At 57.8% G+C, this 53,030-nt stretch carries 54 protein-coding genes; 25 read left to right on the top strand and 29 right to left on the bottom strand.

Annotated elements, in window-relative coordinates; translation table 11 throughout:
• Positions 1 to 51 precede the first annotated feature (51 nt).
• From ACP7AJ_RS20895 to ACP7AJ_RS20885, 3 genes are all read right to left on the bottom strand, one after another.
• Positions 52 to 270, bottom strand: coding sequence for a hypothetical protein (locus tag ACP7AJ_RS20895; protein WP_426062162.1), 219 nt, complete (start codon positions 268 to 270; stop codon positions 52 to 54).
• Between the two features lie 38 nt (positions 271 to 308).
• Positions 309 to 608, bottom strand: coding sequence for a hypothetical protein (locus tag ACP7AJ_RS20890; protein ID WP_426062161.1), 300 nt, complete (start codon positions 606 to 608; stop codon positions 309 to 311).
• Between the two features lie 109 nt (positions 609 to 717).
• Complete coding sequence (locus ACP7AJ_RS20885) at positions 718 to 1,731, bottom strand: acyl-CoA reductase (protein ID WP_426062160.1); 1,014 nt, start codon at positions 1,729 to 1,731, stop codon at positions 718 to 720.
• Positions 1,732 to 1,928: 197 nt separating this feature from the next.
• On the opposite strand from ACP7AJ_RS20885, the gene ACP7AJ_RS20880 reads away from it, so the two are divergent.
• The 3 genes from ACP7AJ_RS20880 (at position 1,929) to ACP7AJ_RS20870 (ending at position 7,631) form a co-directional block, all read left to right on the top strand.
• The gene (locus tag ACP7AJ_RS20880; RefSeq protein ID WP_426062159.1) at positions 1,929 to 2,279 is read left to right on the top strand and encodes a 4Fe-4S dicluster domain-containing protein; all 351 of its coding nucleotides are present in this window, start codon (positions 1,929 to 1,931) and stop codon (positions 2,277 to 2,279) included.
• A gap of 376 nt (positions 2,280 to 2,655) precedes the next feature.
• A complete protein-coding gene (locus ACP7AJ_RS20875; RefSeq protein ID WP_426062158.1) occupies positions 2,656 to 5,286 on the top strand; it encodes a valine--tRNA ligase in 2,631 nt (876 codons plus the stop codon).
• 299 nt (positions 5,287 to 5,585) lie between these two features.
• Positions 5,586 to 7,631 carry a S9 family peptidase gene (locus tag ACP7AJ_RS20870; protein ID WP_426062164.1) on the top strand — a complete coding sequence of 682 codons (2,046 nt, stop codon included), beginning with the start codon at positions 5,586 to 5,588 and terminating at the stop codon, positions 7,629 to 7,631.
• A 112-nt stretch (positions 7,632 to 7,743) separates the two neighbouring features.
• Here the strand turns inward: ACP7AJ_RS20870 and ACP7AJ_RS20865 are convergent, their stop codons facing one another.
• The 13 genes from ACP7AJ_RS20865 to ACP7AJ_RS20805 form a co-directional block, all read right to left on the bottom strand.
• Positions 7,744 to 7,965 carry a hypothetical protein gene (locus ACP7AJ_RS20865; RefSeq protein WP_426062157.1) on the bottom strand — a complete coding sequence of 74 codons (222 nt, stop codon included), beginning with the start codon at positions 7,963 to 7,965 and terminating at the stop codon, positions 7,744 to 7,746.
• Between the two features lie 149 nt (positions 7,966 to 8,114).
• Entirely contained in the window at positions 8,115 to 9,521 is a 1,407-nt protein-coding gene (locus ACP7AJ_RS20860; RefSeq protein WP_426062156.1) for a dihydrolipoamide acetyltransferase family protein, read from the bottom strand.
• A gap of 611 nt (positions 9,522 to 10,132) precedes the next feature.
• A complete protein-coding gene (locus tag ACP7AJ_RS20855; protein ID WP_426062155.1) occupies positions 10,133 to 10,513 on the bottom strand; it encodes a hypothetical protein in 381 nt (126 codons plus the stop codon).
• 20 nt (positions 10,514 to 10,533) lie between these two features.
• On the bottom strand, positions 10,534 to 11,133 hold the full coding sequence (locus tag ACP7AJ_RS20850; RefSeq protein ID WP_426062154.1) for a hypothetical protein: 600 nt from the start codon (positions 11,131 to 11,133) through the stop codon (positions 10,534 to 10,536).
• An 81-nt stretch (positions 11,134 to 11,214) separates the two neighbouring features.
• Entirely contained in the window at positions 11,215 to 12,561 is a 1,347-nt protein-coding gene (gene accC / locus ACP7AJ_RS20845; RefSeq protein ID WP_426062153.1) for an acetyl-CoA carboxylase biotin carboxylase subunit, read from the bottom strand.
• Positions 12,562 to 12,708: 147 nt separating this feature from the next.
• Positions 12,709 to 13,182 (bottom strand): acetyl-CoA carboxylase biotin carboxyl carrier protein, encoded by a 474-nt coding sequence (gene accB / locus ACP7AJ_RS20840; RefSeq protein WP_426062152.1) that lies wholly within the window; start codon positions 13,180 to 13,182, stop codon positions 12,709 to 12,711.
• A 25-nt stretch (positions 13,183 to 13,207) separates the two neighbouring features.
• Entirely contained in the window at positions 13,208 to 13,771 is a 564-nt protein-coding gene (efp, locus tag ACP7AJ_RS20835; protein WP_426062151.1) for an elongation factor P, read from the bottom strand.
• Between the two features lie 126 nt (positions 13,772 to 13,897).
• Positions 13,898 to 14,920 carry a beta-ketoacyl-ACP synthase III gene (locus ACP7AJ_RS20830; protein ID WP_426062150.1) on the bottom strand — a complete coding sequence of 341 codons (1,023 nt, stop codon included), beginning with the start codon at positions 14,918 to 14,920 and terminating at the stop codon, positions 13,898 to 13,900.
• 151 nt (positions 14,921 to 15,071) lie between these two features.
• Positions 15,072 to 16,013 carry a phosphate acyltransferase PlsX gene (plsX, locus tag ACP7AJ_RS20825; RefSeq protein ID WP_426062149.1) on the bottom strand — a complete coding sequence of 314 codons (942 nt, stop codon included), beginning with the start codon at positions 16,011 to 16,013 and terminating at the stop codon, positions 15,072 to 15,074.
• 115 nt (positions 16,014 to 16,128) lie between these two features.
• The gene (rpmF, locus tag ACP7AJ_RS20820; protein WP_201983809.1) at positions 16,129 to 16,359 is read right to left on the bottom strand and encodes a 50S ribosomal protein L32; all 231 of its coding nucleotides are present in this window, start codon (positions 16,357 to 16,359) and stop codon (positions 16,129 to 16,131) included.
• Positions 16,360 to 16,419: 60 nt separating this feature from the next.
• Positions 16,420 to 16,953, bottom strand: a complete 534-nt coding sequence (locus tag ACP7AJ_RS20815; protein ID WP_426062148.1) for a YceD family protein — start codon at positions 16,951 to 16,953, stop codon at positions 16,420 to 16,422.
• 190 nt (positions 16,954 to 17,143) lie between these two features.
• On the bottom strand, positions 17,144 to 18,172 hold the full coding sequence (gene pdxA / locus ACP7AJ_RS20810; protein WP_426062147.1) for a 4-hydroxythreonine-4-phosphate dehydrogenase PdxA: 1,029 nt from the start codon (positions 18,170 to 18,172) through the stop codon (positions 17,144 to 17,146).
• 132 nt (positions 18,173 to 18,304) lie between these two features.
• The gene (locus ACP7AJ_RS20805; RefSeq protein ID WP_426062146.1) at positions 18,305 to 19,762 is read right to left on the bottom strand and encodes a leucyl aminopeptidase family protein; all 1,458 of its coding nucleotides are present in this window, start codon (positions 19,760 to 19,762) and stop codon (positions 18,305 to 18,307) included.
• Positions 19,763 to 19,961: 199 nt separating this feature from the next.
• Between ACP7AJ_RS20805 and rsmA the strand changes: the two genes are divergently transcribed.
• The 8 genes from rsmA (at position 19,962) to ACP7AJ_RS20765 (ending at position 28,545) form a co-directional block, all read left to right on the top strand.
• Positions 19,962 to 20,795, top strand: a complete 834-nt coding sequence (rsmA, locus tag ACP7AJ_RS20800) for a 16S rRNA (adenine(1518)-N(6)/adenine(1519)-N(6))-dimethyltransferase RsmA (RefSeq protein ID WP_426062163.1) — start codon at positions 19,962 to 19,964, stop codon at positions 20,793 to 20,795.
• Between the two features lie 126 nt (positions 20,796 to 20,921).
• The gene (locus tag ACP7AJ_RS20795) at positions 20,922 to 21,305 is read left to right on the top strand and encodes a hypothetical protein (RefSeq protein ID WP_426062145.1); all 384 of its coding nucleotides are present in this window, start codon (positions 20,922 to 20,924) and stop codon (positions 21,303 to 21,305) included.
• Positions 21,306 to 21,309: 4 nt separating this feature from the next.
• Positions 21,310 to 22,275, top strand: a complete 966-nt coding sequence (locus ACP7AJ_RS20790) for an NAD(P)-dependent oxidoreductase (RefSeq protein WP_426062144.1) — start codon at positions 21,310 to 21,312, stop codon at positions 22,273 to 22,275.
• Positions 22,276 to 22,378: 103 nt separating this feature from the next.
• Positions 22,379 to 22,852 (top strand): transcription elongation factor GreA, encoded by a 474-nt coding sequence (gene greA / locus ACP7AJ_RS20785; protein WP_092668529.1) that lies wholly within the window; start codon positions 22,379 to 22,381, stop codon positions 22,850 to 22,852.
• Positions 22,853 to 23,001: 149 nt separating this feature from the next.
• Positions 23,002 to 23,835 carry a nuclease A inhibitor family protein gene (locus ACP7AJ_RS20780; protein ID WP_426062143.1) on the top strand — a complete coding sequence of 278 codons (834 nt, stop codon included), beginning with the start codon at positions 23,002 to 23,004 and terminating at the stop codon, positions 23,833 to 23,835.
• Positions 23,836 to 24,062: 227 nt separating this feature from the next.
• A complete protein-coding gene (locus ACP7AJ_RS20775; RefSeq protein ID WP_426062142.1) occupies positions 24,063 to 24,770 on the top strand; it encodes an alpha/beta hydrolase family protein in 708 nt (235 codons plus the stop codon).
• A 125-nt stretch (positions 24,771 to 24,895) separates the two neighbouring features.
• Positions 24,896 to 25,864 (top strand): hypothetical protein, encoded by a 969-nt coding sequence (locus ACP7AJ_RS20770; RefSeq protein ID WP_426062141.1) that lies wholly within the window; start codon positions 24,896 to 24,898, stop codon positions 25,862 to 25,864.
• Between the two features lie 269 nt (positions 25,865 to 26,133).
• Positions 26,134 to 28,545 carry a glycoside hydrolase family 2 TIM barrel-domain containing protein gene (locus ACP7AJ_RS20765; RefSeq protein ID WP_426062140.1) on the top strand — a complete coding sequence of 804 codons (2,412 nt, stop codon included), beginning with the start codon at positions 26,134 to 26,136 and terminating at the stop codon, positions 28,543 to 28,545.
• Positions 28,546 to 28,570: 25 nt separating this feature from the next.
• Here the strand turns inward: ACP7AJ_RS20765 and ACP7AJ_RS20760 are convergent, their stop codons facing one another.
• The 9 genes from ACP7AJ_RS20760 to aspA form a co-directional block, all read right to left on the bottom strand.
• Positions 28,571 to 28,966 (bottom strand): hypothetical protein, encoded by a 396-nt coding sequence (locus ACP7AJ_RS20760; RefSeq protein ID WP_426062138.1) that lies wholly within the window; start codon positions 28,964 to 28,966, stop codon positions 28,571 to 28,573.
• Positions 28,950 to 29,684, bottom strand: coding sequence for a class I SAM-dependent methyltransferase (locus ACP7AJ_RS20755; protein ID WP_426062137.1), 735 nt, complete (start codon positions 29,682 to 29,684; stop codon positions 28,950 to 28,952). Before ACP7AJ_RS20755 ends, ACP7AJ_RS20760 begins: the two co-directional genes overlap by 17 nt.
• Positions 29,685 to 29,701: 17 nt before the next feature.
• On the bottom strand, positions 29,702 to 30,445 hold the full coding sequence (locus ACP7AJ_RS20750; RefSeq protein ID WP_426062135.1) for a DUF2071 domain-containing protein: 744 nt from the start codon (positions 30,443 to 30,445) through the stop codon (positions 29,702 to 29,704).
• A 7-nt stretch (positions 30,446 to 30,452) separates the two neighbouring features.
• Positions 30,453 to 30,839: a DoxX-like family protein gene (locus tag ACP7AJ_RS20745; RefSeq protein ID WP_426062134.1), complete on the bottom strand. Its 387-nt coding sequence runs from the start codon at positions 30,837 to 30,839 to the stop codon at positions 30,453 to 30,455.
• A gap of 24 nt (positions 30,840 to 30,863) precedes the next feature.
• Complete coding sequence (locus tag ACP7AJ_RS20740; RefSeq protein ID WP_426062133.1) at positions 30,864 to 32,336, bottom strand: DNA/RNA non-specific endonuclease; 1,473 nt, start codon at positions 32,334 to 32,336, stop codon at positions 30,864 to 30,866.
• 163 nt (positions 32,337 to 32,499) lie between these two features.
• Complete coding sequence (locus ACP7AJ_RS20735) at positions 32,500 to 34,098, bottom strand: protein adenylyltransferase SelO (protein ID WP_426062132.1); 1,599 nt, start codon at positions 34,096 to 34,098, stop codon at positions 32,500 to 32,502.
• 125 nt (positions 34,099 to 34,223) lie between these two features.
• Entirely contained in the window at positions 34,224 to 34,481 is a 258-nt protein-coding gene (locus ACP7AJ_RS20730; protein WP_426062130.1) for an aldo/keto reductase, read from the bottom strand.
• A gap of 122 nt (positions 34,482 to 34,603) precedes the next feature.
• Complete coding sequence (locus ACP7AJ_RS20725) at positions 34,604 to 35,479, bottom strand: alpha/beta hydrolase (protein ID WP_426062129.1); 876 nt, start codon at positions 35,477 to 35,479, stop codon at positions 34,604 to 34,606.
• 276 nt (positions 35,480 to 35,755) lie between these two features.
• Entirely contained in the window at positions 35,756 to 37,162 is a 1,407-nt protein-coding gene (gene aspA / locus ACP7AJ_RS20720) for an aspartate ammonia-lyase (RefSeq protein WP_426062128.1), read from the bottom strand.
• A gap of 331 nt (positions 37,163 to 37,493) precedes the next feature.
• Between aspA and ACP7AJ_RS20715 the strand changes: the two genes are divergently transcribed.
• The 3 genes from ACP7AJ_RS20715 (at position 37,494) to ACP7AJ_RS20705 (ending at position 40,529) form a co-directional block, all read left to right on the top strand.
• Positions 37,494 to 39,251, top strand: a complete 1,758-nt coding sequence (locus tag ACP7AJ_RS20715; RefSeq protein ID WP_426062127.1) for a DUF885 domain-containing protein — start codon at positions 37,494 to 37,496, stop codon at positions 39,249 to 39,251.
• Positions 39,252 to 39,367: 116 nt separating this feature from the next.
• Entirely contained in the window at positions 39,368 to 39,727 is a 360-nt protein-coding gene (locus tag ACP7AJ_RS20710) for a thioredoxin family protein (protein WP_426062126.1), read from the top strand.
• Positions 39,728 to 39,761: 34 nt separating this feature from the next.
• Positions 39,762 to 40,529 carry a YdcF family protein gene (locus ACP7AJ_RS20705; protein WP_426062125.1) on the top strand — a complete coding sequence of 256 codons (768 nt, stop codon included), beginning with the start codon at positions 39,762 to 39,764 and terminating at the stop codon, positions 40,527 to 40,529.
• Between the two features lie 17 nt (positions 40,530 to 40,546).
• On the opposite strand, the gene ACP7AJ_RS20700 is transcribed toward ACP7AJ_RS20705, so the two are convergent.
• Entirely contained in the window at positions 40,547 to 41,941 is a 1,395-nt protein-coding gene (locus ACP7AJ_RS20700; protein ID WP_426062124.1) for an NAD-dependent succinate-semialdehyde dehydrogenase, read from the bottom strand.
• Positions 41,942 to 42,168: 227 nt separating this feature from the next.
• On the opposite strand from ACP7AJ_RS20700, the gene ACP7AJ_RS20695 reads away from it, so the two are divergent.
• From ACP7AJ_RS20695 to ACP7AJ_RS20675, 5 genes are all read left to right on the top strand, one after another.
• On the top strand, positions 42,169 to 42,729 hold the full coding sequence (locus ACP7AJ_RS20695) for an RNA polymerase sigma factor (RefSeq protein WP_426062123.1): 561 nt from the start codon (positions 42,169 to 42,171) through the stop codon (positions 42,727 to 42,729).
• Between the two features lie 6 nt (positions 42,730 to 42,735).
• Positions 42,736 to 43,650 carry an anti-sigma factor gene (locus ACP7AJ_RS20690; RefSeq protein WP_426062122.1) on the top strand — a complete coding sequence of 305 codons (915 nt, stop codon included), beginning with the start codon at positions 42,736 to 42,738 and terminating at the stop codon, positions 43,648 to 43,650.
• A gap of 117 nt (positions 43,651 to 43,767) precedes the next feature.
• Positions 43,768 to 44,310 carry a heme NO-binding domain-containing protein gene (locus ACP7AJ_RS20685; RefSeq protein ID WP_426062121.1) on the top strand — a complete coding sequence of 181 codons (543 nt, stop codon included), beginning with the start codon at positions 43,768 to 43,770 and terminating at the stop codon, positions 44,308 to 44,310.
• 60 nt (positions 44,311 to 44,370) lie between these two features.
• On the top strand, positions 44,371 to 44,901 hold the full coding sequence (locus ACP7AJ_RS20680) for a rhodanese-like domain-containing protein (RefSeq protein ID WP_426062119.1): 531 nt from the start codon (positions 44,371 to 44,373) through the stop codon (positions 44,899 to 44,901).
• Complete coding sequence (locus ACP7AJ_RS20675) at positions 44,894 to 45,538, top strand: TIGR04282 family arsenosugar biosynthesis glycosyltransferase (RefSeq protein WP_426062118.1); 645 nt, start codon at positions 44,894 to 44,896, stop codon at positions 45,536 to 45,538. Before ACP7AJ_RS20680 ends, ACP7AJ_RS20675 begins: the two co-directional genes overlap by 8 nt.
• A gap of 183 nt (positions 45,539 to 45,721) precedes the next feature.
• Here ACP7AJ_RS20675 and ACP7AJ_RS20670 read toward each other — a convergent pair whose 3' ends face one another.
• From ACP7AJ_RS20670 to ACP7AJ_RS20660, 3 genes are all read right to left on the bottom strand, one after another.
• Positions 45,722 to 47,113, bottom strand: a complete 1,392-nt coding sequence (locus ACP7AJ_RS20670; protein ID WP_426062117.1) for a glycosyltransferase 87 family protein — start codon at positions 47,111 to 47,113, stop codon at positions 45,722 to 45,724.
• A 279-nt stretch (positions 47,114 to 47,392) separates the two neighbouring features.
• The gene (locus ACP7AJ_RS20665; RefSeq protein ID WP_426062116.1) at positions 47,393 to 48,850 is read right to left on the bottom strand and encodes a glycosyltransferase; all 1,458 of its coding nucleotides are present in this window, start codon (positions 48,848 to 48,850) and stop codon (positions 47,393 to 47,395) included.
• 74 nt (positions 48,851 to 48,924) lie between these two features.
• A complete protein-coding gene (locus ACP7AJ_RS20660; protein ID WP_426062115.1) occupies positions 48,925 to 49,623 on the bottom strand; it encodes a glycosyltransferase family 2 protein in 699 nt (232 codons plus the stop codon).
• Between the two features lie 138 nt (positions 49,624 to 49,761).
• Between ACP7AJ_RS20660 and ACP7AJ_RS20655 the strand changes: the two genes are divergently transcribed.
• From ACP7AJ_RS20655 to ACP7AJ_RS20630, 6 genes are all read left to right on the top strand, one after another.
• On the top strand, positions 49,762 to 50,217 hold the full coding sequence (locus ACP7AJ_RS20655) for a peroxiredoxin (protein WP_426062114.1): 456 nt from the start codon (positions 49,762 to 49,764) through the stop codon (positions 50,215 to 50,217).
• Between the two features lie 13 nt (positions 50,218 to 50,230).
• Positions 50,231 to 50,680, top strand: coding sequence for an SRPBCC family protein (locus tag ACP7AJ_RS20650; protein WP_426062113.1), 450 nt, complete (start codon positions 50,231 to 50,233; stop codon positions 50,678 to 50,680).
• A gap of 44 nt (positions 50,681 to 50,724) precedes the next feature.
• Positions 50,725 to 51,717 (top strand): alpha/beta fold hydrolase, encoded by a 993-nt coding sequence (locus ACP7AJ_RS20645; RefSeq protein WP_426062112.1) that lies wholly within the window; start codon positions 50,725 to 50,727, stop codon positions 51,715 to 51,717.
• Positions 51,718 to 51,914: 197 nt separating this feature from the next.
• Positions 51,915 to 52,265: a hypothetical protein gene (locus ACP7AJ_RS20640; RefSeq protein WP_426062111.1), complete on the top strand. Its 351-nt coding sequence runs from the start codon at positions 51,915 to 51,917 to the stop codon at positions 52,263 to 52,265.
• Between the two features lie 107 nt (positions 52,266 to 52,372).
• Entirely contained in the window at positions 52,373 to 52,675 is a 303-nt protein-coding gene (locus tag ACP7AJ_RS20635; protein WP_426062110.1) for a transposase, read from the top strand.
• Positions 52,672 to 53,030 (top strand): IS3 family transposase (locus tag ACP7AJ_RS20630; RefSeq protein WP_426062109.1); only part of this gene is annotated, 359 nt, incomplete at its 3' end. The genes ACP7AJ_RS20635 and ACP7AJ_RS20630, both read left to right, overlap by 4 nt.

Below are 53,030 nucleotides of genomic sequence, written 5' to 3'. Positions count from 1 at the left end.
GCCGGGCTTCAGCAGCGTAGCTGCTGAAGCCCGGCTTTTGCGTTTTCTTATTTAAAGGATGCCGCCGCCAATAAAGAGGCGAAAACACGCAATGAGAATGGCGATACCGTTGAGCGTCATGCCAGTCTTGCGCCGCCCAAAAGCTCCAATAACGAGGCCAATGACCGCGAAGACGAGGATAAACCAATTAGCCCAGCCCAAAAACGGAAACAGAGCGAGCACCGCCAGCAAGAGCGCCACAATGCCCCAAAGAGTTGAAATGATATTCATTAAAATAAGCAGATTAAAACGATGAGGCGAGGGTGTTCCTAATAAAAGTCGAAGCCGATTACGGCGCGCATTGGCAGCACGACTCCGGATTTGAGGGTGAGGTGGTCGGCATCGGCGGCCCAGAGGGTAGTGGCTACGCGCTTGGTGCTACCATTTTCGGTTTTGAAGTAGATATCGAGCTTTCCATGATAGGCATTGCCAAGCGTGACGGCACGGTTGGCATCGGCGCGGCGGCGCTGACGGTCAGCTTCCTCGGTCAGCACATCCTCGTGCGGAAAAAGCATGGTCGCCAATTCTTCCTTTTCAACAATTTCGACGGTGGCGGTGGGAATTGACATGGCAAGGGCGGATGGATTTGCAGAACATAGCGTTGCCGGTCAAAAGGGCTCGCTTATTCATATATAAACGGCAGATTAACCGCGTAAGTCTAATTCTTACTGAAAAAATCTAAGGTAATTGCGCCAGAAATTCCATGGTGTCTACCCGGTCCGCATACTCATCTACGCCCGGTGACTGTGCCTGACCAAAGGGCAGGCTGCCTGCAAAACGCGCCCCGGCCGAAACTACGCATTGGGTCTGAGCCGCGATGTCGGTGAGCTGGTCAACGAGGTCGATTTCGCTGGTGTACTCGGCGTAGTGCACCACCGAAATAGCCGACACCAGCACGGGGCTGGGCCGCAGGAGCAGGAAGCCGTTGTCGAAATGCGGCACGCGGTTGACCAGCAAAATGCTCTTGTTGTAGTCGTAGTTGTTGTTGTACTTGTGGTGATTGAGCACGCCTTCATGCGGTTGCAAGGCATCGAGCAGGGGCACAAAGTCATACTCCGTGGGCACAAAGAGCTTGCTGATGTTGCGGCAGCCCAAACCATAGTACTGGAAAATGTCGGGGCCCAGCCGGGCCAGCTCTTCGCTGGTTTCCTGGCCGGTGAGCACCCCCACACTGGTGCGGTTGCGCCTGATGAGGTGCGGCTTCTTACCGAAATAAAACTCGAAGTAGCGGGCCGTGTTGTCTGAGCCGGTCGCAATGAAGGCGTCGGCCGCGTTAAGGCGCGGCAGTACTTGGATAAAAGCATCGAAGCGGGGTTCCAGGCGCTTGAGCTCTTCCATCAACCAGGTCATCAGTACCGTGTCATCGGCGCTGAGCTTGGCCAGTAGCACGTGGCCGCTCAGCAGCACGCACAGCATGTCGTGGAAGCCAACCATGGGGATGTTGCCGGCCATTACTACGCCAATTTGGTTCACGGTAGTGGGCTCTTCGGGGTAGCGGGCAGCCCAATGCCGCAACGGTTCCTCGGCCAGCATGTGCGCTAGGCCGGCCATGGCGGCGGTCACGCTGGGCTCGTCGAACCAAGCGTTTTGATTGCGCGCTCGGGCGGCAAGCCGGTAAATTTCATCAGGAGTAAGCGTAGCGAGGCGTTGCCCCAGTGCCACAAAAGCAGCTAAACGTTCGGAGTGGTTCATGAGTAAGAAGGGAGCGGCGGCAGGCCTATATTGGCCCTGCGCGGACAAAAGCCTGGCAAGATTGGGCTAAACCATGCAAAGCCAGCCGTTGTTGGTTAATTTTGCTAGCCCAAAGAACGGCGCGAGCCAGGCGTTTTACGTAAAGCCCGCAAGTTTCTATTTGGTTTCCCCTCTCACTACCTGACCCCCGACGCCCCATGGCCATCATGATAACCGACGAGTGCATCAACTGCGGTGCCTGCGAGCCGGAATGCCCTAACAATGCGATTTACGAAGGCGGCGCCCAATGGCGCTGGGCCGACGGCACCAGCCTCAAAGAAGTAGCTACCAGCGACGGGCAGGTAGTGTCGGGTACCGCGCCCCAGACCCCTGTTTCGGACGAGTATTATTACATCGTGTCGGATAAATGCACCGAATGCGTAGGCTTTCACGAGGAACCTCAATGCGCTGCTGTGTGCCCCGTGGACTGCTGTGTGGACGACCCCGACCTGCGCGAAACCCGCGAGCGCCTACTCGAAAAGAAAGAATGGCTACACGTTGCTGCATAGCCTGTTTATTTCAGCATAGAAAAGGCCGCTCCTCCGGGGGCGGCTTTTTTTGTGCTTAGCCCGGCCGTATGAAGGAAAACACGACGGGAGCTATCCGAGAAAAGACCAACTCGTTATGCTGAGCTTGTCGAAGCATCTCGCATGGTGAAATAATCAATGGCACTGCAACGAAGCGAGCGAGATGCTCGGCAAGCTCAGCATGACCGTCTAGTGTATTTTTCGATAGGCTACTCCTAGTATTTGCCCTCAAAGCAGGCTTCTTAACACCATCACAACTTGGGCCTTGCAGCCCTGATTGGCCCAGCAAGCGGAGTGCACTGATGAGCCCCCGTTTCTAATGCCTATTTTTGCCCTTTCTGCTTCTTGCTACTTTTCTATGTCCCTCGCCACTATTTATTCGCCCACCGACGTTGAAGCCAAATGGTACCAGCGCTGGCAGGAGCAAGGTTTTTTTAAAGCCTCCCCCAACCCCAAGAAAGTCCCTTACACGGTAGTTATTCCGCCACCGAACGTGACGGGCGTGCTGCACATGGGCCACATGCTGAACAATACCATTCAGGATGTGCTGGTGCGCCGTGCGCGCATGCAGGGCAAGGAGGCCTGCTGGGTACCCGGCACCGACCACGCCAGCATTGCCACCGAGGCCAAAGTAGTGGCCTTGCTCAAGGAGCAGGGTATTGAAAAGCGCGACCTTACCCGCGAGCAGTTCCTCACGCACGCCTTCGAATGGAAGGAGAAGTACGGCGGCATCATTCTCGAGCAGCTCAAGCAACTGGGCGCCTCCTGCGACTGGGACCGGACCCGCTTCACCATGGAGTCCGACCTGACCGAGGCCGTGCTGCGGGTGTTTGTCGATTTGCATAAAAAAGGACTGATTTATCGTGGGGTACGCATGGTGAACTGGGACCCGCAGGGCCGCACCGCCATCAGCGACGAGGAAGTGATTGCCAAGGACACCCAAGCCAAGATGTACTACCTTAAGTATGCGGTAGCAGGGCAGGAGGGGCAGTTTTTGACCGTTGCCACCTCGCGTCCGGAAACCATCATGGCCGACGTGGCCGTGGCGGTGAATCCGAACGACCCTCGCTTTGCTCATTTAGCGGGCCAGCGCGTTATCATTCCGCTGCTGAACCGTGACGTACCGGTCATCTTCGACGAGTACGTGACGATGGATTTCGGTACGGGTGCCCTCAAAGTGACGCCGGCCCATGACCTCAACGACTACGAGCTGGGGCTGAAGCACAACCTGCCGGTTATCGACATTCTGAACGATGACGGCACGCTGAACGAGAAAGCTACTTTGTACGTGGGCCAGGACCGGTTTGCGGCCCGCCGCAACATCGTAAAAGACCTCCAGGAAGCCGGCCTGCTCGATAAGATTGAGGAGTATGCTAGCATCGTGCAGACCTCGGAGCGCACTGGCGCTGTGATTGAGCCCAAGCTCAGCCTGCAGTGGTTTCTGAAAATGGAGCACCTGGCTAAGCCAGCATTGGAGGTGGTGGAAAACGACACTATTAAGCTCCACCCGCCCAAGTTCAAGAACATGTACCGGGCGTGGATGGAAAACGTGCGCGACTGGTGCATTTCGCGCCAGCTGTGGTGGGGGCAGCGCATACCCGCCTATTACCTGCCCGATGGCACCTTCGTCGTAGCCCTCACGGCTGAGGCCGCCCTAGAAGAGGCCCGCAAGCAAAGCGGCAACGCCAGCCTCCAGCTCAGCGACCTGCGCCAAGACGAGGACGTGCTCGACACGTGGTTTTCGTCGTGGCTGTGGCCGATTTCGGTATTTGATGGCTTCAAAGACCCCGACAACGCCGACATCAACTATTTCTACCCGACCAATGACTTGGTGACGGCGCCCGAAATCCTATTCTTCTGGGTGGCCCGCATGATTATGGCCGGCCTGGAATACCGCCGCGAAGTGCCGTTCAAAAACGTGTACCTCACCGGCATTGTGCGCGACACCCAAGGCCGCAAGATGAGCAAGCAGCTCGGCAACTCACCCGACCCGCTCGACCTTATCCGCGACTACGGCGCCGATGGCGTGCGGACCGGTATGCTATTCTCGTCGCCGGCCGGCAATGACTTGCTCTTCGACATGAAGCTGGTGGAGCAGGGCCGCAACTTCTCCAACAAGCTCTGGAATGCCTTCCGCCTCGTGAAAGGTTGGGAGGTGGATGCCTCGCTGCCGTTTGTGAATGAGAAACCCGTGGCATGGTTCAATGCTAAGCTGCAAGCCGCCATTGTGGAGCTCGACGACCACTTCGATAAGTTCCGGATGAGCGATGCCCTCATGACGGTGTACAAGCTGGTGTGGGACGATTTCTGTGCGCTGTACCTGGAAATGGTGAAGCCCGCCTACCAGCACCCCATCGACGCCGAAACCCTGCGCCACACCACGGCCTACCTCGAAACGCTGCTCAAGCTGCTGCATCCCTTCATGCCCTTCATCACCGAAGAGCTGTGGCACGAGCTGGCCGAGCGGGAGTCGCGCGACTACGTGTGCGTGGCCCCCTGGCCCCGCCCCACCGAGCTGGCAGATTCCACCCGCCTCCTGGCCGACATGGACAAGGCCCTGGCCGTGGTAGCGGGCATCCGCACCGTGCGCAACCAGAAAAACATCGGCCCCAACAAGCCGCTGGCGCTGGTTGCCAAAACCGATGAGCCGGCTTTGTTCACCGATTACGATGGCATCATTCGCAAGCTGGGCAGCATTTCGGAAGTGACGTTTGCCGATGCTGGCCCCGCCGCCTCGGTAAGCTTCGTGCAGGGCGGCAGCGAATTCTTCATTCCCCTCGAAGGCCACATCGACCTGGCTGCCGAGCGCGCTCGGCTGGAAAAAGAGCTTGAGTACGCCCAGGGTTTCCGTGAGTCGGTACTCAAGAAACTTGGCAACGAGAAGTTTGCCCAAAATGCCAAGCCCGACGTGCTGGAGCGCGAACGCCAGAAGCTGGCCGATGCCGAAAGCAAGCTGGCGGCGCTAGAGCAAAGCCTTGCTGCTTTGTAACCTTGTTGCTTATTGTAAAAAGGGCTGTCTCGACCATGAGGCAGCCTTTTTTATTACTATGATTTCAGTTGGACCAGATAGCGAATCAAAAAGCTTGGATATTTTAGTTGCCCAGCCTCAACAAGAGCTTTCAATGACTAAATTGGATACAAATTAGCAGCGCTTGTATTCCTTCTTTTTCATTTCTGTAAGTCCTCATGAATAACTCTTTGCTCTGCGGGGCTGCATTCTTGCTTTTCGCCCCGAGCTTTGCGCCACCGGCCGCCTTTGCTCAAACCTCGTCCAACCCCGGTACTTCTATGACCAAGCCTCCCGTTGCAACCATTAAGCCCAAACAACTGGTGTCGCCCCACGGCACGCGTACCGACAACTACTACTGGCTGAACGAGCGGGAAAACCCAGAGGTCATCAAGTACCTGAACGAGGAAAATACTTACTTCGAGCAGCAGACCGCTTCCGTGAAAGGGCTAGAAGAAAAGCTTTTTCAGGAAATGAAGGGGCGCATTAAGGAGCAGGACGAATCGGTGCCGTACCGCGACAACGGCTACTATTATTACAACCGCTTCGAGGCCGGGGCTGAGTACCCGGTGTACGGCCGCCGCAAAGGCGACCTGAAGGCGCCAGAAGAAGTATTGCTCGACGCCAACCAAATGGGCAAAGGCCGCGCATACTTCGCCGTGGGCGGTATGAGCGTAAGCGACAACAACGAGGTGCTGGCTTTCAGTGTCGACACCGTGAGCCGCCGGCTGTACACGCTGCGGTTCAAAAACCTGAAAACGGGCAAGCTGTACCCGGAGAAAATTACCAATATGCAGGGCGCGCCCGTGTGGGCTACCGATAACAAAACCCTGTTCTACGCCAAAAAAGACCCCGGCACGCTGCTCGCATTTCAGCTTTACCGCCACGTCCTGGGCACCAACCCAAAGCAGGACGTGCTCGTTTACGAGGAGAAAGACAACACCTTCAACCTTGGGGTAAGCCGCAGTAAATCTCGGCGCTTTATTCTGCTCACGCTGGGTTCTTCGCTTTCGACCGAAACTCGCTATGTAGAGGCGGCCCGGCCCACGGAAGCCCTCAAAACGTTCCTGCCACGGGAATCCGACCATCAGTACGAAATAGAAGATTTCGGCGACAAGTTCTACGTGCGCACCAACTGGCAGGCTCCCAACTTCCGGGTGATGAGCACGCCCATTGCTAACCCGGCCAAAACAGGCTGGAAAGACGTAGTCGCCCACCGGTCCGACGTGTTTGTGGAAGGCATGGAGCTATTCAAAGACTTCCTGGTGCTCAACGAACGCAAAGAGGGTCTGCTGCAGCTGCGCGTAATCAATTGGAAGGACAAGAAGGACCATTACCTGAAATTTGACGAGCTGGCCTTTACCTCGTCCATCGGCGTCAACCGCGAGTTTGATACGCCGGTACTGCGCTACAACTATACCTCGTTGTCCACGCCTGCATCGGTGTACGACTACGATATGAACACCCGCAAAAGCACCCTACGCAAAGAGCAGGCCGTGTTGGGCGGCTTCAACCGGACCGACTATGTGACGGAGCGCGTGTTTGTGAAAGCCCGCGATGGTAAGATGATTCCGACCTCTATCGTTTACAAAAAAGGCTTTAATAAGGACGGCAACGGTCCCGTTTTGCAGTACGCCTACGGCTCTTACGGCATCAACATGGACCCCGGGTTTTCGGCGGCCCGCTTGAGCTTGCTCAACCGCGGCTTTGCCTATGTGCTGTGCAACATTCGTGGTGGGCAGGAACTCGGCCGGCAGTGGTTTGAAGACGGCCGCATGGGCAAGAAAATCAATTCCTTCAACGATTTCATCGATTGCTCCGAGTTCCTGATCAAACAGAAGTACACTTCGCCGCAGAAGCTTTTTGCCATGGGAGGCTCAGCTGGCGGCCTGCTTATGGGTGCCGTAGTCAACATGCGCCCTGACCTGTACAAGGGAGTAATTGCTGCCGTGCCTTTTGTGGACGTGGTGACCACCATGTCCGACGCCAGTATTCCGCTCACCACCGGCGAGTACGACCAGTGGGGCAACCCCGCCGACAAAGCCAGCTACGACTACATGCTGTCGTACTCACCCTACGACCAGGTTAAGGCCCAGGCGTACCCCAACATGCTCGTCACCACGGGCCTGCACGACTCGCAGGTGCAGTACTTCGAGCCGGCCAAGTGGGTGGCCAAGCTGCGCGCCACGAAAACCGACAACAACCTGCTGCTAATGCATACCGACATGAGCGCTGGCCACGGCGGTGCCTCCGGCCGCTTCAAGTCCTTGCACGACCAGGCCCGTAATTTTGCCTTCATCCTGATGTTGCTGGGCACGAAAGCCTAGCACAACGGCATCGCCCTGAGTTTGCAAAAGCTCACTGGCAGCGTTAACGCAAAAAAGGCTGCTTCTGAATTTCAGAAGCAGCCTTTTGCATTTCAAGCACCGTGGTTTAGCACTAACGTCCACCTGCGCCCTGCGGCCGGCTGCGCACAGTATCGCCGCGGGCCTCCCTTTGCACCTGAGCCAATTGGTTTTGCAATTGAAACGTGACTTGTTGGCAATCGGTGAAGCGCTGCTGGGAGGTCTTAAGCGCGTCTTGCGTTGAGCTGAGCTGCTGGTAAAGAAAGCCAATAAGGGCCATGGCAATTACCAAGGTCGCTATGAACATAATTTTCATACTGAAAACTTCTAAAGAACAGAACCTCATGCTGAGCGAAGTTGAATCATCTCGCCAGCAGCAGTAATTCCATCGATTGGGTTTAACTACCCCACGCAAGATGCTTTGACTTCGCTCAGCATGACGTTTCGGCTTATTAATACACGATTTTAGATGGCCGTGTTCGGGTCAAACTGCTCAAGGTAGTCAGCCACCTTGCGCACAAACATGCCGCCGAGTGAGCCATCTACCACGCGGTGGTCGTAGCTGTGCGAGAGGAACATGAAGTGGCGCACGCCAATGAGGTCGCCGTGGGGCGTCTCAATCACTGCTGGTTTCTTCTTGATGGCGCCCACGGCCATGATGGCCACCTGCGGCTGCATGATGATGGGCGTGCCCATCACGTTGCCAAAAGAGCCCACGTTGCTGAGCGTATAAGTGCCGCCTTCCAGGTCCTCGGGCTTGAGCTTATTGGCGCGGGCGCGGTTGGCCAGGTCGTTCACCTTCTTGCTCAGGCCGTTCAGGTTGAGCTGGTCGGCGTTGTGGATGACAGGTACAATCAGGTTGCCACTTGGCAGAGCCACAGCTATGCCAATGTTGATGTCGCGCTTCTTAATGATGTAGTCGCCGTCTATCGACACGTTAATCATCGGGTAGTCCTGAATGGCGCGGGCCACGGCCTGAATAAAGATGGGCGTAAAAGTGAGGTTTTCGCCCTCACGTTTCTTGTAGGCGTCCTTGTGCTTGTTGCGCCAGTTTACCAGGTCCGTTACATCGGCTTCCACGAAGCTCGTGACGTGGGGCGAAATGCGCTTGGAATCAACCATGCGCTGCGCAATCATCTTGCGCATGCGGTCCATTTCTATCAGCTCCTGGCCGCCGCTCACGCTGGGCACAGGCTTGGTGCTGGCGGCTTGTGGGGCTGGGGCCGCGGCCGGCGCAGCTTGTGGCTGGGCGGCTGGGGCTGCAGCTGCCGGCGCGGGCGTTGGGGCAGCTGCCGGTGCGGCTGCGCTAGCTGCCAGGGGCTGCTTGCCGCTCGCCACATAGTCCAAAATGTCTTTTTTAGTCACGCGGCCTTCCTTGCCCGTGCCGGGTAAGTATTCGAGGTCGGTCATGCTCACGCCTTCTTCGCGGGCAATGCTGAGCACCAGCGGCGAAAGGAAGCGGCCGGGCTGGTGCACGGCGCCATTGGCCGCACCTTGCGCAGCCTGTGAGCCGCCAGCTTCCGGCAGGTAGGGCACTTCGGCCACGCCAGCATCTGGACGCGTGCCGTTGGCAGAGGCCGCTTGTGAGGCTGCGGGAGAACTGGCCGGTGCTGAAGCACCTGCGGCAGCCGCATCTGTTTCCATAATGGCAATGGGAGCGCCCACGGCCACAACCTGGCCTTCTTGAACTAGAATTTCCTGCAGCACGCCGGCGTAGATAGCCGGTACTTCGGTGTCAACCTTGTCGGTGGCCACTTCCAGCACCGATTCGTCCTGCTCAATGGAGTCGCCAACTTGCTTGAGCCATTTCAGGACGGTGCCTTCCATGATGCTTTCGCCCATTTTGGGCATCGTCATTTCCACTCGTGCCATATTAGGAGGGGTATTTTGGGAGTTAAGGTGGGATGGGAATTTGGTGGGGCAAAGGTAGACACAAAGCCGAACGCCCCCGGCGCAATGTGCGGAGGGGGCGTTCAAATAGGAATTATGGCTCCAGTATATCCCGGGAGGTACGGTGAAAATGTTTGCGACGCAGCTTTCGTCGAATATCCGGGGGAATGGACCAGCCTTCCGCATACCTTTTCAGGATGGCTTCTTCGCGTTCCTGGCTAAAGCGCCCCATCTGCATGAGCCCCACTGCAATTGGCACACCACCATTAACCACTGCTGCTGCTGTATTCTCCGAGGTCGAGCGAATCGAGCGCCAGCCAACGCTCTAATCTGCCGCTACCTGAGTGCCAGTGCCTACCCAGGAGGCACCGCCGATACGCCGTTGTTTAAAAAGCTTATGTACCGCCAGCGCAGTGTCTCGTCCTTGGCAGAAGCAAGGGAGTGTGTATCCAGCAAGCAGGCAAATAAGTAGCAAGCCTATTCGCATAATTGGGGTGAACTTCGTAATGCGCATCGGTTTTTAGAGGCGGTTCCAGCACAAACCGTTGCAATGCTAAACAATAAATAATAGTAGCCCACAAATGGAGATATTACTATTTATCTACCTGAATTCGCGGTATGCCTTCCTCTTCTAACCCCCCGCCTGCTGCGGCGGGCAAAGTGCGGTAGTTAGTGAAACAGATGGTTCGATTCGAAGCAAACCGATTCTCCGGGTCGTTGATGATAACGACTTCCTCAAAAGTGCCAAACTCCTTGCCCTCGTACATGAGTGTTTTCTTAATGCCCAATTCGGGCTTGTTCACAACGTTGACGTAAATGGACCGGCCCACGCCGTTCGGTCCCGGCTTGGCGTAGAGCACTGTTGTTTCAATGTTGCCGCTGCATGTATCCGAGCAGCCGGACATGGCCAGCCCGGCGCCTACTCCAATAAGGGAGAGGGAGAGCCGGAACGAAAGCGCATATAGATTAAACATAAGCAATAGCGTCGATGAATTTAGTAGAAACGGTTGGGGCGGTAATACTGCAACTCTGCGAAGATGCGTCGTAGCGCAGGGCTTTTCGATAGCTCATCCTGCAGGTTTTTGGAAGCATTCATGGCAGCCCGATTTGCCATGTAGAATTTTATGGCATCCACGAAGCTGTTGTAATTATAGACGTGGCCAAGAATGGTGCCCCCATAAACAAAGAAAGTTTGAAGGCCTTTGACGTAGTTTGGGTTAGGGTTTTTATAAAAAACCTTCTGGTTTAGAACGGGAATTTCTACTTCGTTTCCTGACCCTAATGAAAAATAAACTCCTGTTGTCGTTCTCTTTTTTAGGAATAAAAATCCCTGTTGACCTACCTTATAAGAAGTAAAGCGGGATGCACATGTCCAATCTTCAAACTTATCCAGGGTGACTATTGCCTCGGGCCGAGCTCCCTTGACGACGTTCAGGGGCTTGACCGTAACGGACTTCTCTTGCACTGATACTATCACACCGTGGATAATCAGGTCTGATTCATCTACCAATCCTGCTAGTGTTGTGGGAGAATACTTGGCCATTGCCTGAAAACAGGTCATGACGATGACCAAAAGAAAAAGCAATCTTTTCATGGCAGGCCAGGATAAGCAGATGGAAACGGCAACGCCTAACCAAAGATGGTTAGGCGTTGCTGCTTACAAACAAATAAGTGCCTAAATCGTCGAGAAATCAAACGACTGCTCCAGGAAAGCCGTCGTGAAATTTCCCTCACGGAACTGCTCGTTGTCCATCAGCGCCAAGTGGAAGGGGATGGTGGTTTTCACACCCTCTACCACAAACTCGCTTAGGGCGCGCTTCATTTTCACGATGCACTCCTCCCGGGTTTGGGCCACGGTGATGAGCTTGGCAATCATAGAGTCGTAGTTGGGCGGAATCTGGTAGCCGGCATACACGTGCGTGTCGACGCGCACGCCGTGGCCGCCGGGGATGTGCAGCGTAGTGATGCGGCCCGGCGCCGGACGGAAGCCGTTGCGCGGGTCTTCGGCGTTGATGCGGCACTCCATGGCGTGCATCTTCGGGAAATAGTTTTTGCCCGAAATCGGAATTCCTGCCGCCACCTTAATCTGCTCCTTAATGAGGTCGTAGTTGATGATTTCCTCCGTGACGGGGTGCTCCACCTGAATGCGGGTGTTCATCTCCATGAAGTAGAAGTCGCGGTTCGCGTCAACCAGAAATTCAATGGTGCCCACGCCCTCGTAGCCAATGGCCGAGGCACCGGCAATGGCCGCCTTACCCATTTTCTCGCGTAGTGCGTCGGTCATAAAGGGAGAAGGAGCTTCCTCCACCAGCTTCTGGTGGCGGCGCTGAATGCTGCAGTCGCGCTCCGAAAGGTGGCACACGTGGCCGAACTGGTCGCCCACAATCTGCACCTCGATGTGCCGAGGCTCTACCACGAACTTCTCCAAGTACATGCCGTCGTTGCCGAAAGCCGCCTTGGACTCCGTGCGGGCGTCGTCCCATGCTTTCTGAAACTCGTCGTCGGAGTGAATGATGCGCATGCCGCGCCCGCCGCCACCGGCCGTGGCCTTCAGGATAACCGGGTACTTGATTTTGTTGGCAATTTTCTTGCCTTGCTCTACCGATTCAAGCAAGCCCACCGAGCCCGGAATGCAGGGCACGCCAGCCTTAATCATCGTGGCTTTGGCCGTGGCCTTGTCGCCCATCTGGTTAATCATCTCGGGCGAGGCTCCGATGAACTTGATGCCGTTTTCGGCGCAGATGCGCGAGAATTCCGCATTCTCCGAGAGGAAGCCGTAGCCAGGGTGAATGGCATCGGCATTGGTGATTTCGGCGGCCGAAATCAGGTTGGGCATGCTCAGGTAAGACTTGGCAGATGCCGGCGGCCCGATGCACACGGCTTCATCGGCAAACTTCACGTGCAGGCTTTCCTTATCGGCAGTTGAGTACACAGCCACCGTTTTGATGCCCATTTCCTTGCAGGTGCGGATAATGCGCAGGGCAATTTCGCCCCGGTTGGCGATGAGTATTTTCTTGAACATAGGTGGGTTTTGGTCAGAGATAAAACCAGTCATCCTGAGGGCAGCAATTGACCTTAGCAGATGAAGGCAATATTCAGCAATGGGTTGCTGCTTCTTGCCCTGCTATCCTAAGGTCCTTCGCTGCGCTCAGGATGATGAATGGGGGTACTACTCAATCAGGAACAAAGGCTGGTCGTATTCTACCGGCGTAGCGTTTTCAACCATGGCCTTCACAATGCGGCCGCTTTCCTCGGCTTCGATTTCGTTGAACAGCTTCATCGCTTCGATGATGCAGATAACCTGGCCTTTTTCCACCTTGTCGCCAACTTGCACGAATGAAGGCGTGTCGGGGCCGCTGCTGCGGTAGAAAGTGCCTATCATGGGCGCCTTCAGGGCCCGGTGGTTAGCGGCAGGAGCTTCAACCGGGGCGGCAGGAGCCGGAGCGGCCGCCGGAGCGGGGGCTGGGGCCGCTGCGGCCGGAGCAGGAGCGGGGCTGCTGGCCGGAGCCGACATGCTCACCACGTGTTTGGTGTTGGGGTCACGCTGCACCGAGATTTTAAACTCTTCGGTTTCAATGTTCACCTTGTTCAGTCCCGATTTAGCGATAAAATCGAGCAGTTCCTGTAATTCTTTGGCTTTCATGGCAGCGTCCTTTTTGGGCGAATCTTTACTTGACTCTTTCGACATAAGCGTAGTTGCGGGTGTCTACCCGAATTTTGGTGTCCTGGTCAATGAACAGCGGCACTTGGATGCGGGCGCCGGTTTCTACCGTAGCGGGCTTCAACGTGTTGGTGGCGGTGTCGCCTTTTAGGCCGGGCTCGGTATAAGTCACCATCAGCTCCACGGTGGTGGGCAGTTCGGCGGTGAGAGGCTGCTCGGTTTCGGCGTGCATCAGGATGGTTACTTCCTGGCCTTCTTTCATGAGGTCGGCAAACGGCACCATGGCATCGGGCAGCACAATCTGCTCGAAGGTGCTGTTGTCCATGAACGTGAAGCCGTAATCGTCCTTGTAAATGAACTGGTGAGGGCGCTGCTCTACGCGGGCCGTTTCCACTTTCACCCCGGCGTTGAACGTGTTGTCGATAACACGGCCGGTTTTGATGTTGCGCAGCTTGGTACGTACAAAAGCGGGGCCTTTGCCCGGCTTCACGTGCTGGAATTCGGTGATGACGTGCAACTCGCCGTTGTAATTAAGGACGAGGCCGTTGCGAAAGTCGGCGGTACTTGCCATTGTGGGAATTTTTAATTAAAAAATCAAAATGAGGAATTACATACTGGAGTGACCGTAGGTCAATTCTTCATCTTCAGAACGTTATTCAGATGGTATTGGAAATGTAAATCGCGGCTGAACCCTGATTTACGCTTTTGAAACTTTAGCAGCCGCGGCAGCACCGTCGTAGGCCCATTTAAGGTAGATGGAGCCCCACGTGAATCCCCCACCAAAGGCGGCCAGCACTAGGTTATCGCCGCGCTGCAGCTGGCTTTCATAATCGGCTAGGCAAAGCGGAATGGTGCCGTTGGTGGTATTGCCGTAGCGGTGAATGTTAAGCATTACCTTTTCGGGGCCAACCCCCATCCGGTTGGCTGTGGCATCGATGATGCGCTTGTTGGCCTGGTGAGGCACCAGCCAGGCCACGTCATCGTTGCTGAGCTGGTTGCGCTCCATTACCTGGGCGGCAACGTCGGCCATGCTCTTCACAGCAAATTTGAATACCGTAGCACCCTCCTGGTAAATGTAATGCTCCTTATTGTCGACGGTGGCGTGCGTGGGGGGACGACGGCTGCCGCCGGCTTTCTGGTGCAGATAAGCTTCGCCGCTGCCATCGGTGCGCAGCACCTGGTCGAGCAGGCCAAAACCATCGGCATTGGGTTCAAGAAGCACAGCGGCGGCGCCATCGCCAAACAGGATGCAGTTGGCACGGTCGGTGTAGTCGACAATGGACGACATCTTGTCGGCGCCCACCACAATTACCTTTTTGTAAGTGCCCGCCTGAATGAATTGGGCGCCGGTGGCCAACGAAAACAGGAAGCTGGAGCAGGCTGCGTTTACATCGTAGCTGAAGGCACGGGTGATGCCCACGCCATTGGAAATGATGTTGGCCGTGGCCGGAAACAAAACATCGGGGGTAGTGGTAGCACAAATGAGCAAGTCGATGTCTTCCGGATTGGTACCGGTTTTATCGAGCAGTTGCTGCACCGCTTTGATGCCCATAACCGAAGCACCCTGGTCTACACCTTTCAGAATGCGGCGCTCTTGGATGCCAGTTCGGGACATAATCCACTCATCGGTCGTATCGACCAGCTTTTCAAGCTCGGCATTGGTGAGCACATATTCGGGCACATAAGCACCCACGCCGGTGATGGCAGCAGTAATCTTCATACAAGCAAAAGTAGGCGGGGCAAGCGAGAAAAAGGGAACCGGAGCCTAAAATGTGCAATCACATGGCTCCCTGGTTGACGACGGCAGACCATTGTGACTTTAAAAAAAATCCGGCCGGAACCGGGGACTTTTTCACAGTTGAGGACAGTCTTTAACTCTTAAAAGTAGCCTTAATTTGTTCGACAATCCCAGATTTAGCCATGTTGAACCCCTGCACCAGCATATTGGCAATGGCTAGGGGCGTACTACGTCCGTGGCCGATAATGGCGTTGTCGTTGATGCCCAGAATCGGAGAGCCGCCCACAGCCTCGTAATTGAACTTGTCGAAAAACGGGTCGTGAATCTGCTTTTCGTCCATCATCTCATAGATGGATTCGGCCATTTTTAGCAGAATATTACCGGTGAAGCCGTCAACTACCACTACATCGGCCTTGTCGTTGAACATGTCGCGCCCTTCGATATTGCCGATAAAGTGGATGTGGGGATTTGCCTTCATTAGCTGGTGGGCCGCCTGCGTGAGGGGCGTGCCTTTGCCTTCTTCCTCGCCCAGGTTCACCAAGCCCACTTTGGGTTGGTCGATGCCTAGCACGTATTGGGCATACAAAGAGCCCAATTCGCCGAACTGCTCCAGCATTTCGGGCTTGCACTCGGCGTTGGCACCCACGTCGAGCAGAATGCCGAATTTGTCTTTGAGTTTGGGGACGAAGTTGGCAATAGCTGGGCGAATTACCCCGGGCACGGCCTTCACCGTGAGCATGGCGCCCACGAGCATGGCGCCAGTGTTTCCGGCTGAGCAAAACGCTTCAACAGCGCCTGTTAGCAGCAATTTGTAGCCCACAGCAATGCTGGAATCCTGCTTATGCTGGAAAGCTTTGGCGGGGTGCTCGGCCATGTCGATGACCTGCGATGCAGGTACGAACTCGAGAGCGTCGGCCGCGGCACCAGCGGCTTGCAACAGGGGCCGAACGGCTTCCTCTTGACCGATTAAGACGATGGTGGCCTGGCCGGCTAGTTGTTCGGCTGCCAGCAGGGCACCCGCCACGGCGGCTTGGGGGGCGAAATCGCCGCCCATTGCGTCGAGGGCTATTTTCATGTAAAAGGTGTTTGGGAAGGTCAGGGAAAGGGGCGGTAACTACAAGTCCGGCCCCGCTGGCTTAAAAAAGAGCGAAGCCGGACCGTAAGGTACCGCGAAATAACAACCTGACGCGCTATTCGTCGTCGCCGGTGGTGTCGGCAGCAGGTGCCGCACTCACCTTCGAGTAGTTTTTGATGGCCAGCTGGCCGTTGTGGTACAGGTCACCGTCAACTACATAGGCCTTGTGGCGCAGGTGCAGCTCGCCCGTGTTGGGGCACAAGGTAACGGCCTTCGGGGTAAGCTTGTAGTGCGTGCGACGCTTGTCGCGAACGGCGGAAGAGGTGCGGCGCTTAGGATGAGCCATGGTTTTGTTGAATTAGGGGAATTGAAGTTTCGTTGAACGAGTGGAAGCGACTCGGGGCGCTTAGTTGAGGTTGCGCAGCGCGGCCCAACGCGGGTCGGCCGGCTCGTCGTCATCGGGCTCGTCATCAGCAGGACGGGTGCTGAAGATGAGCTTGGTGGGAGCATCAGGGTTTTCGTCGGCTTCGTTCTGGAAGCGCGGGTGCAGCTTCTTCATAGGCAGCGCGAGGCCGATGTAGTCGTACAGGTGCTGCGCCAAGGGCAAGGCCTGGGTCTCGGGCACAATTTGCAGCACGTTGTCGTCCAACTCTTTGTTTTCGTCGCCGAAGCGCACCAGCAGCTGTTCTTCAATGTCCAGCGGCTGGTCGAACTCGTCGAGGCTGCGGTCACAAATTAGGCGCACGTTGCCGGTGATATGAAAATTCAACGTTAGCAGCCGCTCGGTCTTAATTAACTCGACGTCAGCATGCAGATTGCCTTGCTCAACCAAAGGCTGGTCGAATAAGGCAAAAAAGTCGGGACCCAATTCAAACTCAAAGTGATGCGTTTTCAGCGCCAGTTTGGCTAGATTGATGTCGTATTGGCTTTCTTTTTTCACGGTCGGCTGAATAGCAGGGGGCAAAAGTAATGAAATTCTGGCTTTTTGCCAAAGAATAAGGCCAACTTTCTTAGCAGTTACAGCCCTAAACAGGTTGTTTTAGGGTTGATGGTCAGCTGGTATTTGGCAAATTCCACGGTCTCCTATACGTATCCCACACGAGATTAGTGCCCCTGGGGTGCAGCCGCTCTTAGCGTGCAGAGCGGGGCTGGGCGTCCTCCCAGCGTTGTTGCCACACCTTGCAGGCCAGGTATACCGCTGCCCGAAACGACGACTCTTCGGCTTTAAACTGGCCAGCCAACCCGTAAGCCGTGCCATGGTCGGGGGATGTGCGCACCACTGGCAGGCCGGCTGTGAAATTCACGCCCTGCTCGAAGGCCATCAGCTTGAAGGGTATCAGGCCCTGGTCGTGGTAGAGAGCCAGGGTGGCGTCGAATTGCCGGAATTGCTGGGTGCCGAAGTACCCATCGGCCGGGAAGGGGCCAAACACCAAGTGGCCGTCTTGCGCAAACTGCTGGATGACGGGCGAAACCAAGTCGCCTTCTTCGCTGCCCAGCAGGCCGTTTTCGCCCGCGTGGGGGTTAAGGCCCAACACAGCTATACGGGGCCGGAGAATGCCAAGGTCCTGCTTCAATGATTTCAGCAGCAGCGTGATTTTGGTGCGTAGCAGCTCAGCTGTAAGGCGCGTGGACACATCCTTGAGTGGCATGTGACCCGTGACGGTGGCAATGCGCAAACCGCTCTCATCTACCAAAAACATCAAGCTCTCGGGAGCATCGAAGTAACTGGTGAGGAACTCGGTATGGCCGGGGTAGCGAAAGTCGTCGGACTGGGTGTTGTCCTTGCTAATGGGCGCTGTGACAATGGCGTCGAGTTTGCCAGCTTTCAAGTCGCGGCTGGCAGCCAGCAGGCTTTCGCGCGCGGCCTGGCCCGTAGCAGGCGAAGGCTGGCCGGGAGCGAGGACAAAGTCTTCTTCCCAGCACGTGACAGCGTTGAGGCGACCAGGGGCGATATCTGCTGCGTCGCGCAACTGCCGGAACATGAGGGGCTCGGCGTCGGACGCAACCGGGAAGTCGTGGAAAAGGTCGGTGGCGGTACCGTACACGACCGGCGTACAAATCTTCAATAGCCGCTCATCGAGCAGCGTTTTGTAAATGACCTCAGGGCCGATGCCGGCAAGGTCGCCAACGGAAAATCCTAAGCGGGGGAGAGGTGGCAAGATGCTGATGGTTTGGAGTTAGGGTGGGCCGTTAGCCGGGCCGTCGCGGCGCGGGGCGATTTAGTAACCGGAAAGTGTGGCGTTGGTCGAAGACACACTGGTACTTTAACTGTCATGCTGAGGCACGAACAGCTAAGACAGCTTCTTTGTCAGAAATTTATACAGAAGCCGCACGCCCACGCCGGTGCCGCCTTTGCCCCGGTAGCTTTCGGCAGCAGTGAGATAAGCCGGGCCGGCGATGTCGAGGTGAATCCAGGGGTAGCCTTCGGCGAAGCGCTCGAGGAACTTGGCGGCAGAAATTTGGCCGGCTTCGCCTTTGCCGAGGTTGCTGAGGTCGGCGATGTCGGACTTGATGTGGTCGGCGTATTCGTCCCAGAGGGGAAACTCGACGAGGCGCTCGTGCACGCCAAAGCCTGCGGTAGCAAGCTTCTCTTTGATAGCGGCATCAGCCGTGCCCATTACGGCAGAGGCCTCGGTGCCAATGGCCCGTACGGCCGCTCCGGTCAGAGTAGCGAGGTCGATAACCAACTCGGGGTCGTATTTTTTGGCGAAGCTCAGGGCATCGGCCAGCAGCAGGCGGCCTTCGGCGTCGGTGTTTTTTACTTCAACCGTGAGACCGCTGTGCATGGTGATGACGTCGCCGGGGGCGTAGGCAAGGCCGCCGGGGCGGTTGTCGGTGGCTGGTACGAGACCGATAATGTGCAGGGGTACGTTGTTTTTGGCCAGGGCGAAGAGGGTGCCAGCTACGGCCGCGCCGCCGGCCATGTCGCACTTCATCATGTCCATGCTGTTGGGCGTGGGCTTGAGGCTGAGGCCGCCGGTGTCGAACACCACGCCTTTGCCCACCAGCACATAAGGCTTGGCGTTTTGGGCACCTTCAGGCTTCCATTCCAGAATGCTGAACGTGGGAGGCTCAGGCGAGCCCATGTTTACGGCGAGCAGACCGCCCATGCGCAGGGCTTCGATTTTGGGTAGGTCGAGAATGTCGGTGGTGAAGCCGGCCTCATCGCCAGCAGCAGCGATGCTCTCGGCCAGCTGAATGGCGTTGAGTTTGTTGAGCGGGGCGTTCACTAGGTTGCGGGCCAGAAACACGCCCTGGAGCAGGCCGTCGAGCTCAGCTACTGAGTCAAGCGTGGCAGCGTCACCCACTACCGAAACTTTGGTGAGTGTGGCGGGCTTGCGCGATTTTTCGTCGGTTTTGTAGCCTTCGAACTGGTAGGCTGTCAGGGCCAGGCCTTCGGTGAGTAATAAGGCGGCGTCGGGGGTTTCGCTGAGGTTGTGAACGTAGACCTCGGCTATTTTTTCTTTTTTCAGCTGGCCGTGCAGGGTGTGGCCGCTGCGGCGCAGGGCCTCGGCCACTTGCTCGGCGGTTGGCTTTTTGGCAAGCACCACAAAGAAGTGGTGGTGCGTGAAATGGTTGAGATGAATGAGCTTCTGGTCGTCGGCCAGAGCGGTGGTTACGTACTGCTGAGCTTCGGCTGAGAGGTCGCCGACAGCCCCGGTGGGCAGGGCAGTAGTGCCATTCGACAGGATGAACACCTGTGTTGATTGGGCCGGCGCGGTGGCCACGTGGGCAAGGGCTAAGGACATGAGCGGGAGTGAAGGCCGTAGATTTGAGTCCGCAAGGTACAGTTTAGGCGGTGAGGTTTTTGACGCAATGAATGAAGAACGTCAGGCTGAGCCCGCCCAAACAATCGTACTGTTTCGGTAGAAGGCCGTGGGTACCCACCCGGCCGAGCTGCTTCGGCAGCCGCAGCAAGACGTTCTGTTTCCCTTAAAAATCAACGACGTGAACACCGTTCGCCCCAAAAAACACCTTGGCCAACACTTTCTGGCTGACCCTAACATTGCCCGTAACATCGTGGCTGCCTTGCAACTGCCCAACGACGTAGGACAGGTGCTCGAGATTGGGCCGGGCATGGGCGTGCTCACGCAGTACCTGCTCGCAAATCCTGCCTACCAGACCAGTGTAGTAGAAATCGACACCGAGTCGGTGGCTTACCTAAAGGCGCATTACCCGGCGTTGGAAAACCGGATTTACGCCACCGACTTCTTGCGGCAAGACCTGAGCACCCTGTTTCCTGGGCAGGCCTTGTCCATCATCGGCAACTTTCCCTACAACATCAGCAGCCAGATTTTTTTCCAGGTGCTGGCGAACCGGCAGCAGGTGCGCGAAGTAGTGGGCATGATTCAAAAAGAAGTAGCCCAGCGCTTGGCCGAGCCGCCTGGTTCCAAGACCTATGGCATCTTGAGCGTGTTGTTGCAAGCGTATTATAAGATTGAGTACCTGTTTACGGTGCCACCGCACGTGTTTGTGCCCCCGCCCAAGGTAGAGTCGGCCGTGGTGCGCCTGACCCGCAACGAAACGGTGGCATTGGATTGCGATGAGAAGCTGTTTTTCCGGGTAGTGAAGCAGGCCTTTCAGACGCGCCGCAAAACCCTGCGCAACGCCCTGAAGCCGTTTGGCCTGCCGACCGAGGCCACTACAGACGCCATTTTTGAGAAGCGGGCGGAGCAGCTGGCTGTGGCAGATTTTGTGGGCCTGACGCAGCGTGTTGCACAGCACAATGCCGGCGCCAGCGCAGCCCTGCCCGACCTTGACTTGAATGACTTAGCTGTGTAGGGGTAGTGTCTTGTTGTATTCGCTGTTCAGAGATTGTTTAAGCGTCATTATTCAACAATGAGACGCAAAATAATGCCCCTCTACTGCGTACTGCTCTTTCACCACTGCGAGTTCAAACAGCTTAATATGAAAGGTGTAAAGCGAATCAGCAGTTGGGTAGTGTCGGCCTTTATGCTCCAGGGGTGTTTTTGGTTTGATGACCAAAACCAAATTCCTCTTGCGGGGAAATACTACACTGAAACAGCCGCAGACACTAAAACTATCTTGTATTTCGATGACGAATCAACTGAAGCATTCGCCCCTCTGCTCAGCAACGTCAGCGCTGTTAGCTTCAGCGAAACCCACGTAGCGATTCGGGATGAGGAGCAGTATTTTCTGTTTCAGAAGAATGCTGTTAGTTATTTCATCGCAAAACAAACGGCAATAGGTCCGCTTGACTTGCGAGCGTTTCGAAAGCAGCTGAAGCAATTGGGTATTGATTCGACGCTGCATCTTTCGTCAGATTTTTGAAATTATGAGTCTTTGCCTGGTAATAGACGAAATGCACGACTCCTTGCAACAGAGGTTGCAGTCGATTGGAGTAGAAACTGATTACAGACCTAGTTTAGCTGCGGCCGACGTTCCAGCCGCGCTGGCTGCGATTCCCTACGAAGGGCTGATGGTGCGCAGTAAGCTGCGTATTACGGCCGACTTGTTAAGCCACGGACCACAGCTGCGGTATATAGCGCGGGCTGGGGCCGGGGTCGACAACATCGACGAAGCTGCGCTGGCGGCAGCGGGCGTGACGTTGCTCAACGCGCCTGAGGGCAACCGCGATGCCGTGGGCGAATATGCGATAGGTCTGCTCCTGGCTTTGTTTCGGAACATTGTGCCGGCCCACCAGGAAGTGCGGCAGGGCCAGTGGCGCCGGGAAGCCAACCGTGGGGAAGAAGTGGGCGGCAAGACCATCGGTTTATTGGGCTACGGGCATATGGGGCGGGCTTTTGCGCGCCGCTTAAGAGCCTTTGGCTGCACCGTGCTGGCCCATGACATTGACCCAGCCTGCCCGGCCGACGACTTTGCCACGCTGGTGAGCCTGCTGGAACTGCAGGCCCGCGCCGAGGTGCTGAGCCTGCACATTCCCTACTCGGCGGCGAACCATCATTTCGTAAATGAGACCCTGGTCCAAGGTTTTCAATCACCTATCTGGTTGCTCAACACCGCACGGGGCGAGGTGCTGGACCACGCCGCAGCAGTGCAAGCCCTGCAAACAGGGAAAGTGCGGGGCGCCGCGCTCGATGTGCTGGAAAATGAAAAGCTTAGCACGCTTAACGCGGAACAGCAGGCGCGGTTTGTTTTTTTGAGCAGCGCGCCAAATGTGATACTCTCGCCCCACATCGGTGGCTGGACACACCAGAGCTATGCCCGCATCAATGAAGTGCTGGTAAAGAAGATTGGCGCCTTCCTCTCCGACAACAAAACCGGAGCAGCAGGGAGCTAGTCCGTTTTTGCGTATCTTTGCAGCGAACCTAAGGAGGGAGAACGGTTGGCAGTGCCAGCCGTTCTCCTTGCTTTTTAGCCAAACCCTCCAGCCGCTACATCTTATGTCCACCATCAACTATTACACCCCCGAGGGCCTGCAAAAACTGAAGGATGAACTTCAGGACCTCAAGGTCCGCGGCCGGGCCAAAGCTGCCGAAGATTTGCGCGAAGCCCGCGACAAAGGCGACCTGAGCGAGAACGCCGAATACGACGCCGCCAAGGACGCCCAAGGCCTCCTGGAACTCAAGATTTCCAAGCTCGAAGAAGTAGTGGGCAACGCCCGCGTTATCGACGAGACCAATATGGACTTCAGTAAGGTGCTCATTATGAGCAAGGTAAAGCTGAAGAACCTGAAGAACAACATGGTGCTCGACTACACCTTGGTGGCTGAGGAAGAAGCCAATCTGGCAGCCGGCAAAATTTCGGTGAAGTCGCCCATAGGCAAAGGCTTGTTGGGTAAGTCAGCCGGCGATACGGCCGAAATTATTGTCCCAGCCGGCAAGCTACAGTTTGAAATTCTGGAAATCACCCGTTAGGGTCTAGTTGTCAGTTGTTAGGGCAGTGCCGTGGGGTGCTGCCCTTTCTTTTTTTTGCAGCGGCTCAGCCTTCGCAGAATTGTTCTCGTTTATTCGTACTGACAACTGACAACTGACAACTGACAACGAGTAACTGACAACCGAGCCTTATGCCTTCCATCTTCTCCCGCATCGTTTCCGGCGAGCTGCCGGCTTACAAAGTAGCCGAAGACGGCCGCCACCTAGCGTTTCTCGATATTACGCCGCTGGTGGAAGGCCACACGCTGGTGATTCCGAAGAAGGAAGTTGACTACATTTTTGACTTGCCGACCGATGAGCTGGCGGCCCTGCACGCGTTTTCGCAACGCGTGGCCAGGGCGGTGCTGGCCGCCGTGCCGTGCAAGCGCATTGGCGTAGCTGTGATTGGGTTGGAGGTGCCGCACGTGCACATTCACCTGATTCCGATGAACAAGGTGTCAGACATGAACTTTGCCAACCCCAAAATCAAAGTGCCCGAGGCCCGCATGCAGGAGCTGGCTTTGGCCATTGCGGCCAAAGTGGAAGGCGGCAGTGGGCTAAGCGAAGCCAAAGCCAGCGCTGCCGGGGATGCCGGGGCTGCCCTGCCACCGCAACTGCAACAGCAGGTGGAAGGCCTAGTATTCATGAGTGAATCGGATGCGCCCCTGGTAGCCGTGGCGTATGCCGCGCCAGGAGGCGAGCTTTCTGATGCTGCACTGCTCAAGGCGCTGGGCGAGCCGGCCGACGGGTCGGTGGAGAAGGTGGAGCTCACGCAGTTTCTCCGCAACCACACGGCCGACAACGGCGTGCTGGGCGACGTGAACTTGGCTAATCGCTACAAGGCGCTGCAAATGTTTATGAAGCAGGAACTGGATGATACGAAGGTGTACCGCGTAGGCAAAGGTCCCCAGGTGCATGCCTACGCGCTGGGCCGTACCACCGACGGGACACTCGCCGGCTTTAAAACGGTGCTGACGGAAACCTGAGCAACATCCAGCAGATTCATCTAGAGAAGGGCGGTGCGTGCAACGTTCGGAGTTGATTGGTGTAGGTAGCAGCACATTCTACCACACGCTTGAGCTCTATACGTATGCATCGTTGGCTACTTGTTGCCCTTTTCTTCATTCACACGGTTTCGGTTTGGGCTCTTAAACCCAGCAAGGAATGGATAAATACCCCCAATTCTAAAGGGCTCTGCTATCAGACGGTGCTTGTGACAACGCCAGACCGAGCGGCCCTGACCAGCTGGCTGATAGAACCTGACCCTAAAGTGCCCGACCAGCGCACCACCATGGTGGTGGCGTATGGCGACTTCGGCAACATGTCTTATTACCTGGACCAAGCTAAGGCGCTGGCTTCGGCGGGCTACCGGGTATGCCTGTTCGATTACCGCGGTTTTGGCCACAGCTCCGACTTCATGATTGACCCGCTGCGCTTGTATTACCAAGAATTCACGGTGGACCTAGCGGCCGTGCTGGCTGATGCCCGGCACCGTTTCCCTCGGAACCGAACAGGTATAATTGCTTTTTCCATGGGCACCATTATGGGGAGTGAAGTGGCTGCTGCTGGCCAACCCGATTTTTTTGTGGCCGAGGGATACGTGGGCAGCCCCCAGCGTTTGGTTGGGTACCAGTGGCAGAGCCGCCAAAAGGTGGTTACGCTGCCAGCAGAAGCTGCCACCTACGCTGATGCCGCGCCGCGCATCAAATGCCCATGGCTCCTGATTGGCGGGACAGCGGACCTGAACACGCCGCTGGCAGATTCGGTGGCTGTGGTGCGAACGGCCCGGCGCCGGCAGAAGCGGCAGCTGCTGGCCTTTGAAGGAGGTCATATGCAAGGCATGCCCACGCTCACCGAAACAGTGTTCGGCGATAAGTATGTGAGGGAAGTGACGCGGTTCCTAGCTTCCAAACGGCGTTAGTTGCTCGTTGCAGGTTGTGGCAGTTGCATAGAAATTATATCGTCAGCAAGGTGTGCAACCGCGGGCGGGAGTGGGCGGTCAAGGCGGAAAGCGGGTGGTTGCCCGCAGTTCAGGTCTTGTCACCCATGAAAAAAATCTATGCGATGCTGCTGCTGGCCGTGAGCCTTAGCGCCTGCCAGCAGCAGCCCCAGCCTCTCGCCACCGACCAGGTGAATGCTCTGGTGGGCAATGCTGGCTACGTGGCCGCTGCCGGCCACGAGCCCGAAGTCGGCACCAACGACGATGCGCGGGTGCAGGCACACCTAGCCTATGCCGAGCGCATTCTGCGCCAGCAAACGCCAGCTAACCTAAGCGCAGCCCTGGCCAAGCGTCGGACCCACTTGCTCGACCTGCTGCACGGCTACTGGGTAGCGGGGTTTTTTCCGCGCAACTACGACTACCCCGGCGAGCGACGCCCTTGTTTTATTGACCGCGACGGCCGCTTGTGCGCCGTGGGCTATTTGGTGGCCCAAACTGCTGGCCGGCCAGTGGCTGAGCGCATCAACCAAGCCCACCAGTACGATTTGATTGCCGAGATGCAGGTGCCCGCCCTGGCCGATTGGGTGCGGGCCTCGGGCCTTACCAAAGCGGAATGTGCCCTCATCCAGCCCACCTATGGCTCACCCAATCCGGTGCTGTCAGCCAACCCCGTGCCCACCAGCTATGCCGTGGGCTCGGCCGTGTGGGGCGGCATCAACGTGATGCTGGCCGCCGCCAACGCCAGCCAGTTTAACCAGCCCGATGCCGGGCGCGGGGCCGCCTACGCTGGCGTGCTCAGCGGTACTGGCCAAGTCCTGCTCGGGGCGCTGCGCTTGCCCGCCGACGAGCCCAACGGGGGGAGGTACCCCGGATATGGCCTGCCAACTGGGAAATCTTTTGCTGCCGAGCGGGCGGTTTCATTCTTAAATATTGGAGCCGGTACTGCTACTGCCGCCTTAAGCTTCTGGAACCTGCTGCACCACCGCCCGGCCGATGCAGGGCGTACGGCTGTGTCTGTGGTAAACTACCCGGGCCAAATCGGTGGCACCGGCCTCTCGTTCACGCGACGTTTTTAACTGGGACTATACAACTAGCGCAATCAGGCTAACCAAGTGAGCCTGATGCCAACCGGCCGAGGACCTTCTTTTACAAGCAGTGGTGCTACGAAGCCCGTGGGGGAAAATCGTGGCACCACTGCCTGTTTCGCACCGTACTTAAAAGAGGGCTGAGTGATGTCAGGAAGGCCCGACTATATTTGGGCGGATCCCTATGCTTGGATAAATGCACAGTTTGTGGTGTTTCAAACATCGCATTTACAATTGGCGTAGCTCTTTACAGATACCAGATGAAAGAACTGTTCGGCATTGTTTTGCTTATGTTTTTGCTCAGCTCTGGCCAAGCCCAGTCCGCTCCGGGTACCACCAGCTTGTTTGACGCCGGTTGGCGCTTTCATCGGGGGGGCGCGCAAGGCGCGGAAAAGCCAGAATTCGACGATAAGGCGTGGCGCCCGGTGGACCTTCCCCACGACTGGAGCATTGAGGACCTGCCCGGCACAACTTCACCTTTCAGCCCAGATGCTCCCAGCCAGGTGAGTGGCGGCTTCACTACGGGCGGCAGCGGTTGGTACCGCAAAACGTTTGAGCTGCCAGCGGGCGCGGCGGGCCAGCGGGTGCAGCTCATGTTTGAAGGAGTTTATATGAACGCTGAAGTGTGGGTCAATGGCAAGTCGCTGGGCCGCCACCCGTACGGCTACACCAGCTTCTGGCACGACGTCACGGACCTAGTAAAGCCAACCGGCCCGAACGTGGTCGCCGTCGAAGTGCATAACCAAGGATTGAATAGCCGCTGGTATTCTGGCTCGGGCATCTACCGGCACGTGTGGCTCAGCGTCCGAGCGCCGGTGCACGTGGCGCCGTGGGGCACTTACCTCACCACGCCGGAGGTGACGGCTACCGCGGCACAGGTGCGGGCCTTTACCGCGCTTACCAACCAAAGCGGCCAAGCCGCTGAGGTGACGCTCGTCACCCGGATTCGGAATGCCAAGGGCCAGGAAGTAGCCAAAACCGAATCTAAACAAGCGGTTGCAGCGGGCGCTACGGCCGAAGTGAGCCAAGCGCTTTCCATTAAGTCGCCGGAGCGGTGGTCCGTTGACCAGCCCCGGCTGTACACGGCCATCACCGAAGTGTATGAGCAGCAACGCTTGCTCGACCGTGTGGAAACCCCCTTTGGCGTGCGCGCGATTTCGGTGGATGCTCAGAATGGTTTTCGCCTCAATGGCCAGCCGTTGAAACTCAAAGGCGGATGCATTCACCATGACCACGGCCCGTTGGGCTCCAAGTCGTACGACCGGGCCGAGGAACGTAAGATAGAACTGCTGAAAGCCAGCGGCTACAACGCCATTCGCTGCGCCCACAACCCGCCCGCACCCGCACTGCTGGCCGCCTGCGACCGGCTGGGTATGCTGGTCATCGACGAAGCATTCGACATGTGGCGCGAAGCCAAAAACCCCTACGACTACCACTTATACTTTGACCGGTGGTGGCAGCACGACGTGGCCAGCATGGTTCGGCGCGACCGCAACCACCCCTCCGTCATCATGTGGAGTTTAGGCAACGAAATTCCGGAGCGCGGCTCACTGGCGGGGGTGCAAACGGCCCGGCAGCTGGCGGATTATATTCGGAAACTAGACCCCACGCGGCCCATCACATCGGGGGTGAATGGCTTGAATCCTGACAAAGACCCATTTTTTGGCGTACTCGATGTATCGGGCTACAACTACGCGGCCGGTGGCGACCACCACCAGCCGGATATCTACGCCCAGGACAATGCCCGGCTGCCGCAGCGCGTGATGTACGGGGCAGAATCGTACCCCTTGGAGGCGTTTGGCAGCTGGATGGACGTGATGGACCACCCTTACGTGGTGGGCGACTTCGTGTGGACGGCCTTCGATTACATTGGGGAGGCCAGCATTGGCTGGCTTGGCTATTGGCAAAATCAGAGCTTTTTTCCGTGGAATCTGGCCTATTGCGGCGACCTGGATATTTGCGGCTGGAAACGGCCCCAATCGTATTACCGTGACGCGCTCTGGAAGCCCAGCCAAGTGTCTTTATTCGTGCAGCCGCCCACGCCATCATTTCCGCTTAATCCAGGCAAAGAGGAGTGGAGCAAATGGGAATGGCATGACGTGCTGGCCGATTGGACGTGGCCCGGCCAGGAAAACAAGCCATTAAATGTCGAAGTGTATTCGTCGTGCGAGCGGGTGGAGCTGCTCCTGAACGGCCGCTCCCTGGGCAGCAAGCCCACCACCCGCGCCACTCGCTTTCAAGCCAACTGGTCGGTGCCGTACCAGGCCGGGGTGCTGCAGGCCGTGGGCTACAACGGCAAGAAAAAAGTAGGAACTGCCGAGCTGCGCTCAGCCGAAGCGCCCGCCCGGCTCCGGCTCACGCCGGACCGCGGCACCATTCGGGCCAATGGCCAGGACCTAAGCTACGTCAGCGTCGAGGTGCTGGACCAGAAAGGCACTCGCAATCCAAAAGCAGAACTGCCGCTGCAATTTGCCCTCACGGGGCTGGGCACCATTGTCGGCGTGGGCAATGCCAACCCCATCAGTCTTGAGAGCTACCAGCGCCCAGAGCGCATTACTTGGCAGGGCCGTTGCATGGTCATCATCAAGGGCGGCCAACAGGCGGGAAAGGTCACGCTACGTGCCACTGCGCCGGGGCTGCCGGGGGCCGATGTTGAAATAGTTGTTGAATAAGATTCTCTCTTGGTCTGACGAAGATTTAGCTCAGACCAACCAACGTAAAAATCGTGCTTAAATAGGCCCATAACAGCGAAAAAACCACGTGTACGGCGGTTTCGAAGCGCTTGCCTCGCCAAAGCTTTGTAGAGTACCCGAAGAACTGGATAATTAGCCTGGCCAACCAGAACGCACCAAACCCCAATGCGACTTTGCGGCCAAGTGAGATGCCTATTAGCTCAAGGGATGAAGTGAGACACAAAAGGCCCATCAGCAGCACTGTGAAGGCTATGAAGAACGTGTGCACGTACATCATCTGCCGGTTTATCAGGCTCACCGCCGCAAACTCGTGGCGCCAGTTGAAATACCGGGCAAAGGGCGCGTGGAGAATTGCCAGCAAAACCAGCAAGAAACCGATTAACTCAAGCTGTCCCTTCATTTTTGCTCAGCAGAAAGGTGGTGACAAATGGAGTGATTTTTATTTCTCGGCGCAACTCAAGTCCGGCCTTGCGGAAGGTCGATAGCCACGCATTGCGCGAATAAAAATGAAGAAAACCAATGGCGTAAGCCAGGAAATTGGCTGGGTCGCGCAAGTGCTCGGTCACGATTATCAGGCCGGTGCTCTTGGTCACGCGCCGGAGCTCCTGGAAAAAATCCGCTCGTTCGCTGGCATCCCGAATTTCGTGGGCCGCCATGAAGGCAAAGGCAAAATCGATGGAATCATCAGCCAGCGGCAGGGTAGCGCGGGCGTCGACCTGGCAGGTGCCTGGAAAGGGCGCGTAGGCCCGCCGGGCACGCCGAATTGAAATTTCGGTGTGGCGGGCTGGGTCATAAAAATCGAGGGCAAGCAGGCTGCTGGCAGCATATTTAAGTTGGAGTGAAGGGCTGATTTCGTCGAAGCCCGCGTTCACGGTAAGCAGTGCTGGGCTGGCAAGCGACGTAGGCGGCAGCCAGGTCAGCCGGTATAAATCAGATAGGTCGTAGACGTAGGTAGAAACCGCTAACGAGGCGAAAACTGGCGCCAGCAGTAACCCCAATCCAACCCCAGCAAAGCTTCTGACGGCCACCGGGCCCGCCACCAAAATGAGGCCAAGGATTGCTGCCAGCGTAAAGGCAAAGGCGTAAAAGTGCCAGTTGAAGCGGACAATGTTTCGCACTCCCTGAAACGGTTTTCTTATCGGGTCCATGATTCGGCGCGTCCTTTTTTCCAATGGTAGGGCACGTTGCGCAGCATAAACGCATTAGCCAGAACCAGTTTGCTTAGATTGAATCGGTCAAAGAAGCCAACGTGGTAATTAGCAACCGCCACGGGCTGAGGCCGCCAGTTTTGGCGCACACCTTCCACAATGAGCAGGCGCGACGCCTCGGAGTCCACTGAAAAAGTAAAGGGCAACGGTCCGGCGAAGCGGCGGGCTTCGTGCCATCCAGCGAAAGGTGACTCAGTGGGTAACTGCACCTCTTTGTCGGCCTCCGCGGCCAGAGTGACCTGAAAATTCGACTTTTCAGAATGCACTTCAAAGCTTCCGGCATTATCACGCTGCACAATATCGGTGGTGTTGTACCGGTAATGGGTGAGCAGATTGCCCAGCACGCCCATGCGTTTCTTATCCGTTTCGGAGCCAAGAATGTAGAGCCCCCGCAAGCGTTTGCCGCTAGGCGATGGATAGCGAACAAAAACCCGATACCCAATCAAGTAGAAGTCCTGACCGAGCCAGCTGGGAAAACCTTTGGGCCGTAGGCTTCGCGTTTGCACCAGTGCCACGGCCAGAAAGCCCCACTGCTCATTAAACGTATCGGCTACCAGAGGGGCCGGAAGCAAGGCTTGAATCTCGGCGACCGGCGCGGCGAAGGTGAGCACCAAGGAGTGCTCAAAATGTGCCTCTATGGGAAATGGATGGGTTTTAAGCCAAGACAGCATACCGGGTTCAGCGCGGAGACATGCGCACTGAACCAAAGGTATGATAGTAAATGAGCAAGCAGAACAATCCGGCAAATAACGCGTTGGCGTGGCCCCACAACAGCAGGTCGGGGGCCAGCCAAGCTTCCAGCGCATTCATGGAGATAATGAGTTCTATTTGTACCAGCGCGCACCACCGGCTTTTTATTTCGCTGATGACCCAAATGGCCATTCCGATTTCAGATAATCCAATCAGTTGCGTGAGCAAGCTCGCGTGTTCCGGGCCTAGGATGCGGGCCACAATGGCTTCGTGGCGTGGCACCAGCATAAGCACTTTGCAAAGCAGACCATTGGCTAACCAAACCAATGCAATGAAGTACAGGAGGGCGCGGGAAGGAGCTTGAACGACCGTCATGAGCTGATAAAATACGGGGAGAGCTTAGCGGCGCTGGCCGCTATCCACCAGCTTTTGCAGGCGGGCTTGGCTTTCCTGAGGCAGGGTGCTGAGTAAATCCAGACCCGTCGCCGCTTCAATCTTATCAACCGAAGTCAGGTATTTGCGCCAATCGGCTTCCACGCTGTTGTCGTTGGGCGTGTCGATGGCCAGCACGCGCACGTTGGGGTCGGTGCTGATGCGCTGGAGGTCGTTGGTGCCTTCGGGGAGGATGACCATGACCTTCCAAAGTCGGGCGGGCACGGTCACGCGGCCCTGGTCGAGGGTGGTGGCGAAGCCGTTGGAACCAGTGCCGCCGCGGCCGTAGCTGCCCATGATGATGTAGATTTCCTGACCGCGCTGCACCTGGGCGCGGCCATACTCTTCGAGCTGAGCCCAGGTTTGCTGGTTGTTGCGCGGAGCCTGGGGCACCATGTTGGTCATGAGGAAGGTGGCCGAGTTGGCATCGAGGTCGGCGGTGCGGTCGCCGCTGGGGCAGTTGTGGCCTTTGTCGAAGCCAGAGCGGCTATAGCTGGCGGGCGACACCTGATAGAATTGCCGGGGCAAGGCGGCGTCGGCCCGGAAATCGTTTTGGCGCGGCGCCTTGCCAATGTCGCCGCGGCCCAGGTGCCAACTTACCCAGGTGGGAATGCCGCGCGTGCCGTGGTAGCCAATGCTAAAAGCAGGGTGAACAAGCAGGTAGTTTGAGGCGTTGGCCGGGTTGGAAGTAGCGCCGCTCGGGTTGCCGAGCGCGAGGTTATCGGCCGAAGTGCTGGGGAGCAGGGCGCCGGCAGTAGTGGGGGCCTGGCGGGTGTTGGATGGCGTAGGAGCGGAGCGGGTGCCGGCCGGTTGGGGGGCGTTGCGGTTCTCAAAATAACCACTTGCTACCCCGCCATTACGCGCGGCCACGGCCGGGCCGTTGGCCGTTTCAAGCACGATGTCGTCAATGTTGAGCCGGTTCTTGGCGCCGCCCGTTTTGCGGATTTCCAGGCGGATGGGTACGTTGGCGCTGCCGGCAAACACGTGGGGTACCAGAGCTGGCCCACTGCTGACAACGGGCTGCCCGGTACGCACGAAGGTGCGGCCGCCGTCGCGGCTCAGCCACAGCTCCCAGGTGCTGGGCCCGTCCTGGCCATACGCCGCCGCGCTGATGCTGATGCGCTGCACCCCGGGCGCCGCATCAAAGTTCATTCCGACCCGGCCCAGGTGGTGCAGGCGCGCGGCGCGCTCGCCGTTTTTGTGGTCTTGGGGGCTGCTGCCGATGAGGGCATCGGTGAAATGCCAGGGGCCTGTGGCCAGGGGCTCGTCGGCCTCGGTGTATGCGCCCTTGCTGCCGGCCTCGAAGGTTTCGGGAAACGGAGCCGCCTCCTTTTGCAGCACGGCCTGCTTGGCGGCGGGCCGCTGGGTGGTGGAGTTTTCGGCCGATTGTTGAGAGCAAGCCCACAAGGCCAGAGGCAAGAGCAAGAAAGTAGCGCGCATGAACGCGAAAGTAGGGAATGAACCTGGCAGGCAATGGCCGGAACGAAAAAAGTCCTCGGGCAGGACCGGAGGACTTTTCTAATCGGGGCGGGAAGACTTGGTGAAGACGACAGCGCAAAAAGGCAAACAGCTTCTGAACAGTCAGCCACCTAGTAGCAGGCTGCTACGAGCTGCACGAAAGGGTGGCGCAGCCGGGCATGTCCCAGGCCCACTCGGGACGCTTGGCAGCAAACTCTTCGTGCTCGGGCTGCTCATCAAAAGGATGCTTGAGCACCTTCATCAGCGTGTGCAGGTAGTTCAGGTCGCCTTTTTCCGCAGCTTCGATGGCTTTTTGCGCAATGTAATTACGGAGTACGTACTTGGGATTGGCCCGCAGCATGCCGGCTTTTATGGTTTCGGGGCTGGTTGGTTCTTGCCGCAAGCGCACTAGGTATTGGCCAAGCCACTTGAGTAGCGGCGCGTGGGTGGGGGTGGGCAGCGGGACATAAGTGGCCGCGGCCAGCAGCTCCTGAAACCGGTCGTCTGCACCGTTGGGGGTGGCTAGCAGCTCCGGTGCAATGTGCGAAAGCTGACGGAAGAAGATGGTCATGTCCACCTCCGATTCAGCCAGGGCCTCCAGCAGCCCACCGGTCAGGCGCGCGTCTTCCTCAGGTTGGAGGGCCGTGAGACCCAGCTTTTTCATCAAAATCTGTTGGCGGGTACTCTCGAAGGTGGTCGTGTACACATCCAGGCCCGGCCGCATCTTTTCCACGTCGCCCACCAGCGGGCCTAGCGCCTCGGCCAAGCGGGCCAGGTTCCACAGGGCTACCTGGGGCTGCTGGCCAAAGGCGTAGCGGCGTTGGCCAAAATCGGTGGTGTTGGGGGTCCAGTCAAGGTCGTAGGGCTCGAGCCAGCCGTAAGGGCCATAATCGATGGTGAGGCCGAGGATGGACATGTTATCGGTGTTCATAACGCCGTGCACAAAGCCCACCGTCATCCAGTGCGCTACCATCACGGCCGTGCGCAGGCAGATTTCCTCGTACCACTTCACGTACACTTCCAGCGAGGGCGGGCCCAGCTCCGGGTAATGGTGCAAAATGGTGTAGTCGGCCAAGGCGCGCAGATTGTCGATTTCGCCGGCTGCTGCCATCATCTGGAAGTTTCCGAACCGGATAAATGTGGGGGCCACGCGGGCCACAATGGCGCCGGGCTCGGGCCGGGCATTGCCGTTGTAAAACATATCGCGCACCACCAGGTCGCCAGTGGCCACCAAGCTCAGCGCGCGCGTGGTGGGCACGCCCAGGTAGTGCATGGCCTCGCTGCACACAAACTCCCGCAGCGAAGACCGCAGCACAGCGCGGCCGTCGGCGCGGCGCGAGTAAGGCGTGGGGCCAGCACCTTTAAGTTGAATCTCCCAGGTGCTGCCGTCGGTAGCGGTCAGCTCACCCAGGGAAATGGCGCGGCCGTCGCCCAACTGGCCAGCCCAGTTGCCAAACTGGTGCCCGGCGTAGCGAGCGGCAAACGGCTTCATGCTTTCGGTGACCAAGTTGCCAGCCAGGGCGTCTACGGTGGGGCCGCGCTCGGCAGGCTTTTCCAGGCCTAGGAATTTGCCCAGGTCATCGGCCCAAGCCAGGAGGTGCGGGTCGCGTACGGGGGTTGGGTTGATGCGGGAATAGGTGTAGCCGGGCACTTGGCGGGGGCGGGCATTGGGCGCAATTTCGCCGCGCAGCTCATCAACCAGACTGTTCTTAAATTCGGCTTCGTGTAGTTGCTGGGTAGGCATCAGAAGTACAAGTTGGAAAGGCAGGGGCCGGAAATGACACCTGTTTAGGAGCAAACGATAATTGGGCCCGCAAGTTCCTGCTGAGGTTAGGCTGAAGACTGCGCATTCGGCTGCGCGCAGGGCTGCTAAAGCAGCGAAGCCTTGAGCATGGGAAAGCGCCGCTGGTGCCAGTAGGGGTACACGGCCGGCGTATCGCTGGCTGCGTCGAGACGGGCCACCTGGGCCGGCGTGAGGTTCCAGCCCACGGTGCCCAGGTTCTGGCGAAGCTGGCTCTCGTTGCGAGCCCCGAATACGAGGCTGGTGACGGTGGGGCGCTGTAGCAGCCAGTTCAGAGCCACTTGCGCCACGGTTTTTTCGGTTTCGGCGGCCAGCTCATCGAGCACGTCTTCTAAAGACCTTGCCGGGGACTTATGTTGGTCAGTTACCGCATATGACCTTCAGCATTCACCAGAGAGATTTTTGGTCAACTGACTCGCATCGGCAAGTTTCCTGCTTAGCAAACCCGCTACAGCACGGCAGCTCCGTTTGCCTTTAGCACCGCGTGCAAAAACAACACTTGGTAGGGCAGAGCGTTCTGCCAGTACTCCCAAGTGTGAGCGCCGGGCCGCTCGGTATAGTCGTGGGGGGTATGGTTGTAGAGCAGTCGCCGGTGCACTTCGCGGTTGATTTCGAGGAGGCCGTCGTCGATGCCGCAGTCTATGATGAGGGGCAGGCCGTTGCGCTGCATCTGGTCGACTAGGTTGACCACGGAGTTAGCCGCAAAGCGCTCGGGGTTGGCAGTTTCGGCACCGAGGACGGGCGCCCATAGCTGGGCGCGCTGGGCAGCAGCTTCGGGCGAGAGCTTGCGGTTGATGCTTTGTAAATCGAGGGCGCCGCTCATACTGCCGGCGGCGCTGTATAGCTCGGGGTGGCGAGCGGAAAGATAGAGCGCCCCGTGCCCGCCCATCGACAGGCCGCTGATGACGCGGCCCTTGCGGTCGCGGATGGTACGGTAGCGCTGGTCAATTTTAGGAATACCCTCCTTGGTCAGGTAGGTTTCAAACTGGCTGCCGGGGTTCACCGGGCTGTCGAGGTAGAAGGCGAAGGTTTCACCTTCTGGCATCACGATAATGACGTTGTATTGGTCGGCCAGACGATGCACCAGTAGTTTATCCGGCGTGCTTTTCAGCCAATCGGCAAAGTGGCCGTAGGCGCCGTGCAGCAAGTAAAGCACAGGGTAGTTGGCTTTCTTGTTTTTGGCGTAGGAGGCGGGCGTAACCACGGCGGCGCGGTAGGTCTTGTTCATGGCCGCGCTGGGGATGGCCAGGGTATCCACTTTGGCCGCAGAAGCCGCAGCAGTAGTAGCGAAAAAGAGAAGCGCGAGGAGCAAGAGACGTGGCATAGCAAATGTCAAACGCGAAATACAGTAACTGTATTGGAATGAGAAAACTTCGTGCTTTTGGGCATTACGACGTTGCTAATCGCGCCGTCTGTCATGCTGAGTTTGCGAAGTATCTTATCACGTCAGAACCATTCGTTCGTCGGACATAAGATACTTCGCAAACTCAGCATGACAGACGGCGCGCAACCGTTAAGTCTGCCTTTTTTAGTACGACGTTTCAGGTAAATTCCTGGCAAGAAAAACTTAAACCCAATAGGTTTTCAGGCAAAGTTCGCGCTACTGGATAAACACCGGCCGAATCAGATTCTCGAAGGTGAATATCTCGTCCCATTTATCCTGGGTTAGGAGCTGGCGTTCGGTCACGGCAATGTCGTGTACCGACTTTCCAGTCTTGAGGGCTTCCTTGGCAATTTCGGCCGAGGCCTCGTAGCCGATAACGGGATTGAGCTGCGTGACGATGCCGATGCTGTTGCGCACCAAGGCTTCGGCGTGGGCCACGTTGGCGGTGATGCCGACCACGCACTTCTCGTTGAGTGTGCGGCAGGCGTTGGTCATGTAAGAAATGGAGGTGAACAGCGCGAAAGAAATGACAGGCTCCATCACGTTGAGCTGGAGCTGGCCCCCCTCAGCCGCCATGGTCACGGTAAGGTCGGCGCCGATGACGTAAAAGGCCGTCTGGTTTACCACTTCGGGCACCACGGGGTTCACTTTGCCGGGCATGATACTGGAGCCGGGCTGCAGCGGCGGCAGGTTGATTTCGTTGAAGCCGCAGCGCGGGCCGGAGGAAAGCAGGCGGAGGTCGTTGCAGATTTTGGAGAGCTTCACTGCCGTGCGCTTGAGCACGCCGGAGAGCTGCACGTAGGCGCCGGTATCGTAGGTGGCTTCGAACAAATCGCCCGCCAAAATCAGGTTGAGGCCGGTGATGGTGCGCAGGTATTCGGTCACGAGTTCGGGGTAGCCATCGGGCGAATTGACGCGGGTGCCGATGGCGGTGGCGCCCATATTAATTTCGTTGATGAGGCTACGGGAGTCGTCGATGCGGAGCAGCTCCTCGCGCAGGTTGGTGGCGAAGGCCCTGAACTCGTCGCCCATGCTCATGGGCACGGCGTCTTGGAGCTGGGTGCGGCCCATTTTGAGCACGTTCTGAAACTCATCGCCCTTGTAGGCAAAGGCGTCGGCTAGGTTGCCCAGGGTTTCGCGGTAGCCCACCAGCTTGTTGTTGAGTGCAATGCGGAAGGCGGTGGGGTAGGCGTCGTTGGTGCTTTGCGAGCAGTTGACGTGGTTGTTGGGGTGGCAGTAGTCGTAGTCACCCTTTTGATGGCCCATGATTTCGAGGGCAACGTTGGCGATGACTTCGTTGGCGTTCATGTTCACCGACGTGCCCGCGCCTCCCTGAATCATGTCGGTCAGGAATTGGTCGTTGAACTCCCCAGCTGCCACCCGGTCGCAGGCCATCACGATGACCTCGGCAATAGTAGGGTCGAGCACACCCAGGTCGCGGTTGGCCAGGGCCGCGCCTTTTTTCACGAAGGCCAGTGCCTGCACAAATAGCGGCTCCGCGTTGATGGGGATGCCAGTGATGGAAAAGTTCTCAAGGGCCCGCAGTGTCTGAATGCCATAGTAGGCCGTGTCGGGGAGAATGCGTTCACCAAGAAAATCGTGTTCTGTACGGAAAGTTGTCATGTAAATAGGGCGGGTGGGATTGATGAGTTAATATGGAATGGACAGTGTTTGGGGCAAACCTACGGCTCAGGTCTGCAACGTATCCGGTTTGCGGTGTTCCTTTGGGGCAGGTTGGGTTAGCAGAGCGTTTTATTGAAGTCTGTCAAGCAGAGCGCAGCACGCTCGCAATCGCAGAACGTCATGCTGAGCTTGCCGAAGCATCTCTACCTCACGTTTGAGTTACTCTCGTAGTAGAGATGCTTCGACAAGCTCAGCATGACGTTCTGCGATTGCGAGCGTGCTGCGATAATATGACTTTTCTGTAACCACCAGATACCATTATTCATCATCCATGAAATTTCGTTACTTGCCCTTGCTGGCCCTAACCGTGGCCAGCTGCTCCCAAGCCGATAAGTCTGACTCTGCGGGCGCAGCCGCCGGCGACAGCCGCTTCGATGCCTTCAAAGGCCAATTTATTGAAGCACTGTGGCGGCACAACCCCGAAGCGGCTTCCTGGGCAGGCTACCACAAATACGACTCGCTGCTGGTGATACCCGACGCGGCCCAGCGCCAGCGCGATGCCGCCTTCAGCCAGCAACACCTGGCCGCACTGAACAGGTTTGCGCTCGACAGCCTTTCGCCCAACAACCAGATTGACCTGCGCCTGCTGCGCAACGAGCTGCGCGCCAACCGTTGGTACGCCGATACCCTCAAGAACTGGCAGTGGAACCCCGCCAGCTACAACCTGGGGGCCTCGGTGGGCGACCTGCTCAACGGCCGGCACTTCCGCCTCGACCGACGCCTGCGCAACATCTCCGATAAAATCAGCCACGCCCCGGCTTACTACGCTGCCGCCCGGGCCAACATCAGCAATCCCACCCGCGAGCACACCGAGCTGGCCATGAAGCAGAATGCCGGCGGCCTCGCCGTATTCGGCGCCGCCCTGGCTGATTCTGTTCGCAAATCCGGCCTGACAGAGCAGGAAAAGAAAACCCTCACCGAGCGCATTGCCAGCACCCGCCAGGCCGTGCAGGGCTACATCGACTTTCTGAAAAACGATGTGCTGCCGAAGGGCAAGTTTCGCTCGTTCCGCATCGGGCGAGAGCTGTACAACCAGAAGTTTGCCTACGACATTCAAGCTCATTTCACGGCCGATGAAATCTACCAGGAAGCACTGAAGCACAAGGCCGAGCTGCTGCACGACATGGAACGCCGTGCCGCCCGCCTGTACCCGAAGTACTTCCCCGGCCAAAAAGCACCCGCCGACACCCTGACCTTGATTACGGCTGTAGTCAATCAGCTGACGCTGAAGCATGCCCCGCGCGACGGATTCGTGGATGCCGTGAAGCGCCAGATTCCCACGCTGGTGGCTTTCGTCAACGACAAAAAGCTCCTCACCCAGGACCCCAGCAAGCCGCTGGTGGTACGCGAAACCCCGCTCTACATGCGTGGCAGCGGCGCGGGCGCCAGCGTTTCGGCGCCCGGCCCCTACGACACCAACGCCAACACCTACTACAACGTGGAGCCCATTCCGGCCGACTGGACGCCAGCCCAAGCCGAAAGCTACCTACGCGAGTACAACGATTACACCCTACAAATTCTCAATATCCACGAAGCCATTCCCGGCCACTACACGCAGCTGGTGTATGCCAACCGCTCGCCCTCGCTCGTGAAAAGCATCTTCGGCAACGGCGCCATGATTGAGGGCTGGGCCGTGTACGCCGAGCGCATGATGCTGGAAAACGGCTACGGCAATAACTCCGACGAAATGTGGCTGCTCTGGGACAAGTGGAATATGCGCGTAACGCTTAATACCATTATCGACCACATGATTCAGGTCGACAACGCCAGCGAAAACGACATCGTGACCCTGCTGCGCCGCGACGGTTTTCAGGAGGAAGCCGAAGCCCGCGGTAAGTGGCTGCGCGCCACCCTCAGCCAAGTGCAGCTGAGCAGCTATTTTACGGGCTATACCGAAATTTATGCCCTGCGCGAAGAGCTGAAACAGAAGCAAGGCAAGGCGTTTGACTTGAAATCATTTCATGAGAAATTCCTCAGCTATGGCAGTGCTCCGGTGAAGTACATCCGCGAGCTGATGCTGCCGCAGTAAAACGCCCATCTATTGCATACGGCAGCGTGCCGCGCAAAGGAATCATTTTGGGATGAAGTTTGTGTGGACTCCACCCCCGTTCAACTGCGGGTTGCCGAGGACCAATTTGCTTGTATATGTTTGATTTCTTACGGAAAGACGTGGTGCTTGATACGGACGATGCCGGGCTGCGCCGGCTTACCCACGAACGGCTGAAAGTATTTACCAAGTTTACCGCCGATAATTGTCCGGTTTGTGAAATGCTGGGTCCCAGCTTCGCCAGGTTTGCCGATGATGAGGCCTACGAAGGCATTTTGTTTCTGCGCCTCGACGCTGACCAAAGCCCCGTGGCCAGGCAGCTCATGAATGAGCGCGCGGCGCCTTTCTTTGTAAGCTACTGCCAGGGTCGTGTTGTAGAGTGCGACACCCGCCATACCGAAGCCGATGTGGAGGCCCAACTTGCTCGCCTGCGCGCGCTGATGCCCCACACCGCGTAGCCGTTCGCGGCGGGAGGGCCCGCTACCTTTGGGCGTGTTTTTTCTGCTCTCCAAGATTCTCGACTTTGTGTTGCTGCCCACGGTGTGGCTGCTAGCCCTGCTGCTGGCAGCGTTCCTTGCCCGGCAGCCCCGGCGCCAACGCCAATGGTTGGGGGCCGCGTTGGCCCTGGCCTTGCTCACTACCAATCCCGCGCTGGTGAATGAGGCCCTGCTGGCCTGGGAGCACCCCCCCGTGCCGCTGGCTGCCTTGCCCGCCCGAGCCGATGCTGCCGTATTGCTCACCGGCATCACGGAAGTAGATAAATCTCCACACGACCGGGTATACTTGGGCCGCGGGGCCGACCGGCTCACCAACGCGCTGTGGCTGTACCGGGCGGGGCGTGTCCGGCGCATCATTATATCGGGCGGGTCGGGCGCGGTGCTCGACAAGGCCAATGCGGAGGCAACTGAGCTGGCCACGCTGTTGCGGCTGGCGGGTGTGCCGCAGCGCGACATTCTGCAGGAAGCCCGAAGCCGCAACACCCGCGAAAATGCCCTCTTCACCAAACAGCTGATAGCGGCCAGTCCCGAACTGGATACCCTGCTGCTCGTTACCTCCGCTTTCCACCAGCGGCGGGCACTGGGCTGTTTCCGGAAGGCAGGGCTTCAACCCCTCGCAGTACCGGCCGGCTTCCTCAGCACCGACCGGCTCAGCACACCGGCCTATTGGCTCGTGCCCAGCCCCCAGGCCCTGGCAAACCTGAGCATTCTGGTGCACGAAGTAGCCGGCTGGCTAACGTATAAAGTGATGGGGTATTTGTAGTGGGGACGTAACGGGGTTTATTCCGTTTTATCCTTTACCTCCACTTTCTTTCCTATCCACACCGACTTCTGGTTGACGAACTCTCGTATGCCCAAGTACGACAGCTCGCGCCCGTAGCCCGACTTTTTAACGCCGCCAAACGGCAGCTCCGGCGAAGATTTTACCAAGCCGTTCACAAACACAGCGCCGCTCTCTATCTGCCGGGCCATGGCTTCGCCTTTGGCCGCGTCGGCGGTCCACACCGCGGCGCCCAGGCCAAAGCGGGAGTCGTTGGCGAGGCGCACGGCATCATCGGCGTTTTTAGCTTCCAGCACCAGGGCCACGGGGCCAAATAGCTCCTCGGCATAAGCCCGCTGTCCGGGTTTGATATTCGATAGAATCATGGGGCGAAACAAGGCCGTGCCAGGCTTCGCCTGGCCGCCAAACAACTCCACTTTGGCGCCTTGGGCCACAGAGTCTTCTACCTGCCCGGTGAGCTCATCAGCAAGGTCGGGCCGGGCAAGGGGTCCATATTGGGTGGATTCGTCGAGCGGGTCGCCGGGGCGCATGGCCAGCAAATGCGTTTTCATGAGGCTGATAAAATCCTTAACCACCGGCTTTTCTACAATGAAGCGCTTGGCCGCAATGCAGCTCTGGCCGCTGTTTATCATGCGCGACTGAGCGGCGGTTTTGGCGGCCAGCTCCAGGTCGGCATCGGCCAGCACAATGAAGGCGTCGGAGCCGCCCAGCTCCAGCACAGTTTTCTTGATTTGAGCCCCCGCAATGGCGGCCACCGATGCCCCGGCGCCTTCGCTGCCGGTGAGGGTGGCGGCCCGCACCCGGTCGTCGGTCAGCAGCTTCTCCACCAGGTCGGAGCCAATGAGCAGCGTGCGGAAGCATGCGGGCGGCAGGCCTGCGTCATGAAAAATGTTTTCGAGGGCCAGTGCGCACTGGGGCACGTTGGAAGCGTGCTTCAGCAGGCCCACGTTGCCCGCCATCAGGGCCGGGGCGGCAAAGCGAATTACCTGCCACAATGGGAAGTTCCAGGGCATTACGGCCAGCACCACGCCTAATGGCTGGTAGCTGATGAAGCTGCGGCTGGCGTCGGTTTTAATGATTTCGTCGGCCAGAAATTCCTCGGCATGGTCGGCGTAGTACTCGCAGCAGCTGGCGCATTTCTGCACTTCGGCACGGCCGTCGGTCACGGGCTTGCCCATTTCCAGGGCCATAAGGCGGGCCAGGTCGTCCTGCCGCTCGCGGAGCAACTCGGCCGCGCGGCGCAGGATTTCGGCCCGGTGCGCAAAGGAGGTGGTTTGCCATTTGGCCGCGGCCCGGTGGGCCTGGTCAAGAATGCGTTCGGTTTTGGGCCAGGTGTACGCGGAGAAACGACGCAATACACGGCCGGTATGCGGGTTGTAAGATTCGATAGGCATGGCGGGTGGGGAAGGGGGGTAGAAAGAAAAGCGGGAGTAGAATCATGTACGGCAGACGGCGCCAAAAAGCGGGTGAGGCGCGCGCATCCGGTAAACCTTCAACTTGTGCAATGGTAGTACGGTTACGAACTGTTGCACCTTAGGGTCTCAATTGCGCTGCTTACTGTATTTTCGTGCGCTTAGCATGGTGCCGGTCGCGGCTTCATCATTCACTTTCTGTCACTACTGTGTCCGATACTCCCCTCATATCCCTGCCACCTGCCGCCGAGGCAGAACTCGTCAGACGGCTGCAAGCCCGCGACGAATCGGCCATGACCTTGTTCTACGAGCGGTACTCGTCGGCGCTCTACGGCGTCATCTTCCGCATCGTGAAGGCCGAGGACGAGGCCCAAGACGTACTGCAAGAGGCCTTAATCAAGATATGGCACGCGTTTGCCAGCTACGACGCCAGCAAGGGGAGGCTATTCACGTGGGTTCTCAACATTTGCCGAAATCTCAGCATCGATAAAATCCGCTCGCGGCAGCACCGCGTAGGTAGCCATACTCAGGGACTGGACGATAGTCTAATAGCGCAACGCCAAGCCGCGCCCACCACCTTCCGACCGGAGCATATTGGCTTGCAGGAAATAACCCAGAAACTAATTCCTGAGCAGCGCCAGATTATCGACCTGCTCTATTTCGAGGGCTTCACTCAGAGTGAAGTGGCGGAGGAGCTTAACATTCCTCTGGGAACGGTGAAAACCCGCGCCCGCACCGCCATCAAAGTCCTTAGCAAACTTATTCGCTGAACCATCGTGGAAAATATCCAAGAATATATAGAATCGGGCATTCTGGAGCAATACGCTCTGGGACAGCTCACGGCAGCCGAGCAAGCTGCCGTTGAAGCACACGCAGCAAGCCATCCGACCATACGGGAAGAGTTGGAACAAGTTCAGACGGCCCTGGGTTTTTATGCCGAAGCGCACGCCATCACTCCACCCGCAGGCATGCGGGAACGGGTGCTGGGCAACGTAATGGCCCAGATTTCGGCCCCAGGCAGCGCACTGCGCGCCGATGTCGATGCCCTGGCGAAGGCCAGCGCCAATACCCAAAAAAGTGCGCCTGCTGCTGTTCAGCCATCGGGTACTGCTCCCGAAGCCGTTGTTCGTCCCATGTCGTCGGCTCCGGTGGCCGAGCCCGCCAGTCGCTCCATTTGGGCAATGGCTGCTTCGGTGGCGCTGCTGCTAAGCCTTGGTGCCAACGCGCTGTTTTACAGCCGATGGAAGGAAGCCAGCAATGACCTGGTGGCCTTGCAAAATGACCAGGCCCGGTTTGCCCAAACCACTACGGTGATGGACAAGCAGCTCGGCGAATTGCGTCAGGAAAACCAGGTGCTCCGCAGCGACGAGTTCCGCACGGTGGCCCTGGCGGGCACCAAAACCGCTCCCCAGGCCCGGGCCCGGGTGCTGTTCAACCCCGCCACCCACAAGGTGTATCTCGACGTGAAAAACCTGCCAGCGCTGCCCGCGGGCAAGCAGTATCAGCTGTGGGCCCTCGACAATGGCAAGCCCGTAGATGCCGGTGTGCTCGCCGCCGCCACGGTCTCGGGCGAAGGCCTGCAGGCCATGAAAGACATCAGCAGTGCCCAAGCCTTTGCCATGACGGTGGAGCCCGAAGGTGGCAGTGTTAACCCCACGCTAAGCACCATGACCGTGGTCGGTAATATCTAAAGCCGCGTTCGGCTAAAGCATCATTAGGGTGCCAGTAGTTACCGCTTGTTAGCTAAATTAGCTAGCAAGCGGTAATTTTGTTTTAACGCCTTTCCTTTTTACCAGTTAGTATAGCCCATGCACGGTTCTATTATTACGTTGCTAAAACGCTACGTGCAAACCCAGTACGACCACAGTACCTGGGTTAAGCTTGTTGAGCTTTCGGGCCTTGATAAGATTGAGTTTGACCACAAAACGGTTTATCCCGACGAGCACGTGTATGCCCTGGTGGGCCGCGCCGCCGAAATGACCGGAATACCAGCCGAAGAGCTTCATGAGAAATTTGGCGAATACCTGGTGCCAGACCTCATGTACATGTACCAGAAGCTGGTGCGACCCGAGTGGAAAACCCTCGACATGATTGAGCACACGGAAATGACCATGCATAAGCAAGTGCGCCAGGAGCACAGCAAAAACGCGCCGCCCGTGCTCGAAGTCACCCGCATCAATGAAAACGAGCTGATGATTGAGTACGTGTCGCCCCGCCGCATGAGCGGGCTGGCCGTTGGCATTGTGCGAGGCCTGGCTAATTATTACGACGAAGCCGACCGCATTGACGTAATGCCTACTACTTCAGAAAATGGGGAGCGGGTGCACATTCACGTACGCCGCACTGCTTGACCAAAAGCAATCAGCGAACCTCTTTTTTGTAGAAACCCAGCTCCTTAAATCAGCGGCTTTATGCTCCTAAAACACGTCGCATTTACCTGCTTCAGCTTGTTTGCGCTAAGTGCGTGCGGGCAAGCTGAGCCCGGTAACTCGGGCGTGACCAGCCCCACCTACGACCGGATGCTCAAGGCTGTGTACCGCAACACCGTGCCCACCATAAAGCCGGTTGAGTTGGTGTTGGAAATGAGCAAGCCTAGTTCTCCGCAACTGCTCGATGCCCGCAGCCCGGCCGAATTTAAGGTGAGCCATTTGCGCGGGGCCCGGTTCGTGAACTACGACTCGCTGGCCGCGGAAAAATTCGTGGGCCTCGACCGCAGCCAGCCGGTGGTGGTGTACTGCTCGGTGGGCTACCGCAGCGAGCGGCTGGGCGAGCGCCTGTACACTTTGGGCTTTAAAAACGTCCGCAATTTGTATGGCGGGCTGTTTGAGTGGGTCAACCAGAATTACCCGGTTTACAATGCCCAGGGGCGGACCCATAACGTGCACCCATACTCGGCTTTATGGAGCCCGTGGCTAAAAAATGGACAAAAAGTATATGAGTGATATATACTTGGCGGAGGCTGATGCTTCGCCACAGGAAAACCATTTGTTGGTATTTGCGCGGGTGCCTGCTCTGGGGCGAGTGAAAAGCCGACTGGCGGCGGGCATTGGAAAAGAAGCTGCCTTGGCTATTTACCAGGAGCTGTTGGCCATCACGCGCACGGCCATAACGCAATCAGGGGTGCCCACCACGGTTTGGATGGCCGACACTGCTGGCCCGGAGCCTACCGCTGCCGAGGCCCTGGAGTGGAATGGCATGCCTACCCGCTGCCAGGAGCCTGGTGATTTGGGGCAGCGCATGACCGCCGCTTTTGCAGCTGCTTTTGCGGCAGGAGCGGAGCGCGTGGCTATCATCGGCACCGATTGCCCGGGCTTGCGCGATACGCATTTAACTCAAGCCTTTGCCTTGCTAGCCGACCATGAAGTAGTGCTGGGCCCCGCAACCGACGGGGGCTACTACTTGCTGGGGCTTAGCCGGCCACACCCCGAGCTTTTTCTCAACAAAGCGTGGAGTACAGAGTCGGTGCTAAAGGACACCGTGGCCGATGCCGAACGCCTGGGGTCGCGAGTGGCCTTCTTGCCGGAGTTGCACGACGTGGACACTGCCGCCGACCTGGAGGCGTGGCGCAGCGCATCTTAAGAACCTGTTCGAAAAATAAATGGACGGTCATGCTGAGCTTGTCGAAGCATCTCTACCGAGCAAGTAATCCCAGTATTTGAGGTTAGTTGAGCGATAGAGATGCTTCGACAAGCTCAGCATGACCGTGTAGCAGCAGCACGACGTTCTACTCGCAGAGAAGGTGTTTTCGGATAGGATTTAAGTTTACTTAACTACCGAATTGGCTGTGGGAATAGTGTCTGAATTTTCAGCTGGCGCATGATTTCCCTTGGGCTGCCGGAAAAGCTCCCAGACTAGCACCACCAACGTTACAAAATACTCCAAGCCGACCAGCAGTAAGTTTTCGGTGTAAGCCGTGGTTTGGTAGGCGGCGTAGGAAAGCACGGCCATGCCGCCCCACACGAGCGGGTAGCGGAAGCGCGAGAGCGCACTGAGGCCAATCAACAAAGTCAGGTACCAGGGGTGAACCGTGGTGGCCAGCGCGAAATAAACCGTGAGCAGCAGGAGCAAAGCTTGCGGCAAGGTAGCCAAGCCAGGACGGCGTTCTCGCCACGCCAGTACCAGCCCCAAAAGAGCGCTGAGCAGCGCCAACGCCGGGCCGATTATGGCAATTTGATTGTAGGAAGTGAGCCAGATACCTACGGGCCGCAGCAGGTAGTAAATGCTGGCATTGAACTCGAAGCTGCGGAAATACAGGTTGAGGCTCCGGCTGATGTTTATAAATAACTCCACCGAAAGAAACGGGCTGAAGAGCAGCACCAGCGTGCCGCCGCAAATGGCGGCATAACCCAAAAACCGCCGCCAGCCCAGCCGCCGCACCAGCAGTGGCAGCGCCAGCAGGGGCAGGAGCTTGGTGGCCACGCCCAGCCCCAAGGCCACTGCCGAAGTTATCCAGCGGCCTCGGCTCAGTAGCCACAAGGCCAGCAGCAGGCAGCCCAGTACCAGTCCTTCAAAATGCAGATTGCCGGTGAGCTCCACAATGACCAAGGGGTGGAGCAGGTATCGCAGCGCTTGCTCGGGTCGGCCGCCCAGCCCAGCCAGCAGCGCTAGCAGCAGCCACGCTACCCCGGCTTCCGCTAGTAGTATGAGTACACGTAGGCTGCCAACAAAGCCGACGTCGGAAGTTGGAAAGGCGCGGGCAGCGGCTCCAAACACAAACTGGCAAACTGGCGGATACACCGAGTAATAATGCGGGGAGTTGAGGAGGCGGTACAACTGTTGCAGCTCGGGCAATGCCTGACTCCGCTTTTGCTCATCTTGGATGGCCGTGCGTGCCCCGTCGGCAATGATTTCATCGGGCCGGAACTGGAAAGGATTCACGCCGTTGGCAACCAAGAGGCCGTCCCAACGAAAGCGGTGCACGTCGTCGGAGAGGGCTGGTGTGGCGGGCAGCCACACCAGACGGAACACTAGGGCCGCGGCCAAGCCCCAGCGCCAGGTAAGCTGGCTGCGCAGCAACCACGCGTAGGCAAGCAGGGCCGCCGCAAATAAGCCCACCAATTGTCCGAAGTTTTCACGTGGGGTGGCGTAGGCCAGGCCCGCGTACGCCGCACCGGAAACCAGCAACGCTGCCACTTGGGAAAACGATGGAAGCATAAATGCGAAGGTGATTTAGGGTTTATCCGAAAAAATAAACAGACCGTCATGCGGAGCTTGTCGAAGCATCTCTACCACGAGAGTAACTCAAACGTGAAGTAGAGATGGTTCGGCAAGCTCCGCATGACGGTCTGTTTGCCAAGAAGGTGTTGTCCGGTAGGTTCCTAACGGGTGATAGTCATATAAAGGGGAGCAATGCGTGAAAAAAATCACCTGGAAGCTGCATGCTTGATTCACCACTGAGTTTCGATGAATTGCAGTCTGAAAATTTCCGCCATGCTACTGCTGCGAATGGCGCACCGAATAATAGCACACGGCCGCAAACCCAAAGGTGAGCAGGGTGTGGAAAGGAAGCAGGCCCACATCGCCAAAATATATTCCGGCCCCGAGACCAAAGGCAAAATATGCCGCTAAAACCCCTTCCAGCACCACGAGCAGACCCACGCCCCCTGTGCGGTAGCGCCGCTTGGCGCGGCCCTTGCTGCCGGTTTTGGGTGTGCGGACAAAGGGCGTGCGCTGGCCCATCCAGCCCAGAATGACTGCCCGGGCGTTGTGCAGCGCCAGGCCCATCGACACCGACAGAAACAGCAGGAAAAATCCGGGATACAACCGCGTCTTGTTGGCGGGCTGGGCCAATTGCCACGCCGTATAGTAGTAATAAATGAGTGGCGCGAAGCCCAGCAAAAACACCGAAGCCAACTGGAATACTAGTTGAAACTCGCGGTAGTCGGCCCGCACAAACACCAGCGGCACGCTCAACAAGGCCATGAGCATGATGACCACATACACGCTGCTGTTGAGTAGGTGAAACGTGGCCTGCAGCTTGGTGGCCAGCGGCTGCGACGAGCGCCACATGGTGCCCAGGTGCTTGCGGGCCGTTTCGGCCGCGCCCTTGGTCCATCGGAATTGCTGCGACTTGAGGGCGTCCATCACGGCGGGCAGCTCGGCGGGCGCAATGATTTCGGGGCGGTACACGAAGCGCCAGCCGCGCAGCTGGGCGCGGTAGCTCAGGTCCAGGTCCTCGGTGAGTGTGTCGGTGTGCCAGCCACCGGCATCGGCAATGCAGCTGCGGCGCCACACGCCCCCGGTGCCGTTGAAATTGATGAAAAAGCCCGCGAACGTACGGCCTACCTGCTCGATGAGAAAGTGCGCATCGAGGCCGAAGGCTTGCAGGCGGGTCAGTAGCGATTCGTCCTGGTTAAGGTGCCCCCAGCGGGTTTGAACCACACCCACCCGCTCATCCTGCAGAAAGTAGGGCACCGTGCGGCGCAGAAAATCCGGCGTGGGCACAAAGTCCGCGTCGAAAATGGCGATGTATTCACCATCCGTTTCGTCCAGGCCGTGGCGCAGGGCGCCGGCTTTGTAGCCCTCGCGGCCAGGGCGGCGCACGTGGCTGATATGCAAGCCTTGTGCAGTGTGGTGGGCTACGCGCGCCGCGGCCAGGCCCACAGTGGCGTCGGTCGAATCGTCGAGCACCTGAATGTGCAGGCGGTCGGCGGGGTAGTCGAGCGCGGCCGTGGCGTCAATCACCCGTTCTACCACGTTTTGCTCGTTGTAGAGCGGAAGCTGCACCGTGACCTTGGGCCAGCTGGCGGGCGCTGACGGCAGGGGTGTTGGAGGGCCAGCATAGGCGCGGCGCGCCAGGCGCGTGAGCTGCCACTGCCCCAGGCTGAAGCAGATGATAAATAGCAGGCACATACCGTACAGCACCACAAGCAAAAGGGGCAGCAACGGCATCAGTAACAGAAACTAGAGACCAAAAACACAGAGAACGTTTGCTAGAAAGTAGCAGCACAGAAGCGGCCGGGCGCTTACCAATACCGAAAAATGGTCCATAAAATCTTATAGCCGGCCCCGATGGTGCCGCGCACCGTGCCCGACACTTTGCTGGTGCCAATGCGCTTGCGGTAGCGCACGGGCACCTCCACGGTGCGCAAGCCCTGGCGGGCGGCTTTCACTTGCATCTCTACCGTCCAGCCGTAGGTTTTGTCTTCCATATTGAGGCCAAGCAGGGCAGGGGCGAGAATGGCCCGGAAGGGCCCTAAGTCGGTGACTGTGCCACCGTAACGCAGGCGCAGCAGCCGCGACGCAAGCCAGTTGCCAAAACGTTGCTGAGGGAGGAGCGACCCACGCTCGCGTGTGCCCAGCGCCCGCGAGCCAATGACCATGTCGGCGGTGCCTTGCAGTAGGGGAGCCAGCAACTCGGGCATTTGTTCGGGAAAATCAGAATGGTCGCCGTCAAGAAATACGACGATTTCGGGCTGTTCGGATTGAGGCTTGCCGAATACGTAGGCCATGCCTGCCAAGCAGGCGTAGCCATAGCCGGGGCGGGACTCATGCAGCACGGTGCCCCCAGCCGCCCGGGCGGCCGCACTGGTATCATCGGAAGAATTATTATCAACCACTACAACTTCCTGTACCAGGCTGGTCGGAATTTCTGCCAGTACCAGGCCTATGGCCTTGGCCTCGTTGTGAGCCGGAATAATGACGCTAATGCGGGGATGAACCATGAAAACTTAAACGCGGAACCGGCCCGCAGCAAACCAAAATGCCGGACAGCACGCGCCAACCGCACCACAAAGATGCCGCCGCCGCCGTAAAGCAGCACGGTGCTGCAACTTTGCGGCTGTTATCCATTAAACTCGACCATGCTTCAGGTAGGCCAACCCGCTCCCGACTTTACTTTGAAAACCACCACCGGCGGCACGTTCCGCCTCTCGGCGCTGCGAGGGCGGCACGTGGTACTTTATTTCTACCCCAAAGACGATACGCCCGGCTGCACGGCCCAGGCCTGCAGCTTTCGCGACCAGTACGAGGACTTCCAGGACCTCGGCGCTGAAGTAGTCGGCATTAGCTCCGACAGCGAGAAGTCGCATCAGAAGTTCACTGCCAAACACAACCTGCCTTTTCAGCTGCTGGCCGATGAAAAAGGCGATGTGCGTAAACTCTACGAAGTGCCCCGGGCGTTGCTGGGCCTTTTGCCGGGCCGTGTCACGTATGTGATAGATAAGAATGGCATTATACAGTATATCTTTAATTCCTTGAGTGGGGCCGTCGACCACGTAAGCAAGACCAAGGAGGTGCTGGAAGGCTTACCGGCTTAGTGCTTCAGCTCGCATGCCGCGTATCGAACTGGAAATGCTGGTGCAAGCCCCGCCCTCGGCATGTTATGCCTTGGCAATGAACGTGCAGGCTCATCTCGATTCAACGCGGCAGACTGGAGAACGGGTTGTGGCGGGGCCCACTACGGGCCAGTTGCAACTCGGTGATGTGGTGACGTGGGAGGGACGGCATTTTGGCTTTCGACAGCGGCTAACGGTGCGTATAACGGCCGCTTCGCCGCCACACCATTTTCGGGATGAACTGGTAGAAGGAGCCTTTCGCACCCTGTGCCACGACCATTATTTCGAGGCCGTTCCAACTGGTACCCGCGTGCGCGACGTGTTTGAGTTCAGTAGTCCGGCCGGAATTGTGGGGCAATGGGTCGAAAGGCTGTTTTTGACCAACTACCTCACCCAGCTTCTCACGGCCCGTAATGAGTTCCTAAAGGAGCAGCTCGAGCGTTAACCTTGGATTTTGCGTAATCAATAAGCATCAATTACTTGCCTTCCATGCTCCGATTCTTTCTGCTGCTACTGTTGCCATTACTACTCGCGTCCACTGCCGGCCAAGCCCAAACTGCTCCACTCAACGCCACGCTCGACGGCTACGAGTATCCTTTTCCGGTTAAGATATTGCCGCTGAAGCTTGAGGGACAGGCCCTGCGCATGGCCTATATGGATGTGCCCGCCACGGCCAGCCCCAACGGCCGCACTATCGTGCTGCTGCATGGCAAAAATTTCTTTGGGGCTTATTGGCGCGAGACCATCAAGGCACTCACGGCGGCAGGCTTCCGGGTAGTAGTACCCGACCAGATTGGCTTCGGTAAGTCAGATAAAGCCGATATCCACTATTCCTTCCATCAGCTGGCCCGCAATACCAGGCAACTGCTCGACACATTGGGCGTGAAAAAAGCCGTCATCTTAGGCCATAGCATGGGCGGCATGCTCGGCACCCGCTTCGCTCTAATGTACCCCGAAACCACCGAAAAGCTGGTGCTCGAAAACCCCATCGGCCTGGAGGATTATCGCATGGGCGTGCCATTTCAAAGCGTAGACCAAGCTGAAGCCGGCGAGCTGAAAAGCACCGAAGCCAGCATCCGCAAATACCACGCGACGTACTATCCCAACGGCTACCCCACTGCGCACGACCAGTGGCTGCTACCCTTCGCCGCCCAAACGCGCAGCCCCGACTTCGCCAAAGTCGCCCGCGCCAATGCCCTCACTTTTGACATGATTTACCAGCAGCCGGTGAGCCATGAGTTTAGTCGCATCACAGTGCCCACGCTGCTCATTATTGGCCAGGAAGACCGCACGGTAGTGGGCAAAGGCTTAATTAAAGACCCCAAAGTGCTGGCTCAAATGGGGCAGTACCCGGCGCTGGGCCGCCGCACCGCCGCGCAGATTAAAGGCGCCAAGCTGGTGGAGCTAAAGAATATTGGTCACATTCCGCACCTGGAGGCAACGGCGAAGTTTCACCAAGTGCTGCTGGCTTTTTTAAAATAACACGTAAATAGCTGAGCTATAAGTCATGTTTTTCATGTGTTATTAATGGATGTTTGCAGCTTGCGAAGGGGGTGCACACTACTCAAATCACTGTTTTTTTGAACACTGTTAGGTGCATTGGCTGCTTTTCTGTCTTCGAAAGATTGCTGCTCTGCACCCCTGAATCAGGAACTACTATCGTAACTCCTCACAACGACTTGATAAACGACCCCGCCGGCAGCGAGGATGGGGCCGTAACCCCTTCCCTGCGGGTTGTGGGGTATGTGCTGTCCACCCTAGTGGCGTTGTATCTCTGGCTTCTCTGTTCGCCCTACAAGCTGCAGTACGGACCGATTGCGCACCAGTACTACAATGACGATGGCATTTTCTTCGGGCTAGTCACCAGCGTTCTGCTGCTGCTGGTGCACGGAGCCCGTGCATTTGGGATGCTGGTCGTATACCGGAAGAAGCCTTCAAGCCTCACCCTGGCGTTCATGCTATTTTACTTCTTGACGGCCTGCTATTGGGTGTACCATGTCATCAGTAACGGGGCCATGCACGAGTATTAACCCTCGTTTCATCTCCGACCGTTTTCGTGAACAGTATGCCATAGTGCTGTGTGTTGTGAGGTGGTTTAGGAATGCCGGACAGAAGAAGGACGTATATTTCTTCTGTTATGACAGCTAAAAAGAGCGGGTCGTCGCCCGATCAACGACGCAAATACGACGAGGCGTTTAAGGCCGAGGCCCTGCGCTTGGCCAGCGAGAGCCGCAGCACGCAGGCCGCGGCCCGTGAGTTGGGCATCAGCCCCAAACTGCTTTACCGCTGGCAGCAAGCGCAGCTCGTGGCCGAGGTAGGCAGCGTGGAAGTGGCCCGCGACCCGGAGGTGCGCGCCCTGCGCGCCCGCCTCAAGCGGGCCGAGCAGGAGCTCGACATTTTAAAAAAAGCCTTGGCCATCTTCGCCCAGCCGACCCCGTGAGCACCTACTGCTACATCGCCCAGCGCCAGGCACAGGTGCCCGTGCGCCAGCTCTGTCAGGTGCTGCGCGTGGCCCCAGCCGCCTACTACGCCTGGCACCGACAGCGGGACCAGGCACTGGCCGAGCCCACCTGGCAAGTGGCCGTGCGCGAAGCCTTTGCCTATCACAGTCAGCGCTACGGCACGCGCCGGCTGCGGGCCGAGGTGCAGGCCCAAGGCCATGCCGTGGGCCGTTGGCGCATCCGCCGCGTGCTCCACGCGCACGGCTTGCTGTCCCAAACGACCCGAGCGTTTTGCACTACCTCCCACGAGTCCGACGCGGCCGTGCGCGCCGCGCCCAACCGCCTGCTGGGCCA

The sequence above is a fragment of the Hymenobacter sp. B1770 genome (genome assembly GCF_049896385.1).
Classification (GTDB): Bacteria; Bacteroidota; Bacteroidia; order Cytophagales; family Hymenobacteraceae; genus Hymenobacter.
This window is presented reverse-complemented; position numbering and strand designations above follow the sequence as displayed.

What these genes read in the sequence shown, in the direction of transcription:
- ACP7AJ_RS20660 (WP_426062115.1), bottom strand. Translation starts at nt 49,623, where the DNA reads ATGGTTCATCCCCGCATTAGCGTCATTATTCCGGCTCACAACGAGGCC.
- ACP7AJ_RS20895 (WP_426062162.1), bottom strand. Translation starts at nt 270, where the DNA reads ATGAATATCATTTCAACTCTTTGGGGCATTGTGGCGCTCTTGCTGGCG.
- ACP7AJ_RS20700 (WP_426062124.1), bottom strand. Translation starts at nt 41,941, where the DNA reads ATGCCTATCGAATCTTACAACCCGCATACCGGCCGTGTATTGCGTCGT.
- ACP7AJ_RS20885 (WP_426062160.1), bottom strand. Translation starts at nt 1,731, where the DNA reads ATGAACCACTCCGAACGTTTAGCTGCTTTTGTGGCACTGGGGCAACGC.
- ACP7AJ_RS20880 (WP_426062159.1), top strand. Translation starts at nt 1,929, where the DNA reads ATGGCCATCATGATAACCGACGAGTGCATCAACTGCGGTGCCTGCGAG.
- ACP7AJ_RS20765 (WP_426062140.1), top strand. Translation starts at nt 26,134, where the DNA reads ATGAAAGAACTGTTCGGCATTGTTTTGCTTATGTTTTTGCTCAGCTCT.
- accC (WP_426062153.1), bottom strand. Translation starts at nt 12,561, where the DNA reads ATGTTCAAGAAAATACTCATCGCCAACCGGGGCGAAATTGCCCTGCGC.
- ACP7AJ_RS20805 (WP_426062146.1), bottom strand. Translation starts at nt 19,762, where the DNA reads ATGTCCTTAGCCCTTGCCCACGTGGCCACCGCGCCGGCCCAATCAACA.
- ACP7AJ_RS20665 (WP_426062116.1), bottom strand. Translation starts at nt 48,850, where the DNA reads ATGCCGTTGCTGCCCCTTTTGCTTGTGGTGCTGTACGGTATGTGCCTG.
- ACP7AJ_RS20850 (WP_426062154.1), bottom strand. Translation starts at nt 11,133, where the DNA reads ATGAAAAGATTGCTTTTTCTTTTGGTCATCGTCATGACCTGTTTTCAG.
- ACP7AJ_RS20645 (WP_426062112.1), top strand. Translation starts at nt 50,725, where the DNA reads ATGCTCCGATTCTTTCTGCTGCTACTGTTGCCATTACTACTCGCGTCC.
- accB (WP_426062152.1), bottom strand. Translation starts at nt 13,182, where the DNA reads ATGAAAGCCAAAGAATTACAGGAACTGCTCGATTTTATCGCTAAATCG.
- ACP7AJ_RS20870 (WP_426062164.1), top strand. Translation starts at nt 5,586, where the DNA reads ATGACCAAGCCTCCCGTTGCAACCATTAAGCCCAAACAACTGGTGTCG.
- ACP7AJ_RS20650 (WP_426062113.1), top strand. Translation starts at nt 50,231, where the DNA reads ATGCCGCGTATCGAACTGGAAATGCTGGTGCAAGCCCCGCCCTCGGCA.
- aspA (WP_426062128.1), bottom strand. Translation starts at nt 37,162, where the DNA reads ATGACAACTTTCCGTACAGAACACGATTTTCTTGGTGAACGCATTCTC.
- ACP7AJ_RS20680 (WP_426062119.1), top strand. Translation starts at nt 44,371, where the DNA reads ATGCTCCTAAAACACGTCGCATTTACCTGCTTCAGCTTGTTTGCGCTA.
- ACP7AJ_RS20670 (WP_426062117.1), bottom strand. Translation starts at nt 47,113, where the DNA reads ATGCTTCCATCGTTTTCCCAAGTGGCAGCGTTGCTGGTTTCCGGTGCG.
- ACP7AJ_RS20635 (WP_426062110.1), top strand. Translation starts at nt 52,373, where the DNA reads ATGACAGCTAAAAAGAGCGGGTCGTCGCCCGATCAACGACGCAAATAC.
- ACP7AJ_RS20770 (WP_426062141.1), top strand. Translation starts at nt 24,896, where the DNA reads ATGAAAAAAATCTATGCGATGCTGCTGCTGGCCGTGAGCCTTAGCGCC.
- greA (WP_092668529.1), top strand. Translation starts at nt 22,379, where the DNA reads ATGTCCACCATCAACTATTACACCCCCGAGGGCCTGCAAAAACTGAAG.
- ACP7AJ_RS20830 (WP_426062150.1), bottom strand. Translation starts at nt 14,920, where the DNA reads ATGAAGATTACTGCTGCCATCACCGGCGTGGGTGCTTATGTGCCCGAA.
- ACP7AJ_RS20725 (WP_426062129.1), bottom strand. Translation starts at nt 35,479, where the DNA reads ATGCCACGTCTCTTGCTCCTCGCGCTTCTCTTTTTCGCTACTACTGCT.
- ACP7AJ_RS20760 (WP_426062138.1), bottom strand. Translation starts at nt 28,966, where the DNA reads ATGAAGGGACAGCTTGAGTTAATCGGTTTCTTGCTGGTTTTGCTGGCA.
- ACP7AJ_RS20865 (WP_426062157.1), bottom strand. Translation starts at nt 7,965, where the DNA reads ATGAAAATTATGTTCATAGCGACCTTGGTAATTGCCATGGCCCTTATT.
- ACP7AJ_RS20745 (WP_426062134.1), bottom strand. Translation starts at nt 30,839, where the DNA reads ATGACGGTCGTTCAAGCTCCTTCCCGCGCCCTCCTGTACTTCATTGCA.
- ACP7AJ_RS20735 (WP_426062132.1), bottom strand. Translation starts at nt 34,098, where the DNA reads ATGCCTACCCAGCAACTACACGAAGCCGAATTTAAGAACAGTCTGGTT.
- ACP7AJ_RS20795 (WP_426062145.1), top strand. Translation starts at nt 20,922, where the DNA reads ATGAAAGGTGTAAAGCGAATCAGCAGTTGGGTAGTGTCGGCCTTTATG.
- rpmF (WP_201983809.1), bottom strand. Translation starts at nt 16,359, where the DNA reads ATGGCTCATCCTAAGCGCCGCACCTCTTCCGCCGTTCGCGACAAGCGT.
- ACP7AJ_RS20790 (WP_426062144.1), top strand. Translation starts at nt 21,310, where the DNA reads ATGAGTCTTTGCCTGGTAATAGACGAAATGCACGACTCCTTGCAACAG.
- ACP7AJ_RS20860 (WP_426062156.1), bottom strand. Translation starts at nt 9,521, where the DNA reads ATGGCACGAGTGGAAATGACGATGCCCAAAATGGGCGAAAGCATCATG.
- efp (WP_426062151.1), bottom strand. Translation starts at nt 13,771, where the DNA reads ATGGCAAGTACCGCCGACTTTCGCAACGGCCTCGTCCTTAATTACAAC.
- ACP7AJ_RS20655 (WP_426062114.1), top strand. Translation starts at nt 49,762, where the DNA reads ATGCTTCAGGTAGGCCAACCCGCTCCCGACTTTACTTTGAAAACCACC.
- ACP7AJ_RS20710 (WP_426062126.1), top strand. Translation starts at nt 39,368, where the DNA reads ATGTTTGATTTCTTACGGAAAGACGTGGTGCTTGATACGGACGATGCC.
- ACP7AJ_RS20875 (WP_426062158.1), top strand. Translation starts at nt 2,656, where the DNA reads ATGTCCCTCGCCACTATTTATTCGCCCACCGACGTTGAAGCCAAATGG.
- ACP7AJ_RS20855 (WP_426062155.1), bottom strand. Translation starts at nt 10,513, where the DNA reads ATGTTTAATCTATATGCGCTTTCGTTCCGGCTCTCCCTCTCCCTTATT.
- ACP7AJ_RS20750 (WP_426062135.1), bottom strand. Translation starts at nt 30,445, where the DNA reads ATGCTGTCTTGGCTTAAAACCCATCCATTTCCCATAGAGGCACATTTT.
- ACP7AJ_RS20715 (WP_426062127.1), top strand. Translation starts at nt 37,494, where the DNA reads ATGAAATTTCGTTACTTGCCCTTGCTGGCCCTAACCGTGGCCAGCTGC.
- ACP7AJ_RS20780 (WP_426062143.1), top strand. Translation starts at nt 23,002, where the DNA reads ATGCCTTCCATCTTCTCCCGCATCGTTTCCGGCGAGCTGCCGGCTTAC.
- ACP7AJ_RS20685 (WP_426062121.1), top strand. Translation starts at nt 43,768, where the DNA reads ATGCACGGTTCTATTATTACGTTGCTAAAACGCTACGTGCAAACCCAG.
- ACP7AJ_RS20675 (WP_426062118.1), top strand. Translation starts at nt 44,894, where the DNA reads ATGAGTGATATATACTTGGCGGAGGCTGATGCTTCGCCACAGGAAAAC.
- ACP7AJ_RS20890 (WP_426062161.1), bottom strand. Translation starts at nt 608, where the DNA reads ATGTCAATTCCCACCGCCACCGTCGAAATTGTTGAAAAGGAAGAATTG.
- ACP7AJ_RS20740 (WP_426062133.1), bottom strand. Translation starts at nt 32,336, where the DNA reads ATGCGCGCTACTTTCTTGCTCTTGCCTCTGGCCTTGTGGGCTTGCTCT.
- plsX (WP_426062149.1), bottom strand. Translation starts at nt 16,013, where the DNA reads ATGAAAATAGCCCTCGACGCAATGGGCGGCGATTTCGCCCCCCAAGCC.